59 protein-coding genes (2 of these 59 only partly in view) are annotated in these 57671 nt (G+C 34.9%); 28 read left to right on the forward strand and 31 right to left on the reverse strand.

Annotated elements, in window-relative coordinates; genetic code table 11:
• From GXM16_RS15665 to GXM16_RS15685, 5 genes are all read left to right on the forward strand, one after another.
• Positions 1-893, forward strand: the 3' portion of a protein-coding gene (locus GXM16_RS15665; protein WP_163395422.1) for a vWA domain-containing protein. 109 nt of this gene lie to the left of the window's left edge; 893 of the gene's 1002 nt are visible here — the last part of the coding sequence; its start codon lies beyond the left edge, outside the window; it ends in the stop codon at positions 891-893.
• 148 nt (positions 894-1041) lie between these two features.
• Complete coding sequence (locus GXM16_RS15670; RefSeq protein ID WP_163395423.1) at positions 1042-2076, forward strand: VWA domain-containing protein; 1035 nt, start codon at positions 1042-1044, stop codon at positions 2074-2076.
• Between the two features lie 39 nt (positions 2077-2115).
• A complete protein-coding gene (locus GXM16_RS15675) occupies positions 2116-2883 on the forward strand; it encodes a tetratricopeptide repeat protein (protein WP_163395424.1) in 768 nt (255 codons plus the stop codon).
• Between the two features lie 78 nt (positions 2884-2961).
• The gene (locus GXM16_RS15680) at positions 2962-4716 is read left to right on the forward strand and encodes a BatD family protein (protein WP_163395425.1); all 1755 of its coding nucleotides are present in this window, start codon (positions 2962-2964) and stop codon (positions 4714-4716) included.
• 82 nt (positions 4717-4798) lie between these two features.
• Positions 4799-5545, forward strand: coding sequence for a tetratricopeptide repeat protein (locus GXM16_RS15685; protein WP_163395426.1), 747 nt, complete (start codon positions 4799-4801; stop codon positions 5543-5545).
• A gap of 69 nt (positions 5546-5614) precedes the next feature.
• Here GXM16_RS15685 and GXM16_RS15690 read toward each other — a convergent pair whose 3' ends face one another.
• From GXM16_RS15690 to GXM16_RS15700, 3 genes are all read right to left on the reverse strand, one after another.
• On the reverse strand, positions 5615-6610 hold the full coding sequence (locus GXM16_RS15690; RefSeq protein WP_163395427.1) for an NAD(P)H-dependent glycerol-3-phosphate dehydrogenase: 996 nt from the start codon (positions 6608-6610) through the stop codon (positions 5615-5617).
• A 357-nt stretch (positions 6611-6967) separates the two neighbouring features.
• Positions 6968-8125 (reverse strand): iron-containing alcohol dehydrogenase, encoded by a 1158-nt coding sequence (locus tag GXM16_RS15695; protein ID WP_163395428.1) that lies wholly within the window; start codon positions 8123-8125, stop codon positions 6968-6970.
• Positions 8126-8277: 152 nt separating this feature from the next.
• A complete protein-coding gene (locus tag GXM16_RS15700; protein ID WP_163395429.1) occupies positions 8278-9039 on the reverse strand; it encodes a type 1 glutamine amidotransferase domain-containing protein in 762 nt (253 codons plus the stop codon).
• A 60-nt stretch (positions 9040-9099) separates the two neighbouring features.
• On the opposite strand from GXM16_RS15700, the gene GXM16_RS15705 reads away from it, so the two are divergent.
• The 15 genes from GXM16_RS15705 to GXM16_RS15775 all read left to right on the forward strand — a co-directional run bounded on the left by GXM16_RS15705 (position 9100) and on the right by GXM16_RS15775 (position 20516).
• On the forward strand, positions 9100-10026 hold the full coding sequence (locus GXM16_RS15705) for a LysR family transcriptional regulator (RefSeq protein ID WP_229684363.1): 927 nt from the start codon (positions 9100-9102) through the stop codon (positions 10024-10026).
• Positions 10027-10204: 178 nt separating this feature from the next.
• Entirely contained in the window at positions 10205-10897 is a 693-nt protein-coding gene (locus GXM16_RS15710) for an NUDIX hydrolase (RefSeq protein ID WP_163395430.1), read from the forward strand.
• A 74-nt stretch (positions 10898-10971) separates the two neighbouring features.
• Positions 10972-11805, forward strand: coding sequence for a ribose-phosphate diphosphokinase (gene prs / locus GXM16_RS15715; protein WP_163395431.1), 834 nt, complete (start codon positions 10972-10974; stop codon positions 11803-11805).
• A 75-nt stretch (positions 11806-11880) separates the two neighbouring features.
• Positions 11881-12216 (forward strand): hypothetical protein, encoded by a 336-nt coding sequence (locus GXM16_RS15720; RefSeq protein ID WP_163395432.1) that lies wholly within the window; start codon positions 11881-11883, stop codon positions 12214-12216.
• Between the two features lie 2 nt (positions 12217-12218).
• Positions 12219-13079 (forward strand): hypothetical protein, encoded by an 861-nt coding sequence (locus tag GXM16_RS15725; protein ID WP_163395433.1) that lies wholly within the window; start codon positions 12219-12221, stop codon positions 13077-13079.
• Positions 13080-13134: 55 nt separating this feature from the next.
• Positions 13135-13938 (forward strand): DUF2971 domain-containing protein, encoded by an 804-nt coding sequence (locus GXM16_RS15730; RefSeq protein WP_163395434.1) that lies wholly within the window; start codon positions 13135-13137, stop codon positions 13936-13938.
• 20 nt (positions 13939-13958) lie between these two features.
• Positions 13959-15041, forward strand: coding sequence for an adenylosuccinate synthetase (locus tag GXM16_RS15735; RefSeq protein WP_163395435.1), 1083 nt, complete (start codon positions 13959-13961; stop codon positions 15039-15041).
• Positions 15042-15048: 7 nt separating this feature from the next.
• Positions 15049-15576, forward strand: coding sequence for an NADAR family protein (locus GXM16_RS15740; RefSeq protein ID WP_163395436.1), 528 nt, complete (start codon positions 15049-15051; stop codon positions 15574-15576).
• A gap of 6 nt (positions 15577-15582) precedes the next feature.
• Entirely contained in the window at positions 15583-15996 is a 414-nt protein-coding gene (locus tag GXM16_RS15745) for an ADP-ribosylation/crystallin J1 (RefSeq protein ID WP_163395437.1), read from the forward strand.
• Positions 15993-16514 (forward strand): O-acetyl-ADP-ribose deacetylase, encoded by a 522-nt coding sequence (locus tag GXM16_RS15750; RefSeq protein WP_163395438.1) that lies wholly within the window; start codon positions 15993-15995, stop codon positions 16512-16514. Before GXM16_RS15745 ends, GXM16_RS15750 begins: the two co-directional genes overlap by 4 nt.
• Positions 16515-16518: 4 nt before the next feature.
• Positions 16519-16989 carry a macro domain-containing protein gene (locus tag GXM16_RS15755; protein ID WP_163395439.1) on the forward strand — a complete coding sequence of 157 codons (471 nt, stop codon included), beginning with the start codon at positions 16519-16521 and terminating at the stop codon, positions 16987-16989.
• A gap of 170 nt (positions 16990-17159) precedes the next feature.
• Positions 17160-17468 (forward strand): hypothetical protein, encoded by a 309-nt coding sequence (locus GXM16_RS15760; protein ID WP_163395440.1) that lies wholly within the window; start codon positions 17160-17162, stop codon positions 17466-17468.
• Positions 17461-18408: an ADP-ribosylglycohydrolase family protein gene (locus tag GXM16_RS15765; RefSeq protein ID WP_163395441.1), complete on the forward strand. Its 948-nt coding sequence runs from the start codon at positions 17461-17463 to the stop codon at positions 18406-18408. The genes GXM16_RS15760 and GXM16_RS15765 overlap by 8 nt, the downstream gene beginning before the upstream one ends.
• Positions 18405-19874, forward strand: coding sequence for a nicotinate phosphoribosyltransferase (locus GXM16_RS15770; protein ID WP_163395442.1), 1470 nt, complete (start codon positions 18405-18407; stop codon positions 19872-19874). Before GXM16_RS15765 ends, GXM16_RS15770 begins: the two co-directional genes overlap by 4 nt.
• 48 nt (positions 19875-19922) lie before the next feature.
• Positions 19923-20516, forward strand: coding sequence for a rhodanese-like domain-containing protein (locus GXM16_RS15775; RefSeq protein WP_163395443.1), 594 nt, complete (start codon positions 19923-19925; stop codon positions 20514-20516).
• 185 nt (positions 20517-20701) lie between these two features.
• Here GXM16_RS15775 and nadD read toward each other — a convergent pair whose 3' ends face one another.
• The 5 genes from nadD to GXM16_RS15800 all read right to left on the reverse strand — a co-directional run bounded on the left by nadD (position 20702) and on the right by GXM16_RS15800 (position 24075).
• On the reverse strand, positions 20702-21283 hold the full coding sequence (nadD, locus tag GXM16_RS15780) for a nicotinate (nicotinamide) nucleotide adenylyltransferase (RefSeq protein ID WP_163395444.1): 582 nt from the start codon (positions 21281-21283) through the stop codon (positions 20702-20704).
• A 105-nt stretch (positions 21284-21388) separates the two neighbouring features.
• A complete protein-coding gene (gmk, locus tag GXM16_RS15785) occupies positions 21389-21961 on the reverse strand; it encodes a guanylate kinase (RefSeq protein ID WP_163395445.1) in 573 nt (190 codons plus the stop codon).
• A gap of 16 nt (positions 21962-21977) precedes the next feature.
• The gene (locus tag GXM16_RS15790) at positions 21978-22583 is read right to left on the reverse strand and encodes a hypothetical protein (protein WP_163395446.1); all 606 of its coding nucleotides are present in this window, start codon (positions 22581-22583) and stop codon (positions 21978-21980) included.
• A gap of 1 nt (position 22584) precedes the next feature.
• Positions 22585-23445 carry a YicC/YloC family endoribonuclease gene (locus GXM16_RS15795; RefSeq protein WP_163395447.1) on the reverse strand — a complete coding sequence of 287 codons (861 nt, stop codon included), beginning with the start codon at positions 23443-23445 and terminating at the stop codon, positions 22585-22587.
• A 273-nt stretch (positions 23446-23718) separates the two neighbouring features.
• Positions 23719-24075 (reverse strand): arsenate reductase family protein, encoded by a 357-nt coding sequence (locus GXM16_RS15800; RefSeq protein ID WP_163395448.1) that lies wholly within the window; start codon positions 24073-24075, stop codon positions 23719-23721.
• A gap of 76 nt (positions 24076-24151) precedes the next feature.
• Between GXM16_RS15800 and GXM16_RS15805 the strand changes: the two genes are divergently transcribed.
• Entirely contained in the window at positions 24152-24607 is a 456-nt protein-coding gene (locus GXM16_RS15805; RefSeq protein ID WP_163395449.1) for a DinB family protein, read from the forward strand.
• A gap of 14 nt (positions 24608-24621) precedes the next feature.
• Here GXM16_RS15805 and GXM16_RS15810 read toward each other — a convergent pair whose 3' ends face one another.
• The 5 genes from GXM16_RS15810 to GXM16_RS15830 all read right to left on the reverse strand — a co-directional run bounded on the left by GXM16_RS15810 (position 24622) and on the right by GXM16_RS15830 (position 30939).
• Entirely contained in the window at positions 24622-25107 is a 486-nt protein-coding gene (locus GXM16_RS15810; protein ID WP_163395450.1) for a septal ring lytic transglycosylase RlpA family protein, read from the reverse strand.
• Positions 25108-25194: 87 nt separating this feature from the next.
• Entirely contained in the window at positions 25195-25620 is a 426-nt protein-coding gene (locus tag GXM16_RS15815) for a hypothetical protein (RefSeq protein WP_163395451.1), read from the reverse strand.
• A gap of 104 nt (positions 25621-25724) precedes the next feature.
• A complete protein-coding gene (locus GXM16_RS15820; RefSeq protein ID WP_163395452.1) occupies positions 25725-28445 on the reverse strand; it encodes a TonB-dependent receptor in 2721 nt (906 codons plus the stop codon).
• 315 nt (positions 28446-28760) lie between these two features.
• Positions 28761-30404, reverse strand: coding sequence for a glucose-6-phosphate isomerase (gene pgi, locus GXM16_RS15825; RefSeq protein WP_163395453.1), 1644 nt, complete (start codon positions 30402-30404; stop codon positions 28761-28763).
• Positions 30405-30567: 163 nt separating this feature from the next.
• Complete coding sequence (locus GXM16_RS15830; protein WP_163395454.1) at positions 30568-30939, reverse strand: DoxX family protein; 372 nt, start codon at positions 30937-30939, stop codon at positions 30568-30570.
• Between the two features lie 91 nt (positions 30940-31030).
• On the opposite strand from GXM16_RS15830, the gene GXM16_RS15835 reads away from it, so the two are divergent.
• Complete coding sequence (locus GXM16_RS15835) at positions 31031-31393, forward strand: winged helix-turn-helix transcriptional regulator (RefSeq protein ID WP_163395455.1); 363 nt, start codon at positions 31031-31033, stop codon at positions 31391-31393.
• Positions 31394-31415: 22 nt separating this feature from the next.
• Here the strand turns inward: GXM16_RS15835 and GXM16_RS15840 are convergent, their stop codons facing one another.
• The 8 genes from GXM16_RS15840 to uvrC all read right to left on the reverse strand — a co-directional run bounded on the left by GXM16_RS15840 (position 31416) and on the right by uvrC (position 42181).
• Positions 31416-32036, reverse strand: coding sequence for a hypothetical protein (locus tag GXM16_RS15840; protein ID WP_163395456.1), 621 nt, complete (start codon positions 32034-32036; stop codon positions 31416-31418).
• Between the two features lie 16 nt (positions 32037-32052).
• On the reverse strand, positions 32053-33273 hold the full coding sequence (locus GXM16_RS15845) for a peptidoglycan DD-metalloendopeptidase family protein (RefSeq protein WP_163395457.1): 1221 nt from the start codon (positions 33271-33273) through the stop codon (positions 32053-32055).
• 22 nt (positions 33274-33295) lie between these two features.
• Positions 33296-34237, reverse strand: coding sequence for a tryptophan 2,3-dioxygenase family protein (locus GXM16_RS15850; protein WP_163395458.1), 942 nt, complete (start codon positions 34235-34237; stop codon positions 33296-33298).
• Positions 34237-35007 (reverse strand): DUF3108 domain-containing protein, encoded by a 771-nt coding sequence (locus tag GXM16_RS15855; RefSeq protein ID WP_163395459.1) that lies wholly within the window; start codon positions 35005-35007, stop codon positions 34237-34239. Before GXM16_RS15855 ends, GXM16_RS15850 begins: the two co-directional genes overlap by 1 nt.
• A 294-nt stretch (positions 35008-35301) precedes the next feature.
• On the reverse strand, positions 35302-36462 hold the full coding sequence (gene hppD, locus GXM16_RS15860; RefSeq protein WP_163395460.1) for a 4-hydroxyphenylpyruvate dioxygenase: 1161 nt from the start codon (positions 36460-36462) through the stop codon (positions 35302-35304).
• A 187-nt stretch (positions 36463-36649) separates the two neighbouring features.
• The gene (locus tag GXM16_RS15865) at positions 36650-37807 is read right to left on the reverse strand and encodes a homogentisate 1,2-dioxygenase (RefSeq protein WP_163395461.1); all 1158 of its coding nucleotides are present in this window, start codon (positions 37805-37807) and stop codon (positions 36650-36652) included.
• Positions 37808-38019: 212 nt separating this feature from the next.
• On the reverse strand, positions 38020-40302 hold the full coding sequence (locus GXM16_RS15870) for a patatin-like phospholipase family protein (protein ID WP_229684364.1): 2283 nt from the start codon (positions 40300-40302) through the stop codon (positions 38020-38022).
• Positions 40303-40387: 85 nt separating this feature from the next.
• Positions 40388-42181: an excinuclease ABC subunit UvrC gene (gene uvrC, locus GXM16_RS15875; protein WP_163395462.1), complete on the reverse strand. Its 1794-nt coding sequence runs from the start codon at positions 42179-42181 to the stop codon at positions 40388-40390.
• A 139-nt stretch (positions 42182-42320) separates the two neighbouring features.
• On the opposite strand from uvrC, the gene GXM16_RS15880 reads away from it, so the two are divergent.
• Positions 42321-43301 carry a succinylglutamate desuccinylase/aspartoacylase family protein gene (locus GXM16_RS15880; protein ID WP_163395463.1) on the forward strand — a complete coding sequence of 327 codons (981 nt, stop codon included), beginning with the start codon at positions 42321-42323 and terminating at the stop codon, positions 43299-43301.
• Complete coding sequence (locus GXM16_RS15885) at positions 43288-43857, forward strand: 5-formyltetrahydrofolate cyclo-ligase (protein ID WP_163395464.1); 570 nt, start codon at positions 43288-43290, stop codon at positions 43855-43857. The genes GXM16_RS15880 and GXM16_RS15885 overlap by 14 nt, the downstream gene beginning before the upstream one ends.
• A gap of 89 nt (positions 43858-43946) precedes the next feature.
• On the opposite strand, the gene GXM16_RS15890 is transcribed toward GXM16_RS15885, so the two are convergent.
• From GXM16_RS15890 to GXM16_RS15905, 4 genes are all read right to left on the reverse strand, one after another.
• On the reverse strand, positions 43947-44354 hold the full coding sequence (locus GXM16_RS15890; protein WP_163395465.1) for a hypothetical protein: 408 nt from the start codon (positions 44352-44354) through the stop codon (positions 43947-43949).
• A 79-nt stretch (positions 44355-44433) separates the two neighbouring features.
• Positions 44434-45453 carry a phenylalanine--tRNA ligase subunit alpha gene (gene pheS, locus GXM16_RS15895; RefSeq protein ID WP_163395466.1) on the reverse strand — a complete coding sequence of 340 codons (1020 nt, stop codon included), beginning with the start codon at positions 45451-45453 and terminating at the stop codon, positions 44434-44436.
• Positions 45454-45541: 88 nt separating this feature from the next.
• Positions 45542-45991 carry a hypothetical protein gene (locus GXM16_RS15900; protein ID WP_229684365.1) on the reverse strand — a complete coding sequence of 150 codons (450 nt, stop codon included), beginning with the start codon at positions 45989-45991 and terminating at the stop codon, positions 45542-45544.
• A gap of 103 nt (positions 45992-46094) precedes the next feature.
• Positions 46095-46451, reverse strand: a complete 357-nt coding sequence (locus GXM16_RS15905; RefSeq protein ID WP_163395468.1) for a hypothetical protein — start codon at positions 46449-46451, stop codon at positions 46095-46097.
• 144 nt (positions 46452-46595) lie between these two features.
• Between GXM16_RS15905 and GXM16_RS15910 the strand changes: the two genes are divergently transcribed.
• Complete coding sequence (locus tag GXM16_RS15910; protein ID WP_163395469.1) at positions 46596-47126, forward strand: CvpA family protein; 531 nt, start codon at positions 46596-46598, stop codon at positions 47124-47126.
• A gap of 79 nt (positions 47127-47205) precedes the next feature.
• On the opposite strand, the gene GXM16_RS15915 is transcribed toward GXM16_RS15910, so the two are convergent.
• Positions 47206-47559, reverse strand: a complete 354-nt coding sequence (locus tag GXM16_RS15915) for a hypothetical protein (protein ID WP_163395470.1) — start codon at positions 47557-47559, stop codon at positions 47206-47208.
• Between the two features lies 1 nt (position 47560).
• The gene (locus GXM16_RS15920; RefSeq protein WP_163395471.1) at positions 47561-48022 is read right to left on the reverse strand and encodes a Panacea domain-containing protein; all 462 of its coding nucleotides are present in this window, start codon (positions 48020-48022) and stop codon (positions 47561-47563) included.
• A gap of 178 nt (positions 48023-48200) precedes the next feature.
• Here GXM16_RS15920 and GXM16_RS15925 point away from each other — a divergent pair, with 178 nt between their 5' ends.
• The 3 genes from GXM16_RS15925 (at position 48201) to GXM16_RS15935 (ending at position 51054) form a co-directional block, all read left to right on the forward strand.
• Positions 48201-49301 carry a helix-turn-helix domain-containing protein gene (locus GXM16_RS15925; protein WP_163395472.1) on the forward strand — a complete coding sequence of 367 codons (1101 nt, stop codon included), beginning with the start codon at positions 48201-48203 and terminating at the stop codon, positions 49299-49301.
• Positions 49302-49380: 79 nt separating this feature from the next.
• Entirely contained in the window at positions 49381-50373 is a 993-nt protein-coding gene (locus GXM16_RS15930; protein ID WP_163395473.1) for an alpha/beta fold hydrolase, read from the forward strand.
• 6 nt (positions 50374-50379) lie between these two features.
• Positions 50380-51054, forward strand: a complete 675-nt coding sequence (locus GXM16_RS15935) for a hypothetical protein (protein ID WP_163395474.1) — start codon at positions 50380-50382, stop codon at positions 51052-51054.
• A gap of 69 nt (positions 51055-51123) precedes the next feature.
• On the opposite strand, the gene GXM16_RS15940 is transcribed toward GXM16_RS15935, so the two are convergent.
• From GXM16_RS15940 to GXM16_RS15955, 4 genes are all read right to left on the reverse strand, one after another.
• Positions 51124-53550, reverse strand: coding sequence for a glycoside hydrolase family 95 protein (locus GXM16_RS15940; RefSeq protein ID WP_163395475.1), 2427 nt, complete (start codon positions 53548-53550; stop codon positions 51124-51126).
• Positions 53551-53779: 229 nt separating this feature from the next.
• A complete protein-coding gene (locus GXM16_RS15945; protein ID WP_163395476.1) occupies positions 53780-55285 on the reverse strand; it encodes a family 43 glycosylhydrolase in 1506 nt (501 codons plus the stop codon).
• A 9-nt stretch (positions 55286-55294) separates the two neighbouring features.
• Positions 55295-57241 (reverse strand): sialate O-acetylesterase, encoded by a 1947-nt coding sequence (locus GXM16_RS15950; RefSeq protein ID WP_163395477.1) that lies wholly within the window; start codon positions 57239-57241, stop codon positions 55295-55297.
• Positions 57242-57261: 20 nt separating this feature from the next.
• Positions 57262-57671 carry the end of a glycoside hydrolase family 5 protein gene (locus GXM16_RS15955; protein ID WP_208797386.1) on the reverse strand. 844 nt of this gene lie beyond the right edge of the window, so 410 of the gene's 1254 nt are visible here — the last part of the coding sequence; its start codon lies off the right edge, out of view; its stop codon occupies positions 57262-57264.

Raw genomic sequence — 57671 nt, forward strand, 5'->3', positions numbered from 1 at the left:
AAATGAGTTCAACTCAGGGTTTTAAAAATAGCGAATCACTATTAACAAAATTAAAACCTCTTTTATATGTTTTCAGGATTGTCGCTTTGTGTTCCCTGATTGTTGCTCTGGCAAGGCCAAGAACAGTTGACATCAGCAATGAGACTAAAACAACAAAAGGAATCGATATCGTAATGGCAATTGACGTTTCAGGAAGTATGCTGGCAAAAGATTTAAAGCCAAACCGTATGGAAGCTTTAAAAAGAGTGGCGGCTGATTTCGTTAACGAAAGACCAAATGACAGAATCGGATTGGTTTTATATGCTTCTGAAGCTTACACTAAAACACCTGTTACCAGTGATAAAGCCATCATTTTAGAAGCTATTAAAGAAATCAAATACGACAATGTATTACAGGATGGTACGGGAATCGGAATGGGTCTGGCAACTGCTGTAAACCGGCTTAAGGACAGTAAAGCCAAAAGCAGGGTTATTATTTTGCTTACTGACGGTGTAAACAATGCCGGTTTTATTGAACCTGAAACAGCTTCAGACATTGCAAAACAATATGGAATAAAAGTATATACAATTGCTATCGGAACTAACGGAATGGCTGAATTCCCTTATGCATATGCCCCAAATGGCGGATTTTTGTTCAAAATGCAAAAAGTAGAAATTGACGAACAGTTACTGAGAAGTATCGCCAGAAAAACCGATGGGACTTATTTTAGAGCGACCAGTAATGATAAACTGGCCGAAATATACAATTCGATTAACAAATTAGAAACTACTGAAATTCAGGAGTTAAAATTTTATGATTACGATGAAAAATACAGGTTTTTTGTATTGTTAGCAGGGATTTTATTGTTATTAGAAATTGGTTTAAGAAATACAGTTTACAGAAGCTTTATTTAATTTTTCAAATCAAAAAATTTCAAATTTTAAATTCCAAATCCCAACTTGGAATTATGAATTTAAAATTTGAGAATTAATTTAGTAAAGCAAAATTTGGAATTTGGAATTTATCTCAAACAATTATTGAGATTGGAATTTTAAAAAATTTATGGAATTAGACGAAAAAAAATATTTATATCTATTATTTCTCATCCCGATTGTGGTATGCGTTTTTCTTTTTAATCTGTATTGGAAAAGAAAAAAACAGCGTGAATTTGGTGATTTGGAAATGGTAAAAAAATTAAGCCCCGAACGTTCTGTTTTTAAACCTGTTTTAAAATTAGTCCTGTTTCTTTTAGCATTAGCCTGTTTGGTTATAGGTTTGGTTAATCCAAAAATTGGGACTAAAATGGAAACTGTTAAACGTGAAGGAATTGATATTGTTTTTGCCGTTGACGTTTCAAAAAGTATGCTTGCCGAAGATGTGGCACCGAGCCGTTTAGAAAAAAGTAAACAATTGGTTTCTCAAATCATCAATAATTTAGGAAGTGACAGAATTGGAATTGTAGCCTATGCCGGAAGCGCATTTCCGGTTTTACCTATTACAACAGATTACAGTGTAGCCAAAATGTTTCTGCAAGGCATGAATCCTGGTATGGTATCCTCTCAGGGAACTTCACTTGACGAAGCCATCAAATTATCATCAACTTATTTTGATGAGAAAAGTAAAACCAGCAAACTGTTAATACTAATTTCTGACGGTGAAGATCATTCAGAAGGGGCTGAAATTGCTGCTGAAGAAGCCAATAAAATTGGAATGAAAATCATTACCATTGGTATTGGAACAGAAAAAGGAGCCACGATTCCATTGAAAGAGAATGGCGTAGTCAGAAGCTATCAGCAGGATAATAACGGAGAAACAGTTATTACAAAACTAAATCAGGAAGGTTTAAAAGCAATTGCAAAAGCAACCAAAGGCGGATATGTTTATGGCGGAAGTACTAAAGAAGTGCTGGAATATGTAAAAAATGCTTTGAATAATATTCAGAAAACTGAGTTTGAAGCTACGCAAATGGCCGAATTTCAGTCTCAATTTCAATGGTTTTTAGGATTTGCCTTCATACTGTTATTCCTGGATATCTTTCTGTTGGAAAGAAAAACAAACTGGATAAACGAGTTGAACTTATTTAACGAAAAGAAATAATTGTTCTGATAAATCCGGAGCAAAAAAATAAAATACAGAATGAAAAATTTACTTCTTTATATTTTACTAACCTTTTCTTTGGCAGTTACTGCCCAGGAAAAAGATCAAACATTGCCAAAGGCCAATGAAGAATATAAACAGAATAAATTTGTTGATGCAGAGGCAAATTACAGGATTTCTCAATCAAAATTCCCTAATAAGGCTACAGCTTCTTATAATTTAGGAAATACCATTTACAAACAAAATCAGGTATCAGAAGCGAAATATGCTTATGCAAAAGCTATCAAAAACGCCAAAACCAGACCTGAAAAACATAAAGCTTTTCATAATTTAGGTAACGTTTTTATGAAAGAGAAAGATTATACTCAGGCTGTTGAAGCTTATAAAAATGCTTTACGTAATGATCCTACAGATGATGAATCACGTTATAATTATGCTTTGGCTAAACAGAAATTAAAAGAAAACCCTCCTAAAAACGATAAAAAAGACAATAAGGATAAAAAGAACGACAAAAAAGACGATCAGAAAAAAGACGGAGATAATAAAGATAAAAAAGACGGTAAGGACGATCAAAAGAAAGACGACAAGGGCGATAAGGACAAAAACAAAAAAGATGGTAAAAACGACCCAAAAAAAGATGATCAATCTAACAATAAGGGAGAGCCAAAACCTATGCCCGGAGGCATTTCAAAAGATCGCGTTCAGAATTTATTAAATGCCGTTAATAATGAAGAAAAGAAAATCCAGGATAAAGTAAACGCCAAAAAAATAAAAGGAAATCCTAGAAAAACAGAAAAAGACTGGTAAAATAAGTTTATCGTTTATGGGTTCAATTCGCCATATAAAAAGATTAAACAGTTAATCAAAACAACTACTAAACAAGTAATGAAAAGATATTTAATTCTATTACTATTCACTTTTCAGGGACTTATGGCTCAGGTTCAGTTTGAAGCCAGAGTAAGCAAGAACACACTTGGAGTTAACGAAAGACTTCGTATTGACTTTATGATGAATGTTGATGGGGATAATTTTGAACAGCCTTCTTTTGACGGTTTCAGAATTGTAGCCGGACCAAGTCAGCAAATAAGTCAGTCATGGGTTAACGGACGAAGCTCATTTCAAAAAATATATTCCTACTATTTGCTGCCTATACAAAAAGGGACTTTCACCATAAAACAGGCTTCAATTGAATACAATGGACAGGTTTATAAAACATCTCCTGTCAAAATAACCGTTACTAATGCCGTAGCTCAGGAAAGAGATCCTAATTCGCAGCAACAGCACCAGCATCAGGGAGGCGGAAATGAGATTCTGAATCTGGTTGCAGAAATTTCCAAAACAAACCCTTATATAAATCAGCCTATTACGGTTGTTTACAAATTGTATTTTTATGGCATTAATGTAACAGGATTTAAAGAGCTTGCAAAACCGAAATACAAAGACTTCTGGAACCAGAACATTGATATTAAACAACTGCAGATTGAAGAAGGAATGTATAAAGGGGAACATTGTTACTTTGTTGTTCTTAAAAAAACGATTTTATACCCTCAAAAATCAGGCAACCTTACTATTGAACCACTTTCTTTAGACATAGGTATTCAGGTACCAAGAGGCCGTAATATGTTTGGTCAGATCGTTTTTGATGACGGAAACAAAACCGTTTCAGCAGGTGCCAAGACCATTAATGTAAGAGCGCTTCCTGAAGCAAATAAGCCTATTGGATTTACAGGAGCTGTTGGTAAATTTGATTTTAAAGTAACTCCTTCAAAAACAACCTTAAAAAGCGGAGAAAGCCTTGATTTGATTGTTAGTGCAGCCGGTACGGGAAACATGAAATTGTTTACATTGCCAAAACCTGTAGTGCCAAATGCATTAGAAATGTATGATCCTGTTCATGATGAAAAAGTAAGTACATCACTCGTGGGAATGTCAGGAAAAATTTCGGACAAGTATACCATCATACCTCAATTTAAAGGAAAGTATGCTATCAAACCAATGGAATTCTCTTATTTCGATTTGAATTCCGGAAGCTATAAAACCATAACTTCCCCTGAAATCATGATTGATGTTTTAGACGGACCAGTCCAGGCTGAAACAGCCGCATCCAATACATCGAAAAATGTGATTACAAAATCAGAGCAATTTAAATATATCAAACCAAAAACTGTTTTAATTTCAACTGCAAAAGATGATTTTTATGGGTCTGATTTATATTATGGCTTATTGTTATTCCCTTTTGTGATTTTACCGATTATTATAATTGCCAAGAAGAAAAAAGAAGCAATTGACAGCGATGTAACGGGCAACCGAATTAAAATGAACAATAAACTGGCAAAGAAATATTTGTCTGAAGCTAAAAAACAGCTTAACAATAAAGAGCCATTTTATATTGCCCTTGAAAAAGCCATGCACAATTTCCTGAAAGCTAAATTGCATATTGAAACTTCAGAAATGAGCAAAGACAATATCCGTGAACTGCTATCTTCAAGAAATGCAAATCCGGAAACTGTTCAGAGTTTTATTCATTTGACCGAGAACTGTGAGTTTGCGAGATATGCACCGGCATCCAGCGCATCTATTCAACAGGATTATGACAAAGCTGTTTTGATTATATCAGAATTAGAAAAACAAATTGTTTAGTTTTTAGTCACAACGTTCGCTAATAAATTGATTCACTTTTGGTTAAATTAAGTTCGCAAAGTTGAAATATTACAAATAGAAAATGAAAAACATACTATATCTTTTTTTATTAATCTCGCAGGTTTTCTTTGCTCAGGGCAGCTTTGAAAAGGGAAATGCCTTATATCAAAAAGGACAATATCAGCAGGCAGCCCAAACTTATGAAAGCATCATTAAGGAAGAGAAACAACACTCCGCGGAGTTGTATTTTAACTTAGGAAATTGTTATTATAAACTTAATAAAGTGGCACTCTCCATTTATAATTATGAAAAAGCACTGGTTTTAAAACCACATGATGCCGAAACTTTGAACAACCTAAAGTTTGCCAAAAAACTAACCATTGACGAAATTAAAGAAGTTCCAAAGGTTGGTTTTGCAAAACTCATTCAGAATTTTACCGGTATTTTCAATTATAATAACTGGGCCTGGATTTCGGTGGGAATTGCATTCGCTTTTTTAATGAGTTTTATTGGATATTATTTTTCACAGCTTACACTTTCAAAAAGAATTTATTTTATAGGAATGTTTGTTTTATTGTTTGCTTTAGTGTTAAGTGTATCTGCAGGAATAACTGAAAAAGACCACTATAATAATGATCGCCCTGCAATAGTTTTTGCCGAAATGACAGAAGTGCGAAGCGAACCTCAAAAAGCAGGATCAAGTATTTTCTTACTACATGAAGGAGCTAAAGTGTATGTAAAAGAAGCTCTGGAAAACTGGAAAAAAATCGAATTAACAGATGGTACAGAAGGCTGGATTGATGCTGCTGCTATTAAGGAAGTTAAGTAATAAAATTATCTTTATAAAAAAAGACCGTTTCTGATCTAGAAATGGTCTTTTTTTATGTGATTACATAATTTAATCTAAAGATTCTGTTAGCTTTTTAAAAACAGTTTTAGCATTTTTACCATCATACAATACAGCATAAACCGCATCAATAATAGGTGTTTTTGCTCCATAACCCTGATTTAATTTATAAGCACTTTTCGTAGCATAATAACCTTCAGCAACCATACTCATTTCCATCATGGCACTTTTTACGGTGTAGCCTTTTCCAATCATGTTTCCGAACATTCTGTTTCTTGAAAATACCGAATATCCTGTTACTAATAAATCTCCTAAATAAGCAGAGTCATTAATATTTCTTTTCATTCTGTGGACTTTCTTGATAAATTTACGCATCTCACGAATTGCATTACTCATCAATACAGACTGAAAATTATCACCATAACCCAAACCATGAGCAATTCCGGCTGCAATTGCATAAATATTTTTCAACATTGCCGCATACTCAGTTCCGATGATATCGTCTGAAATTTTAGCCTTTATATAATTACTGGATAAAGATTTTGCAACCGTACAGGCTTTCTCAGGATCACCACAGGCAATCGTTAAGTATGAAAGTCGTTCTAAAGCCACTTCCTCAGCATGACAAGGCCCTGTAATAACGCCAATATTGTAGTATGGAATATCGTATTGAATGTGAAAATGCTCCCCAACGATTAAGCTTGTTTCAGGAACAATTCCTTTAATAGCCGAAAAGATAATTTTATTTTCCAGAGAAACGGTTAACTGCTCTAATTCAGCACTTAAAAAAGCAGAAGGAATAGCAAAAATCAAGTAATCTGCATATTCAATTGCTTCATTTATATTGTTGGTTAACTTAAGTTTATTGGTATCAAACTCAACTGAACTTAAATAATTTGGATTATGTTTGTATTTTAAAAGGTGTTCTATCGCAGCATCATTTCGCATATACCACGAAATTTCAGAAAGATTAACACATAACATTTTTGCAATAGCTGTTGCCCAGCTCCCTCCTCCAATTACTGCAAATTTTAAATTTTCACTCATTATTCAAATAATTTAAAGCAAAAGTACTTAATAATGCAGTAATATCACAAAATGTAATTTAAGAATTTCAAAAACACACTTTAAACCATGCTTTTAGAAAACTTAAAAAAATAAAAAAATATTTTTTCTTTACACAATAAAAAAACAAACCCCTGCGTTGTAAACTATTATAAATTAGATTTTTAAATGAATTTAGTAAGACTTGAGTTAGTTAGTTTTGTTTTAGTATTTTAAAAAGGCGTTCCTAAAAATTTTAAGAACGCCTTTTTTTGTTGTAAAATTCCAATATTTAAATTACAAATGCCAATTTTAGCATATTGTTGGAATTTGGAATTTTAAAACTTGGGATTTATTTTTTTAATAACTAAGCTCCACAATAGATTTTACCTTATCTAAAGTCACCAGTTGCTTTTCTCCTAATCCTTTCCAGCCTCTTTCATCAAAACGATTTACAATAAAATCAGCTGTTTTATCGTAATCATTTGTGTATTGCGAAAGTTTAGTATCCATTCCCATAGTGTGGAAAAACTCTACGGTTTTATTTATAGCTTCTTTGGCAACTTCATCGTCTGAACCTGTTAAGTTAAAGATTCTTCTTCCATATTGCGCTAATTTTCCCTTTTTGGTTTCAAACATTACTTTATATAAACTAGGACCAATAATTGCCAACGTCCTCGCATGATCAATTCCGTATAAAGCGGTTAATTCATGACCAATCATGTGAGTTGCCCAATCACTTGGAACACCTTTTTGAATTAATCCGTTTAAAGCCATCGTACAGCTCCACATAAAATTCGAAGCCAAAGCATAATCAGTTGGATTTTCTACAACTCCCGGACCAATTTCAATTAATGTCTGCAGAATTGCCTCAGCAATTCTGTCCTGCAAAAAACCTTCATGCGGATACGTCAGATATTGTTCCATTACGTGCGTGTAGGCATCTACAACACCATTCTGAATTTGTCTTTTTGGTAAAGATTCAATTACAGTCGGATCACAGATAGAGAATTTCGGAAACATCGCACTACCGCCAAAAGCCAGTTTTTCCTGAGTTGATTTAATCGTAACAACAGAACCGGAATTCATTTCACTTCCTGTTGCCGGCAAAGTCAAAATGGTTCCAAAAGGCATTGCATTTTCTTTAATCAACAAGCGTTTTTGTAAAATATCAATCGGATTTCCATCAAAATTTACTGCAGCCGAAATAAATTTTACCCCATCAATAACAGATCCACCGCCAACAGCCAGAATAAAATCAATTTTTTCAGCTTTTATTACTTCTACGGCTTTCATTAAAGTTTCAAAATGCGGATTTGGTTCGATTCCGCCAAATTCTACGATTTCAAAACCTTTCAAATTTTGGATTACCTGATCGTAAATTCCGTTTTTAAAAATACTTCCGCCACCATACGCCAATAATATTTTAGCGTTTTTTGGAACTAAAGCAGAAAGTTTTTCTATTTGTCCTTTTCCGAAAATTAAATTTGTCGGATTGTATAATTCAAAGTTTAGCATTTTCTTTTTAAGTTTTTAAGGTGCTAAGTTTCTAACTGACTAAGCTTTTTCAACTTAGAATCTCAGAAACTCAGTTTCTTTATTATTTTTTTTAAGCTGTATTCCAAAGTTTAAGCCTAGTAGCTTAGCAACTCAGAACCTTAGCAGCTTTATTATTTTAACTCCTGTAATAACTTACCCGCTACTAATTTAGATGAAGCCGGATTTTGACCTGTAATCAAAAGTCCGTCAGCAACTGCATAAGGCTTCCAGTTTGGTCCTTTAGAAAAAATTCCTCCGTTTGATGACAAAACATCTTCCAGTAAAAACGGAACTACTTTTGTCAAACCAACAGCTTCTTCTTCTTCATTAGTGAAACCAGTTACCTTTTTCCCTTTTACTAAATATTCTCCTTTTACTTTTACGTTTTTCAAAACTGCCGGAGCATGGCATACAAAAGCTACTGGTTTGTTATTGGTGTAAAAAGATTCGATCAGGGCAATCGAACTTTTATCTTCTACCAAGTCCCAAAGCGGACCGTGACCGCCCGGATAAAATACTGCATCGTAATCTTTCTGATTGATAGTTGAAAGTTTATGGGTATTTTTTAATTTTTCCTGTAAAACTTTATCTGCATCAAAGCGTTTTGTGTCTTCAGTTGCAGATGCCGGATCAGCACTTTTTGGATCAATTGGCGGTTGTCCTCCCAACGGAGAAGCAATGATAATTTCTACTCCCTGATCTAACAATTCATAATAAGGTGCAGCAAATTCTTCAGACCAGAATCCGGTTTTTTCTCCTGTGTTGCCCAGTTTGTCATTGCTGGTTACAACAAATAATACTTTTTTCATGCCTTTTTTATTTGATTTTTGAGCCATTGCCGAAATACCGACAACAGAGAATGCGATTAGCGCAAGTACTCCTATTTTCTTCATAATTTTAAAATTTAATACAAATTTACGATTAAAGTGATATCAGTAAAAATAAAATAAACTATGTTTGTCATAAGTAAATTTATAGCTATGGTGAATTTAGAATGGTACAGAACATTTAAAGCGGTCTATAAAAACGGAAACTTTTCTATTGCCGCAAAAGAGCTTTTTATGAGTCAGCCTGCCGTAAGTCAGCAAATCTCTATGCTTGAAGCTCATGTGGGGAATAAACTTTTTATTCGAAAGTCTAAAGGCGTAGAACCAACAGAGTACGCTAAGTTACTGAATAACTTAATAATAGACGCCCTCGATCGCCTTGAAAATGTAGAAAATACCTTTAGGGCTAAAGCCGAAGATGCAACCCGATTAATTTCTGTGGGCATTTCAAAACATCTTTTTAGCAGTGTTGGCAATGCATTAATTGCAAAATTTGATTTAATCGATTTTACTTTTGCCGATGATGACACACTTTTTTCCTTAGTTGATTCTAAAAAACTGGACTTTGCAATTGTTTCCAAAAAATACGATACATTTGATACCATTCAGGAAACGGTAGCTAAGATTAAATTGGTATTAGTTGGACCAACAAATTTAGATATTACCGAATTTCGCCAGAAACTGAAATCAGATAATTTTACTGAAGCTGAACAATGGCTGAACGAACAAAAATGGTATTCGCATGATGCGAGAATTCCACACATAAAATTGTTCTGGCTGTATGCTTTCCATAAAAAGAGACCTTCAATGGTTCCCAATTATATCATTCCGTCAGAATATGAAATGCTGGAAATGCTTTCCAAAAATTCCGGTGTTGCCGTAACGTGGAATTGCAATGTGAGAAAATTTATTCAGCAAAACAAACTACAATTGGTATGGAACAGCTTTCACGTTCCGGAAGAATACGTTTATTTATTGGCGGCTAAAAACAACAATTTGAAAACCTTTTTTGATACCATTGCCAATGAAGTGAGAATCGCATTATCTACTTAAAAGATAAAATCCTTGACTTAAAATCATCAAAAATGATGAGTTGTACTATTCTATTGAACATTAAATTTGTCGTATACCTAAATTTGATTTTTGCTAACTTTTTCTGAGTTAAACTTTAATTAGCTCAGCGTAAGAAATATAAAATTTTATATTTGTGTAAATCTTACGCATTTTAATTATGACTGAAAATCAAAATATCAGAGTTGCTGTAGATGCCATTGTCTTTGGTTATCAAAACAGTCAGTTGTACGTTCTTTTAATCCAGCAGAAATTTGGAACTCAGGAATCGTACTGGGCATTACCGGGAGGTTTGGTTAAAAATGACGAATCACTTCAGGATGCTGTAAAAAGAGAACTGAAGGAAGAAACAAATGTTGAAGTCAATTATTTTGAACAGCTGTTTACTTTTGGAGATGACGTAAATCGTGATCCCAGGAACCGTGTAATTTCCATAGCCTACTATGCTCTGGTAGATCCTTCAAAACTAAAAGTCCAGGCTGATACAGATGCTGAACATGCACAATGGTTTAAGATTAATGAAATCCCTGCCCTCGCTTTTGATCATAATCAGATTCTAAAAAAGGGGTTAGAACGTTTAAAAGCGAAACTCACTTACGAGCCCATTGGTTTCGATTTACTTCCAAAAGAATTTCTTTTCTCAGAGCTGGAAAACCTTTATTGTACTATTTTAGAAAAGGAAATAGAACGCCGAAATTTCAGAAAAAAAATCCTGAGCTTCGGAATTGTAGAGGAAACAGAAAATTATTCCCCGGTAAAAACAGGTCGTCCGGCCAAATTATTCCGATTCAACCACAAGAAATACAATGATTTACATGAAGAAGGTTTTCACTTCGAAATAAAGTTTGCGTAATTTTTACACAAAATAAATTGTTTATTCAAAATTAAATTCTACATTTGCGTATAATTAACGCAAACTGCAACACTATGATACTAAATCTCGACCCAAAATTCACTCCGATACTAAACCAGGAACAAATCAATTTTCAAAGTTTTACCTTTTCTGGAGGAGAACCACACATCAAAATCGATCCAAATTTTAATACTAACGAAAAAGTAACCATCACACACCGTTTAAATTCATTCAATGATTTAGGTTTATTGTGTATCACAGTAGATGCTTTACGCAGAATGGATGTTAAAATAATCGATTTGTTTATTCCGTATTTTCCGGCCGCAAGACAAGATCGTGTGATGATTAAAGGAGAATCTTTATCTGTAAAAGTATATGCTGATATCATCAACGGATTACAGCTGAATAAAGTTTTCGTATTTGACGCACACTCTGAAGTTACACCCGCTTTAGTCAATAATTGCGAAGTAATTCCGAATCATACTTTTATTAAGGAAGTTTTAAAAGTAATCGGAGAAAATGTAAAATTGATTTCTCCCGATGGAGGCGCTCTTAAGAAAATCTACAAAGTTTCTGAATTCTTGGGCGGAATTGAGGTTGTAGAATGCAGTAAAAGCCGTGACGTAAAAACCGGAAGATTATCAGGTTTTAAAGTGTACGAAGATGATTTGCAGGGAATGGATTGTTTAATTGTAGACGACATTTGCGACGGAGGAGGAACTTTTGTTGGATTAGCTGAAGAATTAAAAAAGAAAAACGCCGGCAAATTGTACTTAGCAGTAAGCCACGGAATTTTCAATAAAGGTTTTGAAGTTTTAAACTGCTTTGATAAAATCTTTACCACCAATTCTTTTAAAGATTTTGAAGGCGATAATGTGAAGGTGATTGGAATTGATCAATTGATTTAAAAAATCTTAGTTTGGTTGGAATTAAACCATTACGAACTATCAACTAACAACTATTAACAATAAACCAAAAAGACAATGAGTGACGATTTAAAACCAAGATTTATTGAGTCTTTAAAAAGAAACAATGATCAGATTAGAGAAGACAGAGCCAAAGTAATTGGCGAGGATTCTGAATTAATTTACAGACGCAGAGTTGAAGATATTGAGCTAAAAATCAAAAGACTCGAAAGAGAACAGGAAGGATTGATCGACATCAGTCCATTGGATAAAAACAGTCTGACTTTTGCTGATTTCCAGCCCGAAGCCTTTGTTCAGAAAGATATGGAACTTTCGCTGACCATCAGAAATCTGAATATCCAGTTTGAAGTAACAAAAAAGAGATTTGAGTATTTATTCGGTAAAACATTTTAGTCATGGGAGGTACAAGATATGATTTCGGCGCTCGCGAAAGCAGAGCAAAAAAAGTAGGATATGCCAGTAAATCGGCTGCAGAAATATTTACACAAAACGCTTTACGAATGGCTCATGAATCTATGAACCCAAACGGAGTGATTTTTAGAGAAGCAAGGGATTCTGATGTTCATCCAAATTCAGTTCCGATTATTTTAGGACTGGATGTTACGGGAAGTATGGGGCATATTCCACATGAACTAATAAAAGAAGGATTGCCAAAATTAATGGGAGGCATTATTCAGGGAGGTGTTCCGGACCCGGCACTTTTGTTCTTAGGAATCGGAGATCATGAATGCGACAGATATCCGCTTCAGGTGGGACAATTCGAATCTGGAGATGAAGAACTGGATATGTGGTTAACGAGAACTTACATAGAATCTGGCGGTGGCGGAAACGCCGGTGAAAGTTATCTTTTAGCGTGGTATTTCGCAGCATTTCATACCAAAACAGATGCTTTCGAAAAAAGAGGACAAAAAGGATTATTATTTACCGTTGGTGATGAACCGGGTTTGAAAACGCTTCCCGCTTCTGCGATCAAAGAAATTATGGGTCAGGGACAGCAGACGTATACCCATCTTGAATTATTAGCGGAAGCTCAAAAAAGATACGACGTATATCACATTAGTGTTTTGCACTCAAATCAGGCGATCAATGCCGATGTAGAATGGAAAGAATTATTAGGCCAGAATTGTTTGTCTATTGAAGATCACAGAGAAATTCCAAACGTAATCAAAAAGATTATCTGCGACCGATACAAAAGTTCTGGTTTAGGAACCACGGTTTCAGGAACAGATGGTTTAGATAATATCGAAATGCTTTAGTTTTTTATAGATAGTTCTTTTGCCAGCTTAAGTATATGTTTTAATATTTTAATTTATGAAACCAGAAAGTTATCCAGAAATAATATACAAATACAGAAGTTGGGCTGACGAGTACCATAAGAACATTTTACTTAAGGGTGAAGTATACTTATCAGCACCAAAAAATTTCAATGATCCTTTTGATTTCAGAATTGGAAAAAATTTTATGTTGCTTGATAGTCAAGAAAAGATAGAACGCTATATTGATCAAGGGCTTGAGAAACATAAAGATTGGCTAATGAGAAAAGGAATAGATAGTAAGGAAGAAAGAATATTCCAATTAAAAAGACTTGAAAATCTTGAACTTTATCAGCAAGAATATGAAATGATCGAATCTGAAGCTACTGATAATCATTATGGAATACTTTCTCTTTCCAGTAGATGGGATTCTATTTTAATGTGGTCACACTACGGTAATTTTCATAAAGGATTTAATGTTGGATATAATGAGGAAAAAATGCGCCAATGTGGTCTTTTTGGAAAAGGTGGTCCAGTAGCATATTCAGATGATTTTCCTACAATAGATCCTTTCAGTGATCACGATATGCGAACATCATTTATGCAAACTCATTTTAAATCTAAAGAATGGGAATATGAACAAGAATATAGATTAGCTAAACTTTTTTATCCAGGAATTCCAACAGATAAGGATAGAACAATTGTCATTCCATTTGAATTTATTGATGAAATAAATCTTGGGATTAGCATCTCGGATAAGGATAAAATTGAAATTGTCGAATTTGCGAAAAACAAAAACATTAAAGTATTTCAGACAAAAAAAATATCATTTAAGTTTGGATTGACTAGGTTTGAGATATAAAAGTAAACAATAACAATAAAATGAAAACAGCAAAAATAGTTATAGGTTTAGGATTTGGTGATGAAGGAAAAGGCATCACAACCGATTTTCTGGCAAAGCAAAATCCTGAAGCTATAGTTATTCGGTTTTCGGGAGGACAACAGGCAGCGCATACGGTTATGATTGATGACAGAAAACATGTTCATTCGAGTTTTGCAAGTGGTGCGCTTCGGGGTTTACCTTCTTATTTTAGTGAACATTGTACGGTTCATCCTCTTTTTTTATATAATGAAAAAGCGGAGTTAGAAAAAAACGGAGGTAATACGGAACTTCACATTCATCCTTTAGCAAAAATAACCACGCCTTTTGATGTCTGGCAAAACAGAAATAATGTTCGAAATCTGGATCATGGAACCTGCGGAAAAGGAATTGGTGCAACCATGAAAAGAAACGAAGGTCCGTACAAATTGTTTGCGATAGATTTGATTGCGCCACGCGAAATGCTTTTAGAAAAGTTAAACCAAATCGCCTATTATTATGGTTTTCTAAACGAAAGTGAAATCGATCAGGAAGTCGAAAAATACCTCGAAGCCATTGGCCAAATAAAATGGAACATCAGTGATTACAGTTTTTTAGAAAATTATAATCAATTCATTTTTGAAGGAAGCCAGGGAATCCTGCTCGATATGGATCATGGTATTTTTCCGAATGTGACGTATGCGAATACAACTTCAAAAAATGCAATTGAAATTTGCAATAGATTAAAGATTGAAAATATTGAAGTGTTTTATGCAACCAGAAGTTATACCACAAGACATGGACACGGCTGGATGCCAAATGAAAGGGAATTAAAATTAAAAAACAACGAAGAAGAAACCTGTGTTTTCAACGAATATCAAAAAGAACTTCGCTTTGGTGATTTAGATTATGATTTACTGAATTACGCTTTAAAACTGGATGCAGCTTACAGCCTGAATGCGAAAAGAAATCTGGTGGTAACCTGTATGGATCAGCTGGAGAAAGAATATGAATTTGAAAAGCTTACCACGGATTTTAATGAAATATACGGATCATTTTCGCCCGATTCAAAAGATTTTAAAAACATTACTTCTTTGTTTCAATAAGTAAAAGATGAAATATACGATAGAAAATATAGCGCCGGAAAGTAAGTTTTTGTTTTTCTGGGGACATCAGCCAAACAAAGACGGTAAAATTACCAAAACCTGTTTCAGCCAATGGTGGTTAAGTTCTTTTAAAGTTGAAAAAGTTACTTATAAAACGGCCGAACACTGGATGATGGCAAAAAAAGCCGAATTATTTCAGGATCAGGAAATTTTAGAAAAAATCCTTGAAGCTGATTCTCCGGCAGAAGCCAAAAAATTAGGAAGAGAAGTTAGAAACTACGATGACAAAATCTGGCTGGAAAATCGTTTTGAGATTGTAAAAGAAGGAAATCTTCATAAATTCAGTCAAAACAAAGTTTTGAAGGAGTTTTTAATTAATACAAAAGAAAGAGTTTTGGCAGAAGCAAGTCCGGTTGATCTCATTTGGGGAATCGGAATGGCGAGTGATCATAAAGATGTAATGAATCCGGAGAAGTGGAAAGGTTTGAATCTTTTAGGTTTTGCTTTGATGGAAGTTAGGGATGAATTGAAATAAGTTATTATGGAAACAACAAAATTATATCGTCCGGTAGGTTTGAAGGAAATGGAATTAATTGCTGAATTAGGATACAATTCATTTCCGCCAAGATTGGATTGGCAACCCATTTTTTATCCGGTTACGAATCAACAATATGCAGAGCAAATTGCTTTTGAATGGAATACAGTTGATGAGTTTTCAGGATTTATTGGAATTGTAACAGCTTTTAAAGTCAAAACAGCTTTCCTGGAAAAGTATGAAATTCAAAATGTCGGCGATAAAAATCATAACGAACTTTGGATTCCTTCAGAAGATTTGAATGATTTTAATTCTAATATAGTCGATGGGATACAAATAGTTAATGTATTTTTCACAGACCTTTCTGTTGTAAGTTCCGATACAGAACTAACAAATAAATTAAACAGTTTTAGAAAATGATTTTAGAACTCATTAAAGCAGACATTACAGAAATCAATGTTGATGCAATTGTAAATGCAGCCAATACTTCATTACTTGGAGGCGGTGGCGTTGATGGAGCCATTCACAGAAAAGGAGGAAAAGCAATTTTAGATGAATGCATTCAAATTCGTAATAAACGAGGAGGCTGTAAAACTGGCGAAGCAGTAATTACAACAGCTGGAAATCTTCCTTCTAAATATGTTATTCATACTGTTGGACCTGTTTGGAATGGCAACAAAGAAGAGAAATCAAAACTTCTGGCAGATTGTTATCAGAACAGTTTAAAACTTGCTGTCGAAAACGGAATAAAAACAATTGCTTTTCCAAACATCAGTACAGGAATTTATCATTTCCCGAAAGATAAAGCAGCACAGATAGCAATCAAAACAGTAAAAGATTTTAGTGTAAGTATAGCAATAGACAAAGTAATTTTTGTTTGTTTTGATGATGAAAATTATCAGATTTATAAAGATATTCTAGAAATAGAAAACAAATAAAGAAATGAAAGCCATTCAATATATAAAAGGCGATGCTACATCCCCTGATGGATCAGAGAATAAAATAATCGTTCACGTTTGTAATGACATTGGCGGATGGGGAAAAGGATTTGTAATGGCGATTTCCAAAAAATGGAAAAAACCTGAAAATGAATATCGAAATTGGTTCAAATCAAAAGAAGGTTTTGAATTAGGAAAAGTGCAGTTTGTTCAGGTTGAAGAAGATTTATGGGTGGCGAATTTAATTGGTCAGCATAAAATCAATAAAGATGAAAACGGAGACGCTCCAATTCGGTACAATGCAATTGAAAAAGGATTAGAAGCAGTTTCAGATTTTGCAAAAACAAACAATGCATCGGTTCACATGCCAAGAATTGGTTGCGGATTGGCAGGAGGAAAATGGGAAATGATTGAACCTGTTATTCTTAAAACCCTGTCTAATCAGGATCTAAAAGTTGTGGTTTATGATTTTTAAATACACGGATTAATTTAAAAACAAACACAATCAGTGAATTGTGCTCTAATAAAATGAAAATAGAATTAAAAAATATATCGAGCAATTAACAGAATGTCCACAAACAAATGATGGATTAAATTAAAATCTCACTAATCCTGTCATTCTTTAATTTTCAAATGAGCAACAATATGAAATCCGAAAAAAACAATGAATTATGTTTTTCCAAAACCCATTTTGATAGTGTATATGACTTTATTTTAATGAAAACGCAGCAAAATAAAACAAAAGGATATATCCATGGCGATTGGGAGATTGTTGTATCCGATAGTTCAGAACTGTTTTTCAAAAAAAAGGGATATTCACTGTCAAAAGTTAATAGGGAATCAGGAATTTTTTCGTTCCCAAAATTGGATCCGGATAATGAACGAATTACGCTGAAAACGAATGAGTTATTTTGTGAACTCATTTTATTAGCTAAAAACCAAAATTATGAATAATAAAATTAAATCAAGTTTGTTTGGTTTAGCCATTGGTGATGCATTGGGCGTTCCGGTAGAATTTCAATCAAGGGCTTATTTAAAACAGAATCCTGTTTCGGATATGTTTGGTTTTGGAACCCATCATCAGCCTTCAGGAACCTGGAGCGATGACAGTTCACTTGCTTTTTGTTTAGCCGAAAGTTTGTGCAAAGGTTATGACTTAAATGATATCGCCAGAAATTTTGTAAAATGGTATAGTGCTGAATTATGGACACCTCACGAACAGGTGTTTGATATCGGAATAGCGACCAGACATGCCATTCTTAATATAGCAAAAGGTCACCAACCTGATTTATGCGGCGGTTTTAATGAAGAAGATAACGGAAACGGTTCCTTAATGCGTATTTTGCCTTTGGTTTTTTATCTTCAAAATGAAAATGATATTGAAGTGATTTATCAAAAAGTAAAAGAAGTTTCATCCATCACACACGCTCATTTCCGGTCTGTATTTGCCTGTTTTATTTATGTACTTTATGGTTTGGAAATTCTAAAAGATAAAGATAAATTCGAATCATATAAAGAAATGCAAAATACTGTTTTGGCGTTTTTGGAAGATAAAAATTTTAATCCGGCAGAAATTCAGTTATTTGACAGGATTCTAAAAAATGATATTTCGAAGTATAATGAAAGTGAAATTCATTCTTCGGGATATGTACTGCATAGTTTAGAAGCAAGTTTGTGGTGCTTCCTGAATTCGGATTCGTATGCCGAAACGGTTTTGAAAGCTGTTAATTTAGGAGAAGATACCGATACAACCGGAGCAATTGCCGGAGGGCTGGCAGGCATTTATTACGGAATTAAAAATATTCCGAAAAAATGGATTGACACATTAGTCAAATCCAATGATATAAAAAATTTAGCAGAACGATTATCAGATAATTTAAATAACAACATATGAACCCATTACTATTAACAGACGGTTACAAAGTTGACCACAGAAGACAATACCCGGACAAAACCACTTTAGTATATTCTAACTGGACACCAAGAAAATCAAGAATTGAAGGTCTTGAGGAAGTTGTGTTTTTCGGATTGCAGTATTTTATCAAAAAATACATTATTCATGATTTCGATACACATTTCTTCAAACAGCCAAAAGAAGAAGTCGTTAAAAAATATGCCCGAAGAATCAATAATTATTTGGGCGAAAATCAAGTGGGTACCAAACACATTGAAGATTTGCATGATTTAGGATACATTCCGATGGTTTTTAAAGCCTTGCCTGAAGGTGCCAGTGTACCATTGAGAGTGCCAATGTTTACCATGTACAATACGATTCCGGAGTTTTTCTGGCTGACGAATTATTTTGAGACCTTGCTTTCTGCGGTAATCTGGCTGCCTTGTAACTCAGCTACAATCGCAAGGGAATACAGAAAAGTACTGGACAAATACGCTGAAGAAACTTCATCTGTACCTGATTTTGTAAACTGGCAGGGACACGATTTCTCTATGAGAGGAATGGGCGGAATCGAAGCAGCTGTGACTTCAGCAGCAGGACACTTATTAAGTTTTACAGGATCTGATACGATTCCGGCAATTGATTTCTTCGAAGAATATTACAACGCCAATTCTGACACTGAATTAATCGCAGGATCTGTAGCCGCAACCGAGCATTCTGTAATGTGTATGGGAACAACCGAAGGTGAATGTGAAACTTTTAAAAGACTGATTACAGAAGTTTATCCAAAAGGAATTGTTTCTATCGTTTCTGACACCTGGGATTTATGGAAAGTTTTGACCGATTATCTTCCAAGACTAAAAGAAGAAATTATTTCAAGAGAAGGAAAAGTAGTAATTCGTCCTGACAGCGGTGATCCGGTGGATATTATCTGCGGAAACCCGAACGGAAAAACAGAACAGGAAAAGAAAGGTGTAATCGAGCTTTTATGGGACGTTTTTGGCGGAAGCATAAATGAGAAAGGTTTTAAAGAATTAGTACCGCAAATTGGCGCAATTTACGGCGACAGTATTACGGTTGCCAGAGCAATTCAAATTTGCGAGCGATTAAAAGCAAAAGGATTCGCTTCTACCAATGTGGTTTTGGGAATTGGCTCTTTTACTTATCAATACAATACGAGGGATACTTTTGGTTTTGCAATGAAAGCTACTTATGGAGAAGTTGATGGCGAAGGAAGAGCCATCTTCAAAGATCCGATTACAGATGACGGTACTAAAAAATCTGCAAAAGGCCTTATGAAAATTGATTTGGTTGACGGTGTTTATCATTTAACAGATAATGTTTCATGGGAAGAAGAAAAACAAGGCGAACTAAAAGAAGTGTTCAGAGATGGAAAACTTTTGGCAGATCAGTCTTTAAATGATATCAGAGCCCGTGTCAGCGCAGGCATAAGTGTTGAGGCATAAAAAATACCGGTTATAAACAGATTTTAATCCGAACTAAAATATAAAAATATGAAAATTACAGCTCTTATCATTTTAGCCGGCTGCTGTTTTATAACCGGCATTATCCATTCACAAGTAAACAAAAGAAAAAAGATGGAAAAAGACACCCAATATCCAAAAGCACTCGTTGATTACAATGATTTTAAAAATCTGGTAAGCGAATTAGAAAAACAAAGAGAAAAAAATCTGGTGAGTCTGGAGGTTTTTTTGAAAATGGCTAAGGAAGAAAATACGGTGATTTTAGATTCCCGTTCTGATTTTCGTTTCAACAGAAAACATCTGAAAGGAGCGATTCATCTGGATTTTACCGATTTTACTCAGGAAAACCTTTTAAAGTTAATTCCGGATGCCAATACCAGAATATTGATTTACTGTAATAATAATTTTGACGGAGATCCAATAGATTTTGCCTCGAAAATGGCGAAACCAAAAACGAAAATCGAAACCCAAATTCTGTCTAACAGAAAACCAATTATGCTGGCATTGAATATTCCAACGCATATTAATCTTTATGGATACGGTTACAAAAACATCTACGAACTCGATGAACTCGTAAATGTGAATGACCCGAGAATACAATTTGAAGGAACGGAAGTGAAATAAAAAGTTCTCTAAAAGCTAAAAAGCCTGAATCATAGTAATTCGGGCTTTTTTGTACTAGTTTGTCATTTCGACGGAGGAGACCCGAGCGATAGCGAACAGGCGAAGCAAATCACACCCAGAGAGCGACGTACTGTGTATCTCACTTTATGTGATTTCTCGTTCCTCGAAATGACAAAAATTACGTTTTACTTTTTATAAAAATTATTGTGATCAATATATTTCCAGACTTTTGAAGGCAAAAGCGGCTGGATATTTTTTCCGTTTTTAATATTATTCCGAATAAAAGTAGACGAAATTTCTACAACCGGTGCGTCAATGATATGCACTTTGGGATGTGATTTTAGTTCGCTATTTTCCGGTTCATCTGAAATACGCGGATAAACATAAATATCATGATTCTCCAAAAGTACTTCATAGTTTTTCCATTTGTGAAGTGTTTTCAGATTATCCTCCCCCATAATCAATGAAAATTCGTGGGTTGGGTATTTATCCTGCAAATGCGACAAAGTGTTCACAGTGTAATTCGGCTGGGTCAGTTTAAACTCAATATCCGAAGGTTTTATTTTTGGGAAATCCTCGGTTGCCAGATACACCATTTGCAGACGATGATGGTCATCGAGCAAAGTTGCTTTCTTTTTTAACGGATTATGAGGCGTAACAACCATCCAAACCTGATCTAAACCGGCAAATTCCGCCATGTGATTGGCAATAATCAAATGACCAATATGAATGGGATTGTATGTTCCGAAGTAGAGGCCTATTTTCATCTTTTGAGGTTTCACAGAGAATCGCTAAGATAGCACAAAGATTCGCAAAGTTTAAAAATACTTTGCGAATCTCGGTGTTTGTCTTTGTGTATCTCTGCGGAGTAATTACTTATTTACGAAGTCTTTCACCAAATCATGTGCTTCTTCCAAAGCAACAGCCAAATCATAGTTTTTAATAATCACGTCAAACTGAGGTGCAGTTGCCAGCTCAACTGAAGCTTTTGCAATTCGCATATTGATTTTGTCTTCGCTTTCTGTGGAGCGTTCTTTTAAGCGGCGTTTTAATTCGTCAACACTTGGCGGTTTTACGAAAACAGCTAAAGTCTGTTCCGGAAATTTGTGTTTGATACGCAATCCGCCGGCAACATCAATGTCGAAAATGACATTTTTACCCAAAGCCCAGATTCTTTCAATTTCCGATTTTAAAGTCCCGTAAAAGTTGTCTCGGTACACTTCTTCCCATTCCAGAAAATCTTCGGCTTTGATGTGTTTTTTGAATTCTTCCAGCGAAATAAAGTAATAATCTTTTCCGTTGACTTCTTCTCCGCGTGGGGCGCGGGAAGCTGCTGAGATTGAAAATTCTAAATTTAAATCTTCCTGTTTCAGTAAATGTTTTACTATCGTTGTTTTTCCCGATCCTGAAGGGGCAGAAAAAACAATTAATTTTCCTTTATTCATTTTTATTTATGTGAAATCAGTAATTCAAGAGATTAAGTTCTTTGTTTATTACTGATAATAATTCATTATATGAGATTAATTCATCAACCGCTGGATAATGCTTCAGATAGGTTTTAGGATTGTTAAACGAAAAGTTATTTTTGTTTTTTTCATTTCTGACAAAAACTTTATATGCATCCCCATCAGTAACAAGTATTTTCTTGTTTACGATTGCAGGTTCTCCTCTATCTGAATCAATGAAAGGAGTACCAAATTTATATCTGATACTTTCCATATCAGGAAGGAACTCAACATTTGTAATCAGAATCTTAAGCCAGATTAAATCAGCATTTTTAGGTTTTAATTTTCCAATATTTTCTTTGGGAAAACGTATCACATTAATTTTTGTTACATCCTTAAATTCTTTAGAATACCAATATCTGTAAACTACCCATTCTTTGTTTTGATCCTTAAACATTCTAAGAATTTCAAATTTATTCGCAATTGAATAATCTTTATAAATACGTATTTCCTGTTCGTATTCTAAACTATCCGGTATTTCCAAAACTTTATTTATTTCAGAAACTTCTTGTCCAAAGCAATTGGATAGTATTAAAAAGAAGAATAGGAAATAATGTTTCATATTACAGAACGTTTAGTACCTGTTCCTTAATCTTCTCCAGTTCATCTTTCATCATTACCACCAGTTTCTGCATTTGTGCATGATTTGATTTTGAACCCATCGTATTGATTTCTCTTCCCATTTCCTGAGTGATAAAACCAAGCTTACGGCCGTTTGCTTCGTTTCCGTTTAAAGTTTCTAGGAAATAATCCAAGTGATTGGTAAGGCGGACTTTTTCTTCCGTGATATCAAGCTTTTCTAAATAATAGATCAGTTCCTGCTCGAAGCGATTTTCATCAATATTAACCTGCAATTCAGAAATTGCTGTATGCAGACGGTCTTTTATAGCCTGAACTCTTTCCGGATCTAATGCCAGGGCATCCTCCATATATTGGCGGATATTTCCAATTCTAAGATTAAATTCTTTTTCAAGCGACTCTCCTTCGTCTTTTCTGAAACTTAATATATTTTGTAAAGCCTCATGAATGATAACCTGAATCTGATCCCAGTCGTTTTCGTCAATTTCCTCACGCTCCGTCTTTAGAACATCCGGCATACGAACAGCCATCTTCATTAGTTCTGTTTCATCTGCTTCCGGATAAACTTCTTTTAACTGGGCAATATAATTTTTCACAACCGGAACATTTACTTTGGTAGAAGTCTGCTCAGAAGTACTTTCAACATAAATCGCAAAATCGACTTTTCCTCTTTCCAGTCTGGTCGAAATCATGGTTCGCAAGCCCAATTCCATTTCGCGGTAAACCGAAGGCATCCTCACATTCAGGTCTAAACCTTTACTATTCAGAGATTTTACTTCTACAGTAATTTTTTTTGTTGGCAATTGCAAAGATGCTTTACCAAAACCCGTCATCGATTGTATCATATAATTGAGTATAAAGGCGCAAAGATACTAAAAAACTTTACAGGGTTAATTTCTAGTTACGCAAGGTCTAAGTTATAAATTATTTGGGCGTTGCCTAAAGGCCGGGCTATCCGCTATACCCGAGCGATAGCGAATTGACGAAGTAATCGTTTTTAGAGCCAAAAAGCTCCAAAAAAGGATTTCCGCTGCAAATGAAATTCACTGAACTCCGATTAAAAATAAAATCTTGTGAAGTAATCCCTAACGCAAATCCGGATCTAAAGAAATTTTAGGTTACTTTTCTTCTAAAGCTTTCATCACCTGCAGAATATTCTGCTGGCTGTTCCCGATGTAAATTTTACCATCGATAATAAAAACCGGACGGCTTAAAAAAGTATAATGTTCCAAAATGTATTTTTTGAAATCGGCTTCTGTCAGTGATTTGTTTTTAAGATCCATTGATTTGTACAATTGTGCTTTCTTGCTGAATAACGCTTCGTAGCTTCCGGACAATTGGTACATTTCTTCCAGTTCAGCTACCGTAATCGGGTCTTGTTTGATATCATGAAAAACCAGATTATGATTTTCAGGAAGGCTTTTGATAATTTTTCGGCACGTATCGCAAGAGGCTAAGTAGTATATTTTGTTCATAATTTTTAGTTTATTTCGGTACAAAGAAAATTAATTGATCCTTAAAATTGTCTAATTTTATTGAAAAAATAAATTTATGAATTCAGTTTTCGAAGTACAAAAAACAAGCAGGGAAATTTTGTTGAAAATTTTAGATAATCATTCATTAGAGCAATTAAATAAAATTCCTGAGGGTTTTAATAATAATTTGATCTGGAACATTGCGCATTGCATAGCAGCTCAACAGAGTTTAATCTACAAATTATCCGGACTTCCATCTATAGTTCCTGAAGATTTTATTGCCAGATACAGCAAAGGAACCAAACCCGAAGGCGATGTTTCGCAGGCAGAAGTGGACAAAATCAGAAGCTTACTTTCTGAAACACTGGATCAGGTCCAGAAAGATTATGCAGATAAAATTTTTGTAAATTATAGAGAATATACCACGAGTATGGGATTTACACTTCGAAACGTTGAAGATGCGTTATCATTCAATAATTACCATGAAGGCACACATACCGGAATTATAATGAGTATCCGAAAGTTGGTTTAGAACTTTCGGATTTTTTATTTTTCAATAGTTTCAATTGTCACATTCATGGCACCTGCTCCTTTGTTTTTAGCAATCTCCATAAAAGCTCTTTTAGATAAATCTATTTCTCTTGTTTTAACAAATGGACCTCTGTCTGTAATTTCAACAATTACAAATTTTCCATTGGCTTCATTGGTTACTTTTACTTTAGTTCCGAAAGGTAATTTTTTGTGAGCAGCTGTATATTTATTATTATTGAAACGTGCTCCGCTTGCTGTTTTTTTTCCGTTAAAACGATCGTGATAATAAGAAGCGTGAGCTGATTTTTTATAAACTTTTAATTTTAGGCCTTCAACACTAAAAACAGAATCGTTTAAAGGCGCCATTTTTAATTTATCTGTTTTTAAAGTATCCTGAGAAACCTTAGCTTCAACAGGTTTACTCTGACTCATAACGTAGGTAAAGCAACTTAATAAAGTCACTGAAAGAATAGAGAGCAAAATATTTTTTTTATTCTTCATAATTTATTTTTTTTCAGACCTGGGGGGAGTTTGTACAAATAATATGCCGAGATAAAAAAAGCCCTGTAGGAAGGGCTTATTTTGGTTTTACTGAAACCATAAGTTCCATGGAATTCTGCTTAAAATAAGCACTAACCCTAAACCGTAAAAAATAGCGAATGTTTTAAATTTTGCTTCACTATTTATTAGTTCTTTATGTTTTGACCATCCTATTGTGATTAAAGCAATAGCAATTAAATTGATTAATGGGTGTTCTAATGAAGTTAGTCGAAGTGCTGCATTTGACATCTGACCAAAAGCATCTTTTCCTAACGGAGATACAAAATAAAGAATCAAACCGATTAATAGTTGTGTATGTGTCCCTATTAAAGCGAAAAGGGCAATTTTTCGGTCTTTAGCAGTAAAATCTTTTTTTGAAGTGAATCCTAAAATGGCATTTACAACTGCAATTAATAAAAGTAATAATGCCAAATAAGCCCAGCCAGAGTGGAGCTTTTGAATAAAATGATACATAGATTAATATTTTGTTTAAAACAAATATAACAAAAAAGGGTATAAAAAAACGGCAATGACCTATAAAGTCAGTGCCGTTTTGATATTTATTCTGGTTCTAAATTTTAGAAGTTAAATCTCATACTAAAGTTCCATGTTCTTCCAAATCCAAAATACACCTGGTTTGCATTTGCAATGCCATCGTATGTTTTTCCTGAGGAAGCATAAGTAGGTCCTGAAGTTCCTGATACAAAATCATCTGCAAATATGTTTGTTTTTGATTCAGAAATATAAATTTCATCTAAGACGTTGTTTACATTCACTCTGAAGCTTAAAGAGCTTTTACCTGAAATTAACCATTTATATGAAACACCAGCATCCATTAATCCGTAAGAAGGTAATTCTAAAGTACCTTTATGATTTTCTGCAGAAAATCTTCCTGGCTCAATAGCAGCATAAAGGCGATCCGTATAACGGTAATTTGCATCAACACTAAAACGTTCCAAAATTTCATATGAAGCTCCTAAACTTGCTGTTGTCTGAGCTGCATCCCCAACTTTTACACCGTCAAGGTATAATGTCCCTGTTTCAAGCTGCACATTATTCTGATCAAACTTGGTATAACTTGCATCTCCTTCATATTTCCATTCTCCATATGAAAACATTGCATTTAAATTTAATTTTGGAGTTGGCCTTGCATTTAATTCAAGCTCGACACCAGTGTGAAGTTCGTTTACACCTAATGCGTCAAAATATCCGTTTCGGTTTGAAGAACTCGGGTCAGTTGATCTTTGGTATCTGTCTTCCCAAGAAGTATAGTACACATTTAAATTAGCATTAATGATTGAAGATCTGTAACCATACCCTCCTTCAATTCCCAAGACTTTTTCATTAGGAGTATCAAATGCAACAGATTGATTATTACGATAGACTGCATTAAAGAATGGCTGTTTAGAATAATATCCTGCATTTGCAAAAACATTATGGTGCTCATTAATATTGTAGTTAGCACCCCCTTTTACGTTACCTCCTAAAATATTTTCAGTATCCGTTTTATAAAGCGGGTCAGACTTTAGATAAAGAAAAGTATCCTGTCTTTGAAATCCCTGGTTAGAAATTGCACCCTGAACAAAAGCTGAAAGTTTTTCTCCTGAATATTCCAACTGCGTAAATGCTCCATACCAATTAACATATCCGTTATTGTCATATTCAATTTTTTCCTGATCTTTTACGTTTGTAAAAGGATTGAAACTTGGAGATGCCGAGTAGGTTTCATATAGATATCTACCATTTGGCTTAAAAGTAGCATTTTTATTATCAAAATAAACATCAGCACCTAATCTGTCACTTACATTTCTAAAGTGGTATCCTGTATATGTTCTTGCATCAATACCAAAATCAAGAGTCAATGTTTCTGTTAATTTTTGATTTAAATTAATTACAGCACCATACCAGTCATGTGAGTTAATGGAAGCTCTTCTTGTAAATCCTGTTGTGCTGTTAACAACATATTCACCATCAGCATTAGGAGTCAATGGAGCTCCAACAGTATTTGGCTGACCTGTATTAAACTTAACAAATTCATCAAAAGGGACTAAACCATCAGCAGTTTTGAAAGCGAAAGGACTTTTCCCAATACTTCCTGTTCCTCCTCCTCTACCCCATGAAGCGTATAATACTGAAGATAATTTGGTTCTCTCTGAAATTTTAAAGTCATAATTAAGAGAAGCTACAGGTTTACTATAGAAGTTTCTCGCCCATGAATATTCTTCCCCATTTTTATACCCCCAATCAGAGTTATATTTAATGTTTGGCTCGTTCTTAGCCGGATCTCCGTATTGAATATAAGATGCTAAAGTATTAGCAAAACTTCTTTGGTGGTGCCATTGTGGAGCACCTGTGAAAGTAAATTGAAAATCGTGCTTATTGTTTTTACTTGCATATCCAACCCCAACAAAGTAGTTTTGACCGGAGAATTTAGTACCATCAACATAACCATCCCCAATTGTATTACTTAATAATATAGAAAGTGACAGACCGTTATTCATTTTTCCTGTAGAATAGGAAACAAGACTCTTAAAATAATTATCATTACCTGTTGTAAAAGCAACTGTTCCGCCCTCTTTCATATCTGCAGATCTGGTCACAACATTTATAGTTCCCCCAACTGAAGATATAGCTAATTTAGAAGAACCTAAACCTCTTTGTACCTGCATAGCAGAAGTAACATCTGACAAACCTGCCCAGTTACTCCAGTAAACAGAGCTATTTTCCATATCATTAACGGGAACACCGTTAATCATTACAGCAATGTTTCTTTGGTCAAATCCTCTAATATTGATTCTTGAATCTCCAAATCCACCACCTCCTTTTGTTGCATATACCGAAGGAGTATTGGCAAGAATCTCAGGAAATTCCTGTGACCCTAATTTTGTCTGAATTTCTGCAGCTTTAATTGTAGAAACAGCAACAGGAGTTTTTCTGTCTTTAGCAATATCGACTACTGTACTTTTAACCACAATTTCTTGTAATTGATTAGAGTCGGACTCAAGGATTATAGATCCTAAATTTGTTGTTGAACCGTTTGAAACCGAAAATCTCAAAGTTTGGGTATTATAACCCAGGTAAGTAATTACCAGTTCGCCAGTATTCGTTTGGCTTTCAATAGTAAATTTACCATCAAAATCGGTAGAAGTTGCAATTTTAGATCCTTTGATAACTACATTAGCTCCTGGCAACGAACCTGTACCATCGGTAATAATACCTGTGATTTTACCCTGAGAAAATGCGGTTGAAACTATCATGAACAATAGTCCTGTAAGTAACCAATTTTTCATTGTCTTCATTTGTTATTTTTTTGTTTATTGTTTTTGGCAAAATTATAACAAATTAATCAGATAATGTTAGCAAAAAGTTAAGAATAACAAGTTTTGCGTATTGCATTGAACATTAATACGATTTTATCTTTAAATGATAAATAAAATATAATTTTTCAATTTAATGTTTATTTTTTTTATTAAAAAAATAATAATATTGGCAACCAAAACCTTGTAAAGAAGTAATAATCAATATTTTTTGTAAGAATCTTTAAAATTATATAACAAAAAACGCCGTAATTTAAAAAATTACGGCCTTCCTGTTTTTAATAAAATTAAAAGCTGTTATTTTTTGCTTAAGAAATGATTAAGCAAAAATGAAGTCGAACTATCATGCGTTTTTACCGTTTTAGAATTGATTTCATCTAAAATAGAATTTGCCAGTTGTTTTCCTAATTCTACCCCCCATTGATCAAAACTAAAAATATTCCAGATTACTCCCTGAACAAAAATCTTATGCTCGTATAAAGCAATCAATGAACCCAAGCTTTTTGGTGTAAGTTTATCGATCAGAATAGTATTGGTTGGTTTGTTTCCTGTAAAAACTTTAAATGGCAATAAGTAAGCTGCTTTTTCTGCAGAAAGTCCTTGTTTGTCAAACTCTGCCTGAACCTGTGCAGCCGTTTTTCCGTTTAGTAAAGCTTCTGTCTGAGCAAAAAAGTTAGACATCAATTTATCATGATGATCTTCGTTTCCGTATAATGGTTTTACGAATCCAATAAAGTCTGTCGGAATCAATTTTGTTCCCTGGTGGATTAGTTGAAAAAACGCGTGTTGTGAATTTGTTCCCGGCTCTCCCCAGATAATAGTTCCGGTTTGATAGTTAACCGGTTTTCCGTCGCGGCCAACACTTTTTCCGTTGCTTTCCATGGTTGCCTGCTGCAGGTATGGTGCTAACTTTTGCAAATACTGCGTGTATGGAATCAAAGCTTCACTCTCGGCACCATAAAAATTATTGTACCAAACACTCAACAAAGCTAAAATTACCGGAATATTTTGATCGAATTCTGCCGACTTGAAATGTTCATCCATTTCGTTGGCGCCTTTCAATAAATCATTGTAATTATCGAAACCAATTGCCAAAGCAATGCTCAGACCAACTGCGCTCCATAATGAAAATCTTCCTCCAACCCAGTCCCACATCGGGAAAACATTATCAGGATTAATCCCGAATTCCGTTACTTTTTGGATATTGGTAGAAACTGCCACAAAATGTTTGGCAATATCTTCCTGAGATGCTGATTTCAAAAACCATTCTTTGATAGTTTCTGAGTTTGATAATGTTTCCTGAGTTGTAAAAGTCTTAGAAACAATCAAAAATAATGTGGTTTCAGGATTCAATTTTTTGATTACTTCATTCACGTGATCACCATCTACATTCGAAACGAAATGTACATTTAAATGATTTTTGTAAAATTGTAAAGCTTCCACAGCCATTGCAGGACCAAGGTCAGAACCCCCAATTCCTATGTTTACGATATCCGTAAAAGCTTTTCCGGTATATCCTTTTCTTTCTCCCGAAATTACTTCGTTTGTGAAGTTTTTAATTTTATTTTTTACTTCGTAAACTTCCGAAATTACATTTTCTCCGTCTACTTTTATAACTGCAGACTCCGGTGCGCGCAAAGCAGTATGCAAAACCGCTCTGTTTTCTGTCTGATTGATGATTTCTCCTCCAAAATATTGAGCAATAGCACTTTTTAATTCAATTGAATTTGCTAATTTCAGCAAAAGCGAAATAGTTTCTTCGCTAATATTGTTTTTAGAATAATCAACTAAAAAGTCATTCCATTGCAAATTGAATTTTTCTACACGATTAACATCCTGCTGAAATAATTCCTGTATTGTAGTCTGCTGAATTGCGTTGAAGTGGTTTTGAAGATTTTTCCACGCATCAGTTCCTGTTGGATTTGTTGTGTTTAAAGCCATTTTTTTTTAATTGTAGTTTTTTTTAGAAACACAAAAATACTGAAATTAGTTTTTAATAACGGAACGCTTTGCAATTATATAACAATTAGTTACGAAAACGTTTTATGTTTTTACTCATCCTGAAAAATTCTACTTAATTCAATGATTTGGAAAATACATACGGCTATAACATTATTCTAAAATTTTTATCAGTAGCCAACAATACTAATGTAAGAACACACATTATTAAAGAGTTATAAAAATAAACATATTCTTTATGAGCCATATGAGTTGTAAATGCACCAACGGCAAATGGAAATAAAAATAATATTCCCGCATTTTTATATTGTGGCTTAAAAATTCCAATTATAAGGAGTATTACACCAAATAATTCTAAAATCCCAATTGAGATTGTCCAGATTTTATTAAACCCCAAAGATTTCATACTTTGCATCATCGATTTTTTTTGAAATACTTTAAAAAGCGATGCATAACCAAATACATAAAGATAATAAGCATAGCTTAGCCAGTGAAGAGTCATTTTAATTGTTTCCATTTTTTAAAATTTTAATTTTCACAAATATCATTATTAACGCTCAAAAAAAAGGATACATACCTAATTGTAAGGAACAAACAAAATAGTAAGTATGAAACTTAGAAAAGAAAACTCCACTAATAACATTAACGAAATTTACTGGAAAGAAAACTGCGGAATTGCTTTTACATTATCACTAATTGGAGGCAGATGGAAAATCAACATCCTGTCTTATCTGCTTGCTGAAAAAAAACTCAGATATAATGAATTAAAAAGCAGACTGACCGGGATTTCTGAACGCATTTTAGTTTTAAAACTTAAGGAATTAGAACAGGATGATTTGATAAAGAGAATTGTACACGCACAAGTTCCTCCAAAAGTAGAATATGAATTAACAGAGCTTGGGCAATCTTTTAAAGAGATATTGATTTTGATGGATCAATGGGGTGAAACAAATTTGAAGAAACTATTTTAATCTAAAAAAACAAAATTCTTCACTACCAAATCTTCCACCAGGGCTTTTTATTGATTTCAATTGTCTTTTTATCCTTGTTGATCTCAATCCTTTTTGATTCTTCAACTTTTATGGTTGTATCATCGAAAAACATTTCGCCGAGATCATTCATCCCAATTGGTGCTTTGGTCTTTTCCTTCCAGTTTTCTGTTTGCAATTCCGGAATTAAAGGAGCATTGATTTTGGAACTAAATTTTTGTCTGGCTTTCTCCGTTATTTCTTCTTCAATATTAGAAGTTGAATTTTTAAAAAGCGAAAGTGAATTATCCGGAATATGAAGCAGAAAAACCTGCGTTTTGTTTCCGATTTTTTGGATATCCAAAACTTTAAAAAATGTAATCTCATCCAAAAGAAAATGTCCGATTTTCGAAGATTCAGGATTGAATTTCGATAAATCTTTTGCATTGGCACTTGCAATTAAATATCTAAAATTACCTGAAAGTCCTCCACCCATAGAAGTCATATCGGTAAAGCCTTTCTCTTTGATTATTTGCCCAATTTTATAATTTGAAATTAGGTTTCCAGAAAGATTAGTGTCTCTGTAAAATAGTTTTAAATCTGAAAAAGTCTCATCAAGAGTTTCTTTAATGCGTTTGTTCTTCATGTTTTTCTAAGAAATACTAAAGATTACCAATACTATCCAGTTCTCTCTTTAAAGGTTCCATTTGTCTTAAGAAACGGGTTTTATCATTTCCGGTCAAAGATTCCCCTGTTGGTAAGTTAAGACGAAGTGCATCTACCTGAATGCCATTTTTCCAGAAACGATAGCAAACATGAGGCCCGGAAGCTAGTCCAGTACTTCCAACAAGTCCGATGGTTTGTCCTTGTGTTACACGCTGTCCGCGGCGGACCAGAATTTTAGACATATGCAAATACTGGGTCGAATAAGTCCCGTTGTGTTTTACTTTTACAAAATTTCCGTTTCCGGCAGTGTAACCTGTCTGTTCAACTATCCCCGAAGCTGTTGTAGAAATTGGGGTTCCTCTTGGAGCTGCATAATCAGTTCCTTTGTGGGCTTTCCATCTGTGCTGTACCGGATGAAACCTGTTCATGGTAAATCTTGAAGTAATACGGCTGAATTTAATTGGTGTTTTTAAGAAGAAGTTTTTAAGTGTTTTTCCTTCATCATCATAATATTCAATTTTCCGGGAGAGCGTATCTTTTTCAAATGGAAAAGCGTAGATGATTTTTCCTTTGTATTCAAAAAATGCTGCCTGTAAGTCTTCTACGCCGTCGTAGGTTTTACCATTAATGAAACGTTCTGTAAAAATTAAACCGTAGCGATCTCCTTTTTTAAGCTTGAAAAAATCGATAGACCAGGAAAACACCTTTGTAATTCGGCTGGCAAGAGCAGCCTCGACACTATTATTTCCTAAAGTTTCAGATAAAGAACTTTTTAAGACACCGCCAATTATTTTGCGCTTGAACGTAACCGGTTTTACCTTTTTGTAAGCTGATGCAATACTGTCCCTAAAATCTACCACATAATACGTAAGTGCATCAGGCTGATAAATAAAAACCTGCAGTTTATTGGTTTTGTTTTTTGACCGAAGAATAGTGTAAGGTTTATTATAACGAATGGTCCTTACATTAAAAGAATCCTTTACCTGCTCTACAATATTATAAACCTGTTTATCACCAATATTCTGACCTTGTATTATGGATCCAAAAGAATCTCCTTTTTGTACCGTATCGTGAACAACATTAAAATCATTGTAATTAAATCCAAATTCTACCTTTTTAGTTTTTGGCTTACTAATTTTAGTTTCAACTTTTTCTTCTGTTTTATTACATGAAATTATTGAAAATAAGAATGTTATAATTACGAATGCTTTTTTCAAACTTTTATTTTTTTCTGGAAAACTAAGCCGTCGGCTCATTCCCCCAATTGGACAATTCTTCTTCGGTCCACAATTTAGGAAAAAAGATGCGTCTTTGGTATTTTGGGTGCATATATTTTTGCCAGTCGCTTCCACCTGTAGCTTCTCCGTTTCCTTTTCCGCTTTCCAGAATATATTTTATAGCTGTATTTAAATGCTGCATTACCCAGGTAATATTTACCGTATAATCATAATGACGCATTGCCTTAATCAATTCGGTATTTTGCTGATCTTGAATTGGTAACTGAGTAAATTTTTGCCAGATATTTTTCGTTTTAAAATCTGACATTTGGCTCAGAAACTGCCCTTTATATTTTTTTTCGAATTCCTGAAGCAAATACGATTTCTCACCTGTCTGGTAATCTTTTCCTGCAGCCTGCCAGTACAAATATTCAAAAGAAGTTGCTACATCAGTGTTTTCATCAAAACTAGCTTTGTATCTTCTATCCGTTAGATTAATAACATCTGTTGAAGCAAACTCAATCATTCTGTATTGTGCACTTTGGAAACCACTTGCGGGAGTCAGGGTATTTCTGAATTTCATGTATTGGTCTACATCCATTCCGTTTTCCATAATACTGAACGAATTGGTCAGCATGTCAAAATAGCGGGTAATTCTGGAAAGTCTTTCACTAAAAAACTCTACCTGAATATTTTCAGTATCGGCAATCTGATCAATTTCCCACAAAATCATTTTAAAAATCAATTCGTTGACCTGATGATACATAATAAAAACCATTTCATCAGGAAGCGTAGTGCGTTGTATCTGAAGATTTAAAAGTGCATCCGTTTGGATATAATCCCAGTATGTAATTGGTTTAGACCAAAGCAATCCTTCAAGCTGAACATCTGTTTTTTGATTTATAGCTTTAAATTTAAGATCAATTTCTTTCAGGATTGATTCAGAATTATCTGTGGTATTCATTATTTTTTTACTTTAAATGGATATTTTAATCCTTTATATTGGTCAAGATCAGCCTTAAGTGACCCAACTGCTAAATCGGCCTTAATTCTAACCGGAACTTTATTATTATCATCTGTTATCCAAAGCGTTACACTCTCTTTTTCTTTAAAGACACGCCCAGTTTGCACTAATGGCTTAAAAACCATCGTAGAAACGGTGCCAAATTTAGTTGTAATATCCTGACGACCTATATATTTTAACTTAAATTTTGTGATCTCCTCATCAAAAAACATGTCAATTGTAATAGATTCACCCGATTTTAATTTGTCGATATTAGGATGGTTACGTAAGTAATAAAAAGCCGAAATAATGTCCTGTGCCTTATCTGTAACAATAATTGTTTTTTCGGTTTTACGCTTATAATCTTTTACCAAAACACGATTTTGTGACTGCATAAAAAAGCCTTCCTGATTTTTAGTGTAACCACCTTCGTTTATTTTTCGGATATAGCGATAAGGATCACCGTTTTCTTTATCGAAATAGCTTTCGTATAAATCTTCCACCTTAAAAAAAAATTTAGACATACCGGTGGTGTAGCCTTTACCCACTGCATGAAAAACTTTTTTATTATTTACAACAGCTTCTTTAACTTCGAGAGTAGCATATCCTGCATTTACAATTCCGTAATGAATTCTGAATCTGAAATACTCCCCCACATCAAAAGCATCTTCTTTATAGGTATCAAAACTTAGTGTGGCGAGTATAAATATGAATAGAGTTAGTTTTTTCATAATAAGACTTTTACTGTTTATGGGCGATAAAAGCAAATTTTATTCCAAATATACCAAAACAAAAAAACTCAGTCAACGAATGACTGAGTTTTTATGCTATTAACTAACCAAAAAACTATAAATTATGAAAATTTATATCAATTCGGAAGGAAACCACCCCTTCCTGATTTGCGAGTGCAAAGATAGACACAAAGTTTAGATAATAAATAGCAAAAAGCGAGTTTAACAAAACATTTGCATTAAAATCATCAATTTATAGGGGATTTTTTTACATAATGTAAAAAAAACATAATTTTACAAAGTTCCCCTTAACTCCTGCTCCCTTTCAATTGACTCAAAAAGGGCTTTGAAGTTACCTGCACCGAAGCCTTTTGCACCCATTCTTTGGATTATTTCGAAGAAAAGCGTTGGCCTGTCCTGAACCGGCTTTGTAAATATCTGCAATAAGTACCCGTCTTCGTCAGCATCAACCATGATAGCCAGTTTTTCAATTTCGTTTAAATCTTCTTTCATCATTTCCATATGAACACCTAATCTTTCCGGAATTGCTTGATAATAGGTATGAGGAGGAGCCGATAAAAATTCAACGCCCCGTGCTCTCAAAGCCGAAACGGTTTTGATAATATCATCTGTCGCAATGGCGATATGCTGAATTCCGGGTCCTCCATAAAAATCCAGGTACTCCTCAATTTGTGACTTTTTCTTCCCTTCAGCCGGTTCGTTGATTGGAAATTTAATTCTTCCGTTACCGTTTGACATTACCTTACTCATCAATGCTGAATATTCCGTCGTAATTTGCTTGTCATCAAAGGATAGAAAATTCACGAATCCCATAACATCTTCGTAGAATTTTACCCAGATATTCATCTCGTTCCAGCCTACATTACCAACCATGTGATCTATATATTTTAATCCCGTTGGTTCCGGATTGTAATCTGATTTCCATTCTTTGTAACCCGGTAAGAAAACGCCATTATAGTTTTTTCTTTCCACAAAAATGTGAACTGTTTCTCCGTACGTATAAATCCCGGAGCGAACCACCTGACCAAATTCATCTTGCTCAACGGTTGGTTCCATAAAAGAGCGTGCTCCACGCTTCATCGTTTCTTCGTAAGATTTCGTTGCATCTTCAACCCAAAGTGCCGCCACTTTTACACCGTCGCCGTGTTTTTTCAGATGTTCAGTTATTGGAGAATCTGCATTAAGAGGCGTAGTCAAAACAATCCTGATTTTGTCCTGCTTCAAAACATAGGAAGCTCTGTCTTTTACTCCGGTTTCTAATCCTGCATAAGCCAATGACTGATAACCGAAAGCCGTCTTATAATAGTGTGCCGATTGTTTGGCATTTCCAACGTAAAACTCTACATAATCTGTTCCTAACAACGGAAGGAAATCCTGTGCTCCTTCGAATATTTTTTCTAATCCGTATTCTACTGATTTAATTTCTTTTGACATGATGTTTATTTGTTTAATCGGTTAATCCTATATTTGATGAACCGAAATTGTTATTTTGATTTTCGCCCTGATAGGAATGGGAATACTTTTACTTTTTTTCTCTAAAAAATAAAAGATTGGAATGTATAGCAGGAATAGCTCCTTAAAACTATCTTGCTAGTGAGATTGCTTCGTTCCTCGCAATGAATTACTCAGTCCACGATTTATAATACCGACCATCATCAAGCCCCATTGCTTCTTCAGTAACCATAAGCGGACGAAACGTATCAACCATAACAGCTAATTCCTGCGTTTCTTTATGACCGATGCTGCGTTCCATTGCGCCTGGTGCAGGACCATGCGGAATTCCTTTCGGGTGTAACGTGATATGCCCCTGCTCGATATTATTACGGCTCATAAAATCGCCATCTACATAATATAATACTTCATCAGAATCGATATTGCTGTGATTATAAGGTGCCGGAATTGCTTTTGGATGATAATCATAAAGTCTTGGGCAAAAAGAGCAAACAACAAAAGCTGCCGTTTCAAAAGTTTGATGTACTGGCGGCGGCTGGTGGACGCGTCCCGTTATAGGTTCGAAATTGTGAATAGAGAAACCGTATGGAAAATTGTAGCCGTCCCAGCCCACGACATCAAAAGGATGAGTAGCATAAACCACTTCATGAATCATTCCCTCTTTTTTGATTTTAATTAAAAAGTCACCTTTTTGATCATATGTTTCTAATTCGTTTGGCAAAATAAAATCGCGTTCGCAAAATGGAGAATGCTCTAAATGCTGACCAGACTGGTTTTTATAACGCTTTGGAGTATAAAAAGGGGAATAAGATTCTACATAAAACAGACGATTATCTTCTGTATCGAAATCTATTTGATAAATGATCCCGCGTGGGATAATCAGATAATCACCATATTCAAAAGGAATATTCCCTAGCATTGTTCTTAATTTTCCTTTTCCTTTATGGATGAAAATCATTTCATCGGCATCGGCATTTTTATAGAAATAATTTCGAAGCGATTCTTTTGGGGCTGCCAAACCAATGATGCAATCTTTATTTAGAAGCATTGCTTTTCGGCTGTCTAAAAAGTCATTTTCAGGTTTTAATTCAAAACCTTTAAAAAGCAGTGATTTTATATTTTTTTCGATTGCAATTTTTGGTTCAACCGAATAAGAATTTAAAATTTCTTTGACCTGTGTTGGTCTGTGAATATGGTAAGACAATGATGAATGTCCATGAAAACCTTCAGTCCCAAACAATTGTTCATAGTAAAAACCACCGTCTGGTTTTTCAAACTGGGTGTGTCGCTTTTGCGGAAAGTTTCCGAGTTTATGGTATAATGGCATGGCTTTTCAATTAGATAATTTGTAAATTAGATAATTCGAAAATTGAATTGTGTGAACAGATAATCAGTTCAATTTTATAATTGACTAATCATCTCAATTCGGCCGTTTACTCAGGATTTCTCTTGATAAGGAATTGAAGATACTCTAATAAACCTGTCCATTTTGTTTTCATTACAACAAATATCGTAATTTTTATTGAGTTAAATTACAAATTAAAACAAAAATCCAATGTTGAACCAAGTATACCCTTTTGGATTTTCAGGAGACCATGAATATTTTACTTCTATTGGGCCAATAATAGTTTCCAATCCATATCCTACTGCATAACCGGAATATTTAGGCATATCGATCCAGTCTACTGTACTAAAAAGATCATCACCCAGATTAGCATAATTGGCAGAAAAATTAAGGTGATTTTTTCTAAATATTTCATAATCGAAAGTTATACCGGCTTTTATATAGCTGTCACCGGCAATGCTCAGGAAATCATATCCATAAAAATAATTGAAATTATTTACCTTATTATAACCATATCCTCCCAGAATGTAATCAAAAAAAGGTACGCTGTCATTTCCGAATGCAAATCCTGCATCAGACTGAAATTTTATAGTTGCCCTGTTAAAAACCGTTCTTGCAATCCCAATTTCAGCTTTTGCAGTGGAAAAAGGATTGAACTGATGTGTATAATTAGATGAAGCCAGATAAGTCTGAATATCTCCTGAAAAATACCAGCCTGATCTTGGAAAACTTTTATTATCAAAAGAATCGTATTTTAAATATCCGAAAACACTAAAATAATTGCTTTCGTCAATTACCGAGTTGGTGTCCAGTGTGGGTGATTTTATTTTTAAAAATTTATATTCAAGTCCACCGCCCATAAGAAATTTTTGCACGAAAATAGTTTGAAAATAGGCCTGATTCGAGATGTCCAAAAAATCAACATTGATCAGATTATCACTGGGATTACCACTCATTTGATTACTGATGCTCTCCGTTACATTGCGGTTGAACTGATTCAGCCTGGAGTTGAAACCAAAACTGATGTTAAAACCGTTTTCGACGTAATAATTAAAATCGTACCTGAAATTATCCCCCAGAATAATATCCAGTGAAGTATTATCGTTTTTTAAAAATGTTTTTCTGTGGGTCAGGTTTAACAAAACCGCGCTTTTGTAAAGGCCGTCATAATGAAGTCCCAGTTTCAAATAAGTGTGTGTTGGATTTTCTTTCAGAACCAGATTCAAATCATCTTTATTGCCGTTTGGCTCAAGCGAATAGGAAATAGCGCTAAAGTTGTGTGTGGCATCTATATTGTTTATTCCTACGCGAAGATCTTCATAAGTTATGGTACTGCCAGGCTTAAAACGGAGCTTGCTTGTTAAGTATTCTTTCGTATAATCCTTCAGCCTTGTATTGTTTATTTTTTTAATCTCCAGCGTATCCGAAGCAATTTTTAATTTGGGCTTCTTATAAAAATTTTGTCCGTCTGCCAGAGCTTTAATTTTTTCATAAACTTCAAATGTGGCATCTTCGCCTCTTCTGATAATTTGTCCGCCTTTATCAAATGAAATAACACCGAAATCACGAATATCCGGTTTGATATAAATATCGGTATCTGCCCTCTTGGCTTTCATTTTTTCAATCGACTGAAGATTCGTAATCTGAACCAGAATCCGTGTAGCATTTTTGAGGCCCTTTCTGGTCAGCAAATCATCCTGAACATCTACTCCAATGATAATATCTGCTCCTAAATCACGAACTTCCTTAATCGGGTAATTATTCACAACACCTCCGTCAACCAATAATTTTCCATCTACTTCAACAGGTGAAAATAAGGACGGAAAAGCGGCACTTGCCACCATCGCCTGAGCCAGATTACCCTTGTTAAGCAGTACTTCCTGACCTGTTTCGATATCAGTTCCAATACATAAAAAAGGGATTGGCAGTTTATTAAAATCCCGAACGTGCCGCACATTACGGGTGAGACTGCTCAACAAATTATAGTTGTACATCCCTTTTGAAAGTGCTTCCGGAATCCCAACCTTTAAATGGCTAAAAGGCAATACAATCGCATAAAGCTCGTCATTTCGTTTACCGTAGAAATTTTTGGAAGCCCTGGGGATATAGTCATTAATTAATTCATCAAAATTGGTTTGTTTGAAAATAGAGTCAATTTGTGAAGCATTATATCCTGTTGCATAAAGCCCCCCTATAACAGCCCCCATACTGGTTCCACCTATATAATCCACCCTGATTCCGGCTTCTTCTAAAACCTTTAAAACTCCAATATGCGCAAATCCTTTGGCCCCGCCACCGCTTAAAACCAGACCTATTTTTGGTCTTTTTTTTATGCTGTCTTGTTTTTTTTCCTGTGAAAAAGAATTTTGTGGAGTAAGTACTAAACATATAAAAAGCACCAATGCCCAGCCCCAGATGGAAATGGAAAACTGCGAGAGACAAAAAGCTATTTTTTCCTGTAAAAAAAGAGCGACCACAGAAGCTCCTTTTTTTGCAATTGAAAAAAAGCTTTTTGACCGAGTATTTGAAATGGACAGCTGGATTAGGCGCATAAAAAACGTGCTAATTGGTTTTGTAAAATTCGACAATTTTTTTGGCTTTTGATACACCTATTACATCAGAAATTTCTTTTTCTGTAGCCAATTTCAATCTTTTAACACTTTTGAAATGCTGAATTAACGTAAGCATTGTTTTTTCTCCAATTCCCGGAATACTTTCGACAGACGAATTAAGGGCGGCTTTGCTGCGTTTGTCACGGTGAAAAGTGATTCCGAACCTATGCGCTTCGTTTCGTAATTGCTGAATAACTTTAAGCGTTTCTGACTTTTTATCGAGATACAGCGGAATCGAATCACCGGGATAAAACAGTTCTTCAAGACGTTTCGCTATTCCGATAATGGCTATTTTACCACGTAAACCTAATTCATCAATACTTTTCAGGGCAGCTGACAACTGTCCTTTTCCTCCATCGATAATAATAAGCTGCGGAAGCGGTTCGTTTTCGTCCAGCAGTCTTTTATAACGGCGGTATACAATTTCGGTCATAGAAGCGAAATCATCAGGCCCCACAACAGTTTTTACATTAAAATGACGGTAATCTTTCTTGCTTGGTTTTCCGTCTTTAAAAACGACACAGGCTGCCACCGGATTTGTTCCCTGAATATTCGAGTTATCAAAACATTCAATATGTCGTGGCTCTGTTGGCAAACGCAGATCTTTCTGCATTTGCGCCATGATTCGGTTGACATGCCTGTCAGGATCCACGATCTGTAATTGTTTCAGTTGTTCAATTCGGTAGAATTTGGCATTCCGGATTGACAAATCAAGAATTTGCTTTTTATCACCCAATTGCGGAACGGTTATTTTTATGTTTTCACCTAAATCCAGTTCAAAAGGAACAATGATTTCTTTTGATAATAACTGAAATCGTTCACGCAGTTCTACAATGGCCAATTCTAATAATTCCTCATCACTTTCATCCAGCTTTTTCTTCATTTCTAAAGTATGCGAACGAATGATCGATCCGTGCGAAATCTGCAAAAAGTTAACATAAGCCGCACTTTCATCAGACACAATCGAAAAGACATCGATATTGGTAATCTTCGGATTGATGATGGTTGATCTGGATTGGTAATTTTCAAGAATTTCAATTTTTTCCTTTATTTTCTGTGCTTCCTCAAATTGTAAATTCTGCGCATAAGTGTTCATCAATTTCCTGAAATCCTTTAAACTTTCTTTAAAATTCCCTTTCAGGATTTCACGAATGGCATTGACTTGTCTTTGATATTCTTCCAAAGGTTCTAAGCCTTCACAAGGGCCTTTGCAATTTCCAATATGATATTCCAGACAAACCTTAAATTTTCCCGAATTGATATTCGATTCACTCAAATCATAATTGCATGTTCTTAACGGATACAATTCTTTGATTAAATCTAAAATTGTATATACCATTTTGAAATTGGTATACGGACCAAAATATTCGGATCCGTCCTTTATCATTCTTCGGGTCAGGAATATTCTCGAAAAAGGCTCTTTTTTGATACAGATCCAGGGATAGCTTTTGTCATCACGAAGCAGCACATTATAACGTGGCTGCAAAGTTTTGATCAGGTTGTTTTCTAATAAAAGCGCATCGGTTTCAGTAGGGACAACAATGTGTTTTATGGTAATAATTTTTTTTACCAGTACATTGGTCTTCCTTGTGTCATGAATTTTATTGAAATAGGAAGAAACCCTTTTCTTTAGGTTTTTGGCTTTTCCAACATACAATATCTTTCCGTCCTTATCATAATATTGATATACACCGGGATTGTCCGGCAGGGTTTGAATCTGAAGTTCTAAAGACGGTATTTGCATTGTATTCTTTTCTGAAGATATAATAGAGTTTTGTCAAAAATCATTCCGATTCGCATAGGAAAGCTTAACACTGAAATCTTTTCAAATTTACGAAATCAAAAGAATAATTTCTATATTTAGAGCCTGTTTAAAATCCGACATGAAAAACAATGCCCCAATGGTTCTTTTTGGCGAATCGATTTTGCCCGGAGAAAACAAAACGATCAATGTAGAAATCGCGAGATTGCATACTACAACCAAACTTAATATACCCATTATTGTTCGAAGATCTAAGATTGAAGGACCGGTAGTTTTATTTTCAGCCGGAATTCATGGTGATGAAATAAATGGTGTCGAAGTTGTACGTCAGATTATCAGTAAAAAAATAAACCGCCCCACAAGAGGAACTATTATCTGTATTCCGATTATTAATATTTACGGTTTTGTCAACAAATCAAGGGAATTTCCTGACGGACGCGACCTGAACCGTGTTTTCCCGGGAAGCAAAAAGGGATCACTGGCCAGTCGTTTCGCTTTTCATATTACCAATCAGATATTGCCTATTATTGATTATGCGGTCGATTTTCATGCCGGTGGCGCCAGTCGTTTTAATGCGCCTCAGATCAGAATTACAGAAAACAATCCCGAATTAAAACTTCTGGCAGATGTTTTTAATGCGCCGTTTACCTTATACTCGAAAAACATCAATGGTTCTTTTAGAAATACATCAGAAAAAGCCAATGTTAAAATGCTGCTTTTTGAGGGCGGAAAATCATTGGATATTAATGACCCGGTTGCCAATGAAGGCATAAAAGGCACCAAACGTCTGCTCGATTATTTAAACATGCTCGACCCGAAACATATTGTTGAAAAAGCCGATTTCCCTTCTATTTATATTAAAAATTCAGTCTGGCTAAGAGCAAAACAATCCGGGTTATTACACGATTACAATATGGTAAGCCGGTTTGTTACGAAAGGAACCATTTTAGCGATTATTACCGACCCATTTGGTAAATTTGAGCAAAAAGTAAAAGCACCACATGACGGTTTTGTTATCAATGCCAATCATTCGCCAATTGTTTATGAAGGCGATGCTATTTACCATATTTCTAAAAATGTAGACGACAATGCCGACGACTAAAAAAGAACTTCGATTACATTATAAAAACCTCCGAAAAGAACTTACTCAGGAAGATATTGAAGAAAAAAGTCTTGAAATAAGCAATCAATTAATCTCCTTACCAATTTGGGATAAAACCTATTACCATGTTTTTCTTCCTATTATGGAGCAAAAAGAAATCAACACTGAGTATATTTTGCACCTCCTTTCCGGAAAGGACAAAGAAATCGTGATTTCAAAAAGTGATTTTGAAACCCGGATCATGTCGCACTTTTTACTGACAGACAATACCAAAATCAAAAAAAACGAATACAATATTCCCGAACCTGTAAATGGTCTGTCTGTTACTTCTCAAACTATTGAAGTTGTTTTTGTGCCGCTTTTAGCTTTTGATGTCTTTGGAAACCGTATTGGCTACGGAAAAGGGTTTTATGATAAATTTTTAGCCGAATGCAATCCGGAAACCATCAAAATCGGGCTTTCTTTTTTTGAAGCAGTAGATCAGATTGATGATATTTTTGAATCGGATGTAAAACTGGATTATTGTGTGACACCTGAGAAGGTTTATAAGTTTTAAAACTGTATCCTATTGTATCAGTTCGAGCGGAGTCGAGAACCTACGAAACATCTCGACTCCGTTCGATCTGACAAAATATCTTAGATAAATTATTTTACCATAACCCCTTCAACAAACAAAATCGGCACTTCCTCAGTGTTGTTTTCGTTGATTAAGTTTGATTTGAAGATAAATTTCTTATCGTATAACGTGTTTCCAATAAAGAAAGTAACCATAAATTCATTGTTCAAAACCAAAAGGCTTTTTTCAATCATTTCAATCTTAACTACAGAAACTGCAGGAACCTCAACAAAGGCATGACGTAAGATAGACGTTTTTTTCATTTCGCCGTCTATGGTTCCAAAAGCTTTTGAAACTACCATTACGCTGTCTAAATTGAAGTCGCTGTCGTTTACTAAATAAGCATACCAGACTTTTTCCATAAAGTCATCACTCCATTCCTGAACGGCAGCTAAGAATACATTTTCAACTTCGGGAATAACAATATCTTTTTTCATTTTTCGTAAACTGTAAAATGTAAAAAGTGATTAGGAAGCAGAACTTCTAACTAATCACTTTTCACTTATAATTTTTATTTTAAATATTTGCTTTGAATTGCTCTAAGAAGCGAACATCATTTTCGTAAAACATACGGATATCTCCAATTTGGTACAGCAGCATCGCAATACGCTCTACTCCCATTCCGAAAGCAAAACCGTTGTATTCATCAGGGTTGATATCACAGTTTTTAAGAACGTTTGGATCTACCATTCCGCAGCCTCCAATTTCCAGCCAGCCTGTTCCTTTTGTGATACGGTAATCGGTCTCGGTTTTTAAGCCCCAGTAAATATCAATTTCTGCACTTGGTTCTGTAAACGGAAAGTATGAAGGGCGTAGACGAATCTTAGATTTCCCGAACATTTCTTTGGTGAAATACAGCAAAGTCTGTTTTAAATCGGCAAAAGAAACATCTTTGTCAATGTACAATCCTTCTACCTGATGGAAAATACAGTGTGAACGTGACGAAATGGCTTCATTACGAAAAACACGTCCCGGAGAAATCGTACGGATTGGCGGTTTGTGATTTTCCATGTAACGCACCTGAACAGATGATGTATGCGTACGCAACAGCACATCAGGATTAGTCTGAATAAAGAACGTATCCTGCATATCACGCGCCGGATGGTATTCCGGTAAGTTTAATGCCGTAAAATTATGCCAGTCGTCTTCGATTTCCGGACCTTCGGAAACATTGAAACCGATATTCGCAAAAATATCAATAATCTGATTTTTAACAATCGAAATAGGATGACGTGAACCAATAATTACGGGCTCAGGCGAACGTGTCAAATCTCCAAAAAAGCCTTTTACTTCTTCTTTGCTTTCCAATTCTTCCTGAATAGCTTTTACTCTTTCTTCAGCAACCGCTTTTAAGGTATTCATCACTTGACCAAAATCTTTTTTCTGATCATTCGGAATATTTCTGAACTCATTAAAAAGTTCTTTTACTAAACCTTTACTGCCTAAATATTTAATACGGAACTTCTCTAAAGATTCTTTATTTTTTTCATTAAAGGCTTTAGCTTCCTCTATATGTTCTTTTATCTTGTCTATCATTTCCATTCTACAATTGAGGGGACAAATTTAAGGAATTTGTTTCAAGTATAATGTCTTAAGCTTAAAGTTTCCCTTTAAAACTCTTTATCTATTTTATCAGACTGATTTTACTTTCAATTTCTTTTACTTTTTCCAGCCAATAATTAATTCCTTCCTGATTTCTAACAACTTCATTTTTATAATTTGAAGATACCTGATTCAATTCAAACCAATTCTTTTGATTTTCTTTTTCCTTTTCTTTCTTTGTTGAAGGTTCTCTTCTGTTTTGCCAAAAATTAAGATTTTTAAAATACGTATCTTTTATCTCTTCAAAATATTCAATTAATTTTGGTTTTGAATTTGGAATATAACCTGGTCCGCCACAACCACAGGAATGAAACGTAATTCCAACAGTATATAAGCTTTTAATATGCTCCCACTTTTTAATATCATCTTTTTTAGGCGATTCAAAATCAAGCCCCATGTTAGCCATTAATTCTGAACATTGCGGACATTTGGCTTCAAAAACAGATTCTTTTCGCTTTTTTATATCACTCATTAATCGTCTTTTAAATGTCTTTCGGCAATTAAAACAAGCGTAATGGGGTTTATATGAAGTTGCTGCGTATCTGCACATTTTCGTATTTTGATCTAATCCAAAATTAATCAATAACTTCTCTTTCTAAAAAATAATTTACAATCGCTTCTTTCATCAAGACCGATTGTTCTCCGGCTTTTAATGCAGGCAATTGTTCTTTTACTTTGTAATGCGGCCAGCCATCTGCGTCGAAATATTCGAACTCATAAAAACCGTATGGTTCCAACAATCTGCAGATTGCAATATGCATCAGGTTCAGTTTTTCATCTTTTTTAAATTCACGGTGAACTTTTCCGAGTTCCTGAACCCCGATAAGATAAATTATGGAATCCAAGTCTAAATCTTCGCCCTGCGAAAACTGATTGGATAATATATTGACGAGCTTTTCCCAGCGCTCTTTTAGTTGTGTATCCCTTGACATTTCTTAGTAATTATAAATTATGAATTGTGAATTATAAATCACAAAACCATAAAATTTAGCTTACAAAGATACGGAGTTGAAATTTGAGAACATATCCCTGATAAATTCTTTTATATTTGCGCCTCATTAAAACAAAGATAAAATATGAGTTTTTTCGATATAATTTTGGGAGCACTTTTGGCTTTTAGCCTGTATAAAGGCATCAGAAATGGTCTTTTTGTAGAAGTAGCATCTTTTATTTCTTTACTCTTAGGAATTTATATAGCCATTAAATTCTCGTCTTTTCTAAAAAACATCATTATAAAATATGTTTCCTGGAACCCGAACACCGTTCAGGTAACCGCTTTTATCCTCACATTTATTTTAGTCGTAATAGGGGTTTATTTCTTAGCTAAAATTTTAACCGGAATAGCTGATTTTGCTTATTTGGGATGGATAAACAAATTGGGGGGAGGGTTTTTCAGGGTCTTGAAAACCGTTTTGATCATAAGTATTTTTATAGCGCTGTTTGAAAAAATTAATTTCAATAACACTTTCGCTAAAAAAGAAACTTTAGACCATTATATTTTTTATAATCCGATTAAAAAAGTAGCCGCTTTTGTATATCCTTCGATTGAAAAAGGATATGAAAAACTTAAAAAAGCGAATGCTGAAAAATCAGCGGAAAAAGAATAATGAAGTATTTAGTCCTTTAGTGATTAGTGAAGAGTAATTAGTTTTGGCCGTTACTTACAAAGAGATTTAGCTAACGGCTCTAATTTGGTGCCTGAGGAAATAAATTTTTCAGAATAATCAGCATCATTCCGATTACGTTTACAGATGATGTTGTCAATAAAGTTATCAGTACATTTTCTGAAAGATTCAGTTCCAACAGATTATGATTAAAATATAAAATGGAGATTACAGCTGCCAGCCACAGGAAAATAATAAAAGAGAAAATATAAGTAAGATATCTTCTTAAGATAGTGTCTTCGATGAAACGTCCCAGTTTTGCATTTCCCAGCCTGTCTTCAAGGATTTGATTTTGTATACGGGCATTATCGATATCTACAGGACTAACTGCCGCACTATTTTCAATAGAAATCTGGCTTAAATTGAGTAATGACATCTTAGTTAGAAATTGGTTTTAACTTTTTATAATGCTCAAAAATATCGTCATCAGAAATAACAGCATTCAAATCTTTTCGATATACTTTTTGCCAGGGAGTTCCATCAATATGTGTTAAAGCACTTAAATACACTCCGTCAAATCTTCCGTATACCTCCCATATCTTGTCTAAAAACTGTTCATCTTCACTTGAGATTCTTTCATTTTTGATAACATTTGGAATCTTCTCAGTAATTTTTTCTTTTTTGTATTGTTTGATACTGTAATACAAAGAAGGAAAAACAGGGCCAAAATCCCAGGCAATCGGGTTTTCATCAATCAGTCTTTGTTGTTTATCTGTCAGGGCCAGGTACCAGCCATACGCAATATAAGTTAGCTTGATTATTTTCATAGGGGTAAGATTTCCTGTTTTGGAATATTTATCTATAAAATAATTCGCAACCGTTGTTGGATTGTAAGACATAATTATAAAATATATTTATCAAAGTTAGTAAAATTAGATTGTTCTGCAATTATCAACTCTACTGTTTTGTTAATCAGCTATTCTGTAGAATATTTTACTTTTTCAAAACTATTATTCTGCATAAATAAATTATATTGCTTCGTTTTAGGAATTGTTTAACTAAAAGCCTTGCGCAGGTATGTTTTATTTAACGGGAATTATAATTACCTTTTTTTTAGTTGTTATTTTAACCAGCAAAAAAAATAAAAGTGAAGCTGATAAAACCTTAGCGCTCTGGCTATTTTTTACAGGTTTTCACCTGATTTTATTTTACCTGCATTTTAATAATGAATATACAGAATTCCCTTTTTTACTTGGATTTGAAATTCCGATGCCATTGGTTCAGGGGCCTTTTTTATACTTGTACACTTCCGCTTTAACAAATCAGGATTACAATAAAAAGTATAATCTGTTTCATTTTGTTCCTTTTTTAATTGCTATACTACTGCTCCTTCCTTTTTTTGGTTTGTCTTCTGATGAAAAAATAGATATTTATAAAAATGAAGGCAAAGGTTATGAGTCATTACTTCTTGTTGTATACATTTCAGTCATTATTTCAGGAATTTTATATGCGCTGCTTTCTTTGCAAAAACTTTCCAAACATCGTAAAAACATTACCGAGCAATTTTCTTTTACCGAAAAAATTAACCTGAGATGGCTGAGTTATTTAATTTTAGGATCGGGTATTATTTGGGTAGTGGTTATTTTTTGCGATGATCCATATATATTTTCGACCGTTGTGATTTATTTGTTTTTTATTGGGTATTTTGGAATAAAACAGGTTGGAATTTTTACCAACAAACCCATTTCTGAAAACAGTGAAACTGAAGCTTTAGCTTTAGAAACTGTTTCTGCTGAAAATCAATCAGAGAAGATCAAATATGAAAAATCTGGTTTAAGCGATTCAGAACTTCAGTCCATTCACAAAAAACTGAATCAGTTAATGCAGGAAGAAAAACTGTATAAAAACTCTGAACTGACTTTAGCGGAATTGGCGCAAAAGTTAAACGTACACCCCAATATCCTTTCGCAGGTAATTAATTCTGCGGAGCAAAAAAACTTTTACGATTATATCAATTATCAGCGGGTTGAAGAATTCAAAAGAATCATAGCGTTTTCAGAAAATCAAAAATTCACTTTGCTTTCTTTGGCTTTCGAATGTGGCTTTAATTCTAAAACTGCTTTCAACCGTAATTTTAAAAAAGTAACAGGACGTTCTCCTTCAGAATATTTGAAATAAAAGAGAACCACCTTACAAGTTGGGGCGACCGGCACTCTGTCAGTGTCCATCTTTGCAGAAATTTTTAAAAAATTATGCAATGAAAAACAAAGTTCTCTCTGCGATAGCAATGGCTGTTTCTGTTTTCTTCTTTTTAGGATGTGAAGAAGAAAATTCTATCGATCAACCCGGAAACCTGGTTCCAAAAACAGTCGATCAGGATTCATCAATCCCCTCAATTTCTATTAATGGCACGCAGCTTCACGCTGAAACTTTTGGAAACCCGAACAATCCAATGGTCGTATTTCTACACGGTGGCCCAGGTTCTGACTATCGCAGTTCCCTAAATGCGAAAGACCTTGCGGACGACGGTTATTATGTAATTTTTTATGACCAGAGAGGTTCGGGTTTATCCAAAAGACACGACCAAAATAGTTATTCCATTCAATTGGTTCTGGACGACCTTACTGGGGTCATTGCGCATTACCGCACCTCTAATACTCAGAAAGTGTTTCTGTTCGGGCATTCGTGGGGAGCTATGCTTGCTACAGCTTATGTAAATACGTATCCGGCTCTTATCAACGGAGTCATTCTCGCTGAACCCGGCGGACTCAATAAAAAACTATTGGATGAATATGGGGAGTCAAGCCGAAAACTAAATTTATTTTCTGAAGCCACGAGTGACTTATTCTATATGGATCAGTTTTTAACCGGAAAAGAAAACGAACACGAAATCCTGGATTATAAAATGGGGATTTCTACCAGTTTTTCCTATGCGAAAGGAAACGATGAAGGAATTGAAGGACCATCTCCTTTCTGGAGAATGGGTACAGCAGTACTGAACGGTTTCATAGATATTGCCGAAAATGATGGTTTTGATTTTACTACCAATTTAACACAATATGATACAAAAGTTTTGTTTTTGTTCGGAGAAATGAACAAATCCTACGGTTACCATTTCGCCCGCAAAGAAGCCATGTATTTTAGAAATGCACAGATTGAAGAAGTAAAAGGAACCGGTCATGAAATGATTTATTTTAAATGGGAGAATGTACATCCGATAGTGTTGAATTATTTAAACGAACTAAAATAATTTGCCATGAAACCAATATTGATACTCATTACATTTCTCATTTCACTTTTTACATTCAACATTTTACACTCACAGACCATTAACTGGAAAAGTCTTCAAAACGAACAAAAACATATCTTAAATGCAAACACCGGCTGGGAATATGGTTTTGTTTACGGAATAGGATACGCTTATAGATTAGAAACCAAAATACCTATGGTTCTCGAAGGTTCTGTTTCTTTTGCTTCGGGTGAAGTTATTTTGGATGATTTTAAAACTAAAATAGGCGGGCAAATTAACCTGTACCAGATTGAAAATTTCAATTTCAACGCTGCTGTACACGGAATTTACAGACGCTACGGAAATCCGCTGGTCACTCTGCAGAATTTTGGTGCCGATGCAACAGCAATAATCGGTTATTACAAACCTAAATGGTTTGCAGCCGGCGAATTTGGTTTTGATAAAGCCATTGTAACACATTTTAAACATGCAGACATTTATACAGATGTTTATCCGGATGTAAAAAATGGCTGGTTTGAACCTGCAACCGGTGGGAACTTCAATTTTGGAATTCAGGGTGGCTATTCGTTTAACCGAAGTGATATTACCTTACGCGCTGGAAAAGTTATGACAGAGGACTTTAAGACTTCTCCTTTAGTTCCTTTTTATTTACAATTAGGGTATAATTACAAATTAGATTGATTTAGTTGATTAGGTTAATTAAAAGCAAACCCGACAGGTTTTTAAAACTTGTCGGGTTTAAAATATTAATTATTTTTTCTCTTTAATCCACAATTGAAGTATTTTCTTTTCTCCCTTTTTCAAGTCGATTTCTCGCTTATTTTCTCCATAAATGACTGAAGTTTTACCTCCATTTTTTGATGAAATAGTTAATGTCATAACCATTTTATTACTCCAGGTCATTTCAATTTCAAAACCACCACGGGCACAGATACCTTTTACTGAACCGCTTTCCCAGGCATCCGGTAAAGCAGGCAATAATCTGATTTCGTTTTCATCTGACTGAACCAGCATTTCGGCTACAGCAGCTGCGCCGCCAAAATTTCCATCAATTTGAAATGGCGGATGCGCGTCGAATAAATTCGGATAGGTTCCTCCTCCCCTTCTTGGCTTTTCGGTTTTTTTTCCGTCCGGATCTACGTAACGAAGTAATTCACGGTACATTTTATAGGCTCTGTTTCCATCCCAGAGTCTTGCCCAGAGATTAATTCGCCAGCCTTTTGACCAGCCTGTAGTTTCATCACCTTTTATTTCTAATATTTTTTTGGAAGCTTCAGCCAAATCCGGGGTTTTTAAAGGTGTAATATGATCCCCCGGAAACAGTCCGAATAATTGGGATTGGTGACGGTGTTTTGGATCTTTATCTTCCCAATCAAAATACCATTCCTGTAAATTGCCTTTTTTGCCAATTTGATACGGATGTAAATTCGCTAAATCAGCTTCCATCTTTTTTACAAATTCAGCATCAACATTTAAAATCTTAGCAGCTTTAATCGTTTTATCAAAACATTCACGAATCATTGCCAGGTCGGCTGTTCCACCGTACATTGTCGCTCCCACAAAACCATCAGCTAATTTATATTGATTTTCGGGAGAAGTTGATGGAGCTGTAATCAAATTTCCGTTTTTATCTTCTACCAACCAACCCATACAAAATTCGGCTGCGCCTTTCATCAACTGATAGCCTTCATTTTTTAAATAATCTTTATCCTGAGTAAAAATATAATGTTCCCAAATATGAGTACTCAGCCATGCTCCAGCCATTGGCCAGCATGCCCACATTGGATCTTCTTTTCCGAATTGTCCAACCGGATTCGTCATGGCCCAGATATCTGAATTATGCCCAGCTGCCCAGCCTTTATCAACTCCATAAAAAGTCTTAGCTGTAATTTTTCCGGTTACCGAAAGATTTTTTATAAAACTCAATAATGGCAGATGCATTTCTGAAAGATTGGTATTTTCTGCCAGCCAGTAATTTTCCTCAACATTAATGTTCATCGTGTAGTTACTGCTCCATGGCGGACTCAGATGCGGATTCCAAAGTCCCTGTAAATTAGCCGGAACGCCCTTTGTTCTGGAAGAACTGATGAGCAGATAACGCCCGTAATTGAAATAAAGGATCTCGAGGTTTTTATCTTCTTTACCTTCAGAATATCGTAATAAACGTTCATCTGTTGCCAAATCAGGAGCTGTTGTTTTTCCTAAATCCAAATGAACACGGTTGTAGAATTTCTTATAATCGGCAACGTGAGAGCTTTTCAATTTATCGAATGATTTTGCAAAAGCTTTTTTTAGGCTTTTGGATGCAATTGTTTTATCGTTTAGACCTTCTGTCGCAGGATTTTTGTCGAAACCATTGAAACTTGTGGCTATTGAAACATAAATTACAGCTTCAGTTGCGTTTTTCACGCCCAATGTTTTGTCTGAGGCAATAATTGCTCCATCTGTATTTTTGATTTTCATCAGGGTTGTAAATCGTGTTCCTCTTTCTTTTATTTCAAGATATTTTGGAAGAACGGTATAACCTACATGTTCATTTAGCGGCGCCTTTCCACTCAGTGACAAAACATTGTCTTTAACCTCAACATTTGATTTTAGTAAACTGCTCAAATTGATATCAAAATTTAAAGTTCCCTTTTGGCTGCTGGTCAATTTGATAATCATAATTTGATCCGGTGCTGAAACAAAATATTCTCTGGTAAATTTTACGCCGTCGATTTCGTAAGTCACTTTTGAAACTGCTTTTGAAATATCCAGTTCTCTATGATAATTAGTTGCTTTTCCTCTGTTGGGACTGGTAATTTCTATTGTCCCTAAAGGTGCATACTTCTCCGAGTTTTTTCCCTGGATTTTTTTGTTTAGCTCTTCGGCCAGTTTGTAGTTTTCGTTTTGAAGCGCTTCACGAATTGCAGGAAGATTTTTATATGCTTCGGGATTCATGTTTGCATTTACAGGTTCTCCCGACCAAAGTGTAATATCGTTCAGATAAATTTTGTCTGAATTCACTCCGCCAAAAACGGTTGCTCCCATTTTTCCGTTTCCTAAAACGAGGCTTTCTTCAAAATATTCCGCTGGCTGATTGTACCATAAAACATGGCTGGATTGCGCCGAAATGTTTGTGATATAAAATGTGAGAAGTAAGATGAAAAATGTTTTTTTTATAACGCCTGAATTCATTTGTAAAAATTTTTAGTTTGAATTATTCAAATGTATTGTCCGTTCAGAAAGATTGGATGCTGCAATATAATATGTTTCTACAGTATTTACTGTTCAATCCTACCAGTTACTGCGTGAGGGATGGGAGCAAACTACCGAAGTAGTGCGGACAGCCCGACCGCATCCCGATAAGTGGGTGAATATCCGCAAAGTAAGTTTGCCCACTTATCGGGATGCGGTCACGCCCAAATTATTCCGGTAAAGGTTTATATGTGAAATTACTAAACGTCACTGAACCTTCCCCAACAGAAGCAAGTCCTATACGAAGACTCATAAACCCACTTAGTGCATTATGATTGAAAGAACTTACCTCAGCAGAGTTTTCGATTTTCAGCCAATCCTTTCCGTTGATGCTGTAAAACATATTTACGACCTGTTGCTTTTTTTCAAGGCGTAAAAACAAGTGTTTTTTATTGACTCCTTTTACAGTAGGAAATTGCCACACTCTAAGAATTGCCATGATATTTTCTTTATCGAAAGCGATTCCGGTGAATATTTTGCTATCGTAAAAAAGAACTAAACCAGCCGATGCATTGCCTTCTATTTCAACTTCTACATCAGCTGTGTACGAATGATCAGAAGGTGTGCATAACAATGGCGAACTTTGACCGATACCCGTTCCTTTTCCTTTAATTTTTATTCCGTTAACAGAAAATGTGGCTCTTCGGGAATCGTATTCATCAAAAAACTGCCATTGCGGATTGAGCTTCTCTCCTGTAAAAGTATCAGAAAGTGTGAAATTATTTTTTATGGATTCACCTGCCGGTTTTTTAATTTGATCTTCGGTTTTAATACCTTCCTTCATTTTGTACCAGCCGTCTTTTGTCCATTCTACAGGCTGCAGCAATGTCTGGCGCCCCATGTTGTAATAACCGTTTTCATAGCCGTGAAAAACCATCCACCAGTTTCCTTTCACATCATCAATTAGTGTGGCATGGCCTTTTGACCACCATTTTTCGGAAGCGCTGTTTGTTCTTAAAATGGGATTGTAAGGCGAGTTTTCCCAAGGTCCTAAAGGCGATTTTGATCTTGCCGAAATTACCATATGGCTGGTTGCAGGACCGGCTGTACCTCCTTCGGCAGTAGTCAAATAATAGTAATCGCCTCTCTTGAAAACTTTTGGCCCTTCCATGCAAAAACATTCAATGGACCATTCTGACGGGATTTTCCATCCTTCATAAACCTGCTTACTTTCTCCCGAAACTGCCAAACCGTCTTTTGAAAGCGGAACATAACTTCCATTGCTGAAATATAAATATCGGTTTCCTTTTTCATCTGTAAAATGTCCCGGATCGATATTACCGATTTTTAAATCTATAGGATCGCTCCACGGACCATTGATATTATCTGCCCAAACGACATAATTGGTTTCGTTTGCCGGAAAATAGATGTAAAATTTATTGTTGAGTTTTACCAAATCAGGCGCCCATACTGAACCTACACTTTTTTTGAGTGCATGGGTAACGGGTTTCCAGTTGATCAGATCTTTTGATGTCCATATTAACAATCCGGGATAATAATTGAATGAAGAGTGAACAATATAATAATCCTCACCATCACGAATTATTGAAGGATCAGGATAATCCCCTGCAAATATCGGGTTTTGATAAAATCCGTCTTTTATGTTTTGTTGCTGCTGCTGTGCCTTAAGTGCCAGCGAAATGAAACTTATAAATATGAAAATTGCTTTTTTCATGAATCTATTTTATTTGCTTATGCTATACTTTTCATTGGCCGTAATCATTTCCCAATTGTCTGTTCTGAAAGGCGATGCCGGAAATTTTTCTTTATTGAAAAGATTGATTTCAGTATCATCGTCTGCCCATCCGTAACGAACTGCAACCGGATTTGGAACATTTTCGCTGGAAACAATAATTTTGTTGTCTTTGATTATCGCTTTCGCAGAATGAAAAATCTGGTCGGCACCGGCGATTTCGAATCCTTTTAATTCGGAATTATTCGGTGTTGATAATCCACTGCCAATGTTGTTGAAAGTCAGAATGATTTGGTTTCCTTTTATTTCCTGAGATTTATAAGTTGGTCCGCTGAAAATTTGTTTTTCGCCGTAAACGTTATTCAAAGCAATGGCTGCCAAACGAAGTCCCACATCTTGCTTATTGGTTGGATGAATGTCTTTTGCATTACCAATATCTGTTGTAACCGCCATTCCGGTATTAGGTACTTTTAAAGTTTCGGATTGTGCTTCGCGGAGTTCAGCCCAGCGGCTGCCTTTTTTACTGTTGCCTCCAAATTCATCAAAAGTGGACAACTGAACAAAGTAAAAAGGAAAACTGCCCTGATTAAATTTGGTTCTCCAGTCCTGAATCATTAAAGGAAATGCTTTTTTATACTGCTTAGCTCTCCACACATTTGCTTCACCCTGATACCATAAAACGCCCTGAATCGCATACGGAACCAGCGGATTTACCATAGCGTTATACAATAATGACGGATAACTGTTTGGTGAAACTGCAATTTTTACCTGAACGATATTAAATTTCCAAAGTCCTTCCAAAGGCAAATTAGAGTCCTTAAATTGAATTTTTAAATCGACAGGATCTCCATAAATTCCGCCACCTCCGGTATAATCGGCAATTCTGACAGCTATTACATTTTTGCCTTCTTTTAAAACACCAGCCGGAATTTTATACACTCTTAGTTTCTCCCAAATATTGTTAGTACCAACCTGAACTCCGTTGATGTACGTTATATCTTCATCATCAACTTTTGCCAAATGTAAAATGGCTTCTTTCCTGGCTTGTTCAGCAGTTAAACCAATTGTCTTTCGCATCCAGACAATTCCGTCCATATTACCAATTTGCTGATTTTCCCATAGTGAGGGTGCTTTTATTTCAGGCCAATTGTTATCATTAAATTCAAATGTTTTAAACTGATCTTCGTTAGCCAGTGTCACATCAAAACCCTGAATCTTCCTTATATTTCCTAAAAGTGATTTTTTATAATTTTCGAAAATTTCATCCATATTTACGGTTGGAACTTCGGCAATCATCGCTTTAAATTCATCACTATTCTGAAATGCTTCATGGCTTGTCCAGGTTTCTATACAGGTTCCGCCCCATGAGGTATTTATTATTCCGATTGGGATTTTTAATTCTGCATATATTTTTTTAGCAAAATAAAAACCTACCGCTGTAAAATTACCAACAGTTTCTTTACTTGAAACTTCCCATTTTCCGGCTTTCAAATCTTCTTTTGGAGTTCCGCTAAGATCCTGAGCTACTCCAAAATGACGAATCATCGGGTAATTTGAATCGTTAATTTGATCTTTGGCATTCATTGTCTTTGAAACCTGAAATTCCATGTTCGATTGTCCGCTGCAAATCCATACTTCGCCCACCAAAACATTTTTGATGACGATTTTGTTTTTTCCGGTAATGGCTAATTCAAAAGGCCCTCCGGCTTTTTCGGATGCTAATTTCACAATCCATTTTCCGTTATTATCTGCCTGAATAGTTTTGGTTTGCTTGTTAAAATGAATGGTTATTTTTTCATTTGCATCAGCCCAGCCCCAAACCGGAATTTCCTTATTTCGCTGCAGTACCATTCCGTCAGAAAACAGCAAAGGCATTCTGACATTAGCGTTTGCGAACAAAGAAAAAAACAATACAAAGGTTACTATCTTCTTTTTCATTCTATTTTTATAATTCAGATTTATTTTAGACCATCCATTAAGGCAGTCAGTGCTTTGGTATCAAAAACGGTATTATTTGTCCTATTGATGATTCCAAAACCATTGTTTGTCATACTGCCTTCGTCCCAGTAAAAAGGTACCAGACCGTTGGCTTTTGCCTGCTGTACTACATATTTTAAATAATAAGCTCGGGATGCCAAATGTTTCGTCAGATTATCGCCCGTTAATGAAGAACGTCTGATGGCGCCAAATTCTCCTAAAATTACCGGAATTCCTTTGTCTACGAATTGAGTTTTCATCAGTTTAAAATCGGCTTTTACTGCAGCTTCTTCACCCCAGGTCGCATTTCTGCCGGTATCTGTTGTTGATTTATAACCATTCCCCCAATAGTAAAACATTTTTCCCCAGCTTTCATCCTTAGTCAATCCGG

This window comes from Flavobacterium limi, assembly GCF_010645075.1.
Lineage (GTDB): Bacteria > Bacteroidota > Bacteroidia > Flavobacteriales > Flavobacteriaceae > Flavobacterium > Flavobacterium limi.

What these genes read in the sequence shown, in the direction of transcription:
- GXM16_RS15700 (WP_163395429.1), bottom strand. Translation starts at nt 9,039, where the DNA reads ATGAAGAAAATAGGAGTACTTGCGCTAATCGCATTCTCTGTTGTCGGT.
- GXM16_RS15740 (WP_163395436.1), top strand. Translation starts at nt 15,049, where the DNA reads ATGAAATATACGATAGAAAATATAGCGCCGGAAAGTAAGTTTTTGTTT.
- GXM16_RS15805 (WP_163395449.1), top strand. Translation starts at nt 24,152, where the DNA reads ATGAATTCAGTTTTCGAAGTACAAAAAACAAGCAGGGAAATTTTGTTG.
- gmk (WP_163395445.1), bottom strand. Translation starts at nt 21,961, where the DNA reads ATGAATAAAGGAAAATTAATTGTTTTTTCTGCCCCTTCAGGATCGGGA.
- GXM16_RS15910 (WP_163395469.1), top strand. Translation starts at nt 46,596, where the DNA reads ATGAGTTTTTTCGATATAATTTTGGGAGCACTTTTGGCTTTTAGCCTG.
- GXM16_RS15685 (WP_163395426.1), top strand. Translation starts at nt 4,799, where the DNA reads ATGAAAAACATACTATATCTTTTTTTATTAATCTCGCAGGTTTTCTTT.
- GXM16_RS15795 (WP_163395447.1), bottom strand. Translation starts at nt 23,445, where the DNA reads ATGATACAATCGATGACGGGTTTTGGTAAAGCATCTTTGCAATTGCCA.
- GXM16_RS15730 (WP_163395434.1), top strand. Translation starts at nt 13,135, where the DNA reads ATGAAACCAGAAAGTTATCCAGAAATAATATACAAATACAGAAGTTGG.
- GXM16_RS15695 (WP_163395428.1), bottom strand. Translation starts at nt 8,125, where the DNA reads ATGCTAAACTTTGAATTATACAATCCGACAAATTTAATTTTCGGAAAA.
- GXM16_RS15905 (WP_163395468.1), bottom strand. Translation starts at nt 46,451, where the DNA reads ATGTCAAGGGATACACAACTAAAAGAGCGCTGGGAAAAGCTCGTCAAT.
- hppD (WP_163395460.1), bottom strand. Translation starts at nt 36,462, where the DNA reads ATGTCAAAAGAAATTAAATCAGTAGAATACGGATTAGAAAAAATATTC.
- GXM16_RS15750 (WP_163395438.1), top strand. Translation starts at nt 15,993, where the DNA reads ATGATTTTAGAACTCATTAAAGCAGACATTACAGAAATCAATGTTGAT.
- GXM16_RS15725 (WP_163395433.1), top strand. Translation starts at nt 12,219, where the DNA reads ATGGGAGGTACAAGATATGATTTCGGCGCTCGCGAAAGCAGAGCAAAA.
- GXM16_RS15760 (WP_163395440.1), top strand. Translation starts at nt 17,160, where the DNA reads ATGAAATCCGAAAAAAACAATGAATTATGTTTTTCCAAAACCCATTTT.
- uvrC (WP_163395462.1), bottom strand. Translation starts at nt 42,181, where the DNA reads ATGCAAATACCGTCTTTAGAACTTCAGATTCAAACCCTGCCGGACAAT.
- GXM16_RS15885 (WP_163395464.1), top strand. Translation starts at nt 43,288, where the DNA reads ATGCCGACGACTAAAAAAGAACTTCGATTACATTATAAAAACCTCCGA.
- GXM16_RS15735 (WP_163395435.1), top strand. Translation starts at nt 13,959, where the DNA reads ATGAAAACAGCAAAAATAGTTATAGGTTTAGGATTTGGTGATGAAGGA.
- GXM16_RS15705 (WP_229684363.1), top strand. Translation starts at nt 9,100, where the DNA reads ATGTTTGTCATAAGTAAATTTATAGCTATGGTGAATTTAGAATGGTAC.
- GXM16_RS15670 (WP_163395423.1), top strand. Translation starts at nt 1,042, where the DNA reads ATGGAATTAGACGAAAAAAAATATTTATATCTATTATTTCTCATCCCG.
- GXM16_RS15930 (WP_163395473.1), top strand. Translation starts at nt 49,381, where the DNA reads ATGAAAAACAAAGTTCTCTCTGCGATAGCAATGGCTGTTTCTGTTTTC.
- GXM16_RS15815 (WP_163395451.1), bottom strand. Translation starts at nt 25,620, where the DNA reads ATGTATCATTTTATTCAAAAGCTCCACTCTGGCTGGGCTTATTTGGCA.
- GXM16_RS15770 (WP_163395442.1), top strand. Translation starts at nt 18,405, where the DNA reads ATGAACCCATTACTATTAACAGACGGTTACAAAGTTGACCACAGAAGA.
- GXM16_RS15680 (WP_163395425.1), top strand. Translation starts at nt 2,962, where the DNA reads ATGAAAAGATATTTAATTCTATTACTATTCACTTTTCAGGGACTTATG.
- GXM16_RS15745 (WP_163395437.1), top strand. Translation starts at nt 15,583, where the DNA reads ATGGAAACAACAAAATTATATCGTCCGGTAGGTTTGAAGGAAATGGAA.
- GXM16_RS15765 (WP_163395441.1), top strand. Translation starts at nt 17,461, where the DNA reads ATGAATAATAAAATTAAATCAAGTTTGTTTGGTTTAGCCATTGGTGAT.
- GXM16_RS15940 (WP_163395475.1), bottom strand. Translation starts at nt 53,550, where the DNA reads ATGAATTCAGGCGTTATAAAAAAAACATTTTTCATCTTACTTCTCACA.
- GXM16_RS15835 (WP_163395455.1), top strand. Translation starts at nt 31,031, where the DNA reads ATGAAACTTAGAAAAGAAAACTCCACTAATAACATTAACGAAATTTAC.
- GXM16_RS15830 (WP_163395454.1), bottom strand. Translation starts at nt 30,939, where the DNA reads ATGGAAACAATTAAAATGACTCTTCACTGGCTAAGCTATGCTTATTAT.
- GXM16_RS15890 (WP_163395465.1), bottom strand. Translation starts at nt 44,354, where the DNA reads ATGAAAAAAGATATTGTTATTCCCGAAGTTGAAAATGTATTCTTAGCT.
- GXM16_RS15850 (WP_163395458.1), bottom strand. Translation starts at nt 34,237, where the DNA reads ATGAATACCACAGATAATTCTGAATCAATCCTGAAAGAAATTGATCTT.
- pheS (WP_163395466.1), bottom strand. Translation starts at nt 45,453, where the DNA reads ATGATAGACAAGATAAAAGAACATATAGAGGAAGCTAAAGCCTTTAAT.
- GXM16_RS15810 (WP_163395450.1), bottom strand. Translation starts at nt 25,107, where the DNA reads ATGAAGAATAAAAAAAATATTTTGCTCTCTATTCTTTCAGTGACTTTA.
- nadD (WP_163395444.1), bottom strand. Translation starts at nt 21,283, where the DNA reads ATGAAAATAGGCCTCTACTTCGGAACATACAATCCCATTCATATTGGT.
- GXM16_RS15690 (WP_163395427.1), bottom strand. Translation starts at nt 6,610, where the DNA reads ATGAGTGAAAATTTAAAATTTGCAGTAATTGGAGGAGGGAGCTGGGCA.
- GXM16_RS15880 (WP_163395463.1), top strand. Translation starts at nt 42,321, where the DNA reads ATGAAAAACAATGCCCCAATGGTTCTTTTTGGCGAATCGATTTTGCCC.
- GXM16_RS15710 (WP_163395430.1), top strand. Translation starts at nt 10,205, where the DNA reads ATGACTGAAAATCAAAATATCAGAGTTGCTGTAGATGCCATTGTCTTT.
- GXM16_RS15820 (WP_163395452.1), bottom strand. Translation starts at nt 28,445, where the DNA reads ATGAAGACAATGAAAAATTGGTTACTTACAGGACTATTGTTCATGATA.
- GXM16_RS15855 (WP_163395459.1), bottom strand. Translation starts at nt 35,007, where the DNA reads ATGAAAAAACTAACTCTATTCATATTTATACTCGCCACACTAAGTTTT.
- GXM16_RS15720 (WP_163395432.1), top strand. Translation starts at nt 11,881, where the DNA reads ATGAGTGACGATTTAAAACCAAGATTTATTGAGTCTTTAAAAAGAAAC.
- GXM16_RS15915 (WP_163395470.1), bottom strand. Translation starts at nt 47,559, where the DNA reads ATGTCATTACTCAATTTAAGCCAGATTTCTATTGAAAATAGTGCGGCA.
- pgi (WP_163395453.1), bottom strand. Translation starts at nt 30,404, where the DNA reads ATGGCTTTAAACACAACAAATCCAACAGGAACTGATGCGTGGAAAAAT.
- GXM16_RS15945 (WP_163395476.1), bottom strand. Translation starts at nt 55,285, where the DNA reads ATGAAAAAAGCAATTTTCATATTTATAAGTTTCATTTCGCTGGCACTT.
- GXM16_RS15800 (WP_163395448.1), bottom strand. Translation starts at nt 24,075, where the DNA reads ATGAACAAAATATACTACTTAGCCTCTTGCGATACGTGCCGAAAAATT.
- GXM16_RS15920 (WP_163395471.1), bottom strand. Translation starts at nt 48,022, where the DNA reads ATGTCTTACAATCCAACAACGGTTGCGAATTATTTTATAGATAAATAT.
- GXM16_RS15840 (WP_163395456.1), bottom strand. Translation starts at nt 32,036, where the DNA reads ATGAAGAACAAACGCATTAAAGAAACTCTTGATGAGACTTTTTCAGAT.
- GXM16_RS15925 (WP_163395472.1), top strand. Translation starts at nt 48,201, where the DNA reads ATGTTTTATTTAACGGGAATTATAATTACCTTTTTTTTAGTTGTTATT.
- GXM16_RS15865 (WP_163395461.1), bottom strand. Translation starts at nt 37,807, where the DNA reads ATGCCATTATACCATAAACTCGGAAACTTTCCGCAAAAGCGACACACC.
- GXM16_RS15775 (WP_163395443.1), top strand. Translation starts at nt 19,923, where the DNA reads ATGAAAATTACAGCTCTTATCATTTTAGCCGGCTGCTGTTTTATAACC.
- GXM16_RS15755 (WP_163395439.1), top strand. Translation starts at nt 16,519, where the DNA reads ATGAAAGCCATTCAATATATAAAAGGCGATGCTACATCCCCTGATGGA.
- GXM16_RS15790 (WP_163395446.1), bottom strand. Translation starts at nt 22,583, where the DNA reads ATGAAACATTATTTCCTATTCTTCTTTTTAATACTATCCAATTGCTTT.
- GXM16_RS15950 (WP_163395477.1), bottom strand. Translation starts at nt 57,241, where the DNA reads ATGAAAAAGAAGATAGTAACCTTTGTATTGTTTTTTTCTTTGTTCGCA.
- GXM16_RS15935 (WP_163395474.1), top strand. Translation starts at nt 50,380, where the DNA reads ATGAAACCAATATTGATACTCATTACATTTCTCATTTCACTTTTTACA.
- prs (WP_163395431.1), top strand. Translation starts at nt 10,972, where the DNA reads ATGATACTAAATCTCGACCCAAAATTCACTCCGATACTAAACCAGGAA.
- GXM16_RS15675 (WP_163395424.1), top strand. Translation starts at nt 2,116, where the DNA reads ATGAAAAATTTACTTCTTTATATTTTACTAACCTTTTCTTTGGCAGTT.
- GXM16_RS15900 (WP_229684365.1), bottom strand. Translation starts at nt 45,991, where the DNA reads ATGAGTGATATAAAAAAGCGAAAAGAATCTGTTTTTGAAGCCAAATGT.